This is a genomic window from Flagellimonas onchidii (assembly GCF_004804315.1).
GTDB lineage: Bacteria > Bacteroidota > Bacteroidia > Flavobacteriales > Flavobacteriaceae > Flagellimonas > Flagellimonas onchidii.
In genome coordinates this window covers 115,344-173,014 of the sequence record NZ_SRXX01000008.1, presented here as the reverse complement: position 1 = coordinate 173,014, position 57,671 = coordinate 115,344, and the positions used below count along the sequence as shown (strand labels likewise).

Annotated in this window: 37 protein-coding genes (2 of these 37 cut by a window edge); 13 read left to right on the top strand and 24 right to left on the bottom strand. The window is 40.1% G+C overall.

Annotation, left to right across the window (positions count from 1 at the left end; translation table 11 throughout):
- The 16 genes from E4661_RS10470 to E4661_RS10400 form a co-directional block, all read right to left on the bottom strand.
- Positions 1-1,937, bottom strand: the 5' portion of a protein-coding gene (locus E4661_RS10470) for a DUF5107 domain-containing protein (RefSeq protein WP_136467052.1). The gene continues 1,165 nt to the left of window position 1, outside the view; 1,937 of the gene's 3,102 nt are visible here — the first part of the coding sequence; it begins with the start codon at positions 1,935-1,937; the stop codon falls past the left edge of the window.
- 11 nt (positions 1,938-1,948) lie between these two features.
- A complete protein-coding gene (locus E4661_RS10465) occupies positions 1,949-5,263 on the bottom strand; it encodes a VCBS repeat-containing protein (protein WP_136467050.1) in 3,315 nt (1,104 codons plus the stop codon).
- A gap of 83 nt (positions 5,264-5,346) precedes the next feature.
- Positions 5,347-6,657: a SusD/RagB family nutrient-binding outer membrane lipoprotein gene (locus E4661_RS10460; protein ID WP_205728945.1), complete on the bottom strand. Its 1,311-nt coding sequence runs from the start codon at positions 6,655-6,657 to the stop codon at positions 5,347-5,349.
- On the bottom strand, positions 6,600-6,926 hold the full coding sequence (locus E4661_RS19565) for a SusD/RagB family nutrient-binding outer membrane lipoprotein (protein ID WP_205728944.1): 327 nt from the start codon (positions 6,924-6,926) through the stop codon (positions 6,600-6,602). Before E4661_RS19565 ends, E4661_RS10460 begins: the two co-directional genes overlap by 58 nt.
- A gap of 8 nt (positions 6,927-6,934) precedes the next feature.
- On the bottom strand, positions 6,935-10,291 hold the full coding sequence (locus E4661_RS10455) for a SusC/RagA family TonB-linked outer membrane protein (protein ID WP_136467047.1): 3,357 nt from the start codon (positions 10,289-10,291) through the stop codon (positions 6,935-6,937).
- Between the two features lie 142 nt (positions 10,292-10,433).
- Positions 10,434-11,483 (bottom strand): FecR family protein, encoded by a 1,050-nt coding sequence (locus E4661_RS10450; protein WP_136467045.1) that lies wholly within the window; start codon positions 11,481-11,483, stop codon positions 10,434-10,436.
- Between the two features lie 240 nt (positions 11,484-11,723).
- The gene (locus E4661_RS10445; protein ID WP_136467043.1) at positions 11,724-12,365 is read right to left on the bottom strand and encodes an RNA polymerase sigma factor; all 642 of its coding nucleotides are present in this window, start codon (positions 12,363-12,365) and stop codon (positions 11,724-11,726) included.
- A gap of 154 nt (positions 12,366-12,519) precedes the next feature.
- Positions 12,520-13,698: a Gfo/Idh/MocA family protein gene (locus tag E4661_RS10440; RefSeq protein WP_136467041.1), complete on the bottom strand. Its 1,179-nt coding sequence runs from the start codon at positions 13,696-13,698 to the stop codon at positions 12,520-12,522.
- A gap of 3 nt (positions 13,699-13,701) precedes the next feature.
- Positions 13,702-15,033, bottom strand: coding sequence for a Gfo/Idh/MocA family protein (locus E4661_RS10435; protein WP_136467039.1), 1,332 nt, complete (start codon positions 15,031-15,033; stop codon positions 13,702-13,704).
- Positions 15,034-15,043: 10 nt separating this feature from the next.
- Complete coding sequence (locus E4661_RS10430; protein WP_240751456.1) at positions 15,044-16,363, bottom strand: 3-keto-disaccharide hydrolase; 1,320 nt, start codon at positions 16,361-16,363, stop codon at positions 15,044-15,046.
- 91 nt (positions 16,364-16,454) lie between these two features.
- The gene (locus E4661_RS10425) at positions 16,455-17,759 is read right to left on the bottom strand and encodes a TRAP transporter large permease (RefSeq protein ID WP_136467038.1); all 1,305 of its coding nucleotides are present in this window, start codon (positions 17,757-17,759) and stop codon (positions 16,455-16,457) included.
- Complete coding sequence (locus E4661_RS10420) at positions 17,759-18,223, bottom strand: TRAP transporter small permease (RefSeq protein WP_136467036.1); 465 nt, start codon at positions 18,221-18,223, stop codon at positions 17,759-17,761. Before E4661_RS10420 ends, E4661_RS10425 begins: the two co-directional genes overlap by 1 nt.
- Before the next feature lie 2 nt (positions 18,224-18,225).
- Positions 18,226-19,206, bottom strand: a complete 981-nt coding sequence (locus tag E4661_RS10415; RefSeq protein ID WP_136467034.1) for a TRAP transporter substrate-binding protein — start codon at positions 19,204-19,206, stop codon at positions 18,226-18,228.
- A gap of 28 nt (positions 19,207-19,234) precedes the next feature.
- Positions 19,235-20,644, bottom strand: a complete 1,410-nt coding sequence (gene uxaC / locus E4661_RS10410; RefSeq protein ID WP_136467032.1) for a glucuronate isomerase — start codon at positions 20,642-20,644, stop codon at positions 19,235-19,237.
- A 4-nt stretch (positions 20,645-20,648) separates the two neighbouring features.
- The gene (uxuA, locus tag E4661_RS10405; RefSeq protein WP_136467078.1) at positions 20,649-21,830 is read right to left on the bottom strand and encodes a mannonate dehydratase; all 1,182 of its coding nucleotides are present in this window, start codon (positions 21,828-21,830) and stop codon (positions 20,649-20,651) included.
- A gap of 11 nt (positions 21,831-21,841) precedes the next feature.
- The gene (locus tag E4661_RS10400; protein WP_205728943.1) at positions 21,842-22,657 is read right to left on the bottom strand and encodes an SDR family oxidoreductase; all 816 of its coding nucleotides are present in this window, start codon (positions 22,655-22,657) and stop codon (positions 21,842-21,844) included.
- Positions 22,658-22,789: 132 nt separating this feature from the next.
- Here E4661_RS10400 and E4661_RS10395 point away from each other — a divergent pair, with 132 nt between their 5' ends.
- Complete coding sequence (locus tag E4661_RS10395; protein WP_136467030.1) at positions 22,790-23,857, top strand: LacI family DNA-binding transcriptional regulator; 1,068 nt, start codon at positions 22,790-22,792, stop codon at positions 23,855-23,857.
- A 3-nt stretch (positions 23,858-23,860) separates the two neighbouring features.
- Here the strand turns inward: E4661_RS10395 and E4661_RS10390 are convergent, their stop codons facing one another.
- The 7 genes from E4661_RS10390 to E4661_RS10360 form a co-directional block, all read right to left on the bottom strand.
- Positions 23,861-25,906 (bottom strand): DUF2231 domain-containing protein, encoded by a 2,046-nt coding sequence (locus E4661_RS10390; RefSeq protein ID WP_136467028.1) that lies wholly within the window; start codon positions 25,904-25,906, stop codon positions 23,861-23,863.
- Between the two features lie 11 nt (positions 25,907-25,917).
- Positions 25,918-26,703 carry a chitobiase/beta-hexosaminidase C-terminal domain-containing protein gene (locus E4661_RS10385; protein WP_168796359.1) on the bottom strand — a complete coding sequence of 262 codons (786 nt, stop codon included), beginning with the start codon at positions 26,701-26,703 and terminating at the stop codon, positions 25,918-25,920.
- A 53-nt stretch (positions 26,704-26,756) separates the two neighbouring features.
- Positions 26,757-27,794: an NHL repeat-containing protein gene (locus E4661_RS10380; RefSeq protein WP_240751454.1), complete on the bottom strand. Its 1,038-nt coding sequence runs from the start codon at positions 27,792-27,794 to the stop codon at positions 26,757-26,759.
- Positions 27,791-29,281, bottom strand: a complete 1,491-nt coding sequence (locus E4661_RS10375) for a DUF1501 domain-containing protein (protein ID WP_136467024.1) — start codon at positions 29,279-29,281, stop codon at positions 27,791-27,793. Before E4661_RS10375 ends, E4661_RS10380 begins: the two co-directional genes overlap by 4 nt.
- Before the next feature lies 1 nt (position 29,282).
- The gene (locus tag E4661_RS10370; protein ID WP_240751453.1) at positions 29,283-31,532 is read right to left on the bottom strand and encodes a PSD1 and planctomycete cytochrome C domain-containing protein; all 2,250 of its coding nucleotides are present in this window, start codon (positions 31,530-31,532) and stop codon (positions 29,283-29,285) included.
- Between the two features lie 273 nt (positions 31,533-31,805).
- Entirely contained in the window at positions 31,806-32,510 is a 705-nt protein-coding gene (locus E4661_RS10365; protein ID WP_136467020.1) for a LytR/AlgR family response regulator transcription factor, read from the bottom strand.
- On the bottom strand, positions 32,510-33,595 hold the full coding sequence (locus E4661_RS10360; protein WP_136467018.1) for a sensor histidine kinase: 1,086 nt from the start codon (positions 33,593-33,595) through the stop codon (positions 32,510-32,512). The genes E4661_RS10365 and E4661_RS10360 overlap by 1 nt, the downstream gene beginning before the upstream one ends.
- A 222-nt stretch (positions 33,596-33,817) precedes the next feature.
- Here E4661_RS10360 and E4661_RS10355 point away from each other — a divergent pair, with 222 nt between their 5' ends.
- The 8 genes from E4661_RS10355 to E4661_RS10320 all read left to right on the top strand — a co-directional run bounded on the left by E4661_RS10355 (position 33,818) and on the right by E4661_RS10320 (position 49,333).
- The gene (locus E4661_RS10355; protein WP_136467016.1) at positions 33,818-36,067 is read left to right on the top strand and encodes a GH92 family glycosyl hydrolase; all 2,250 of its coding nucleotides are present in this window, start codon (positions 33,818-33,820) and stop codon (positions 36,065-36,067) included.
- Positions 36,068-36,086: 19 nt separating this feature from the next.
- Positions 36,087-37,964: a sodium:solute symporter family protein gene (locus tag E4661_RS10350; RefSeq protein ID WP_136467014.1), complete on the top strand. Its 1,878-nt coding sequence runs from the start codon at positions 36,087-36,089 to the stop codon at positions 37,962-37,964.
- Between the two features lie 24 nt (positions 37,965-37,988).
- Positions 37,989-38,978 carry a glycoside hydrolase family 130 protein gene (locus E4661_RS10345; RefSeq protein ID WP_136467012.1) on the top strand — a complete coding sequence of 330 codons (990 nt, stop codon included), beginning with the start codon at positions 37,989-37,991 and terminating at the stop codon, positions 38,976-38,978.
- Between the two features lie 10 nt (positions 38,979-38,988).
- Positions 38,989-40,077 (top strand): carbohydrate-binding family 9-like protein, encoded by a 1,089-nt coding sequence (locus E4661_RS10340; protein ID WP_136467010.1) that lies wholly within the window; start codon positions 38,989-38,991, stop codon positions 40,075-40,077.
- Between the two features lie 70 nt (positions 40,078-40,147).
- Complete coding sequence (locus E4661_RS10335; protein ID WP_136467008.1) at positions 40,148-42,397, top strand: GH92 family glycosyl hydrolase; 2,250 nt, start codon at positions 40,148-40,150, stop codon at positions 42,395-42,397.
- A gap of 13 nt (positions 42,398-42,410) precedes the next feature.
- Entirely contained in the window at positions 42,411-44,741 is a 2,331-nt protein-coding gene (locus E4661_RS10330) for a GH92 family glycosyl hydrolase (protein WP_136467006.1), read from the top strand.
- 5 nt (positions 44,742-44,746) lie between these two features.
- The gene (locus E4661_RS10325; protein WP_136467004.1) at positions 44,747-47,080 is read left to right on the top strand and encodes a beta-N-acetylhexosaminidase; all 2,334 of its coding nucleotides are present in this window, start codon (positions 44,747-44,749) and stop codon (positions 47,078-47,080) included.
- 18 nt (positions 47,081-47,098) lie between these two features.
- On the top strand, positions 47,099-49,333 hold the full coding sequence (locus tag E4661_RS10320) for a GH92 family glycosyl hydrolase (protein ID WP_136467002.1): 2,235 nt from the start codon (positions 47,099-47,101) through the stop codon (positions 49,331-49,333).
- Positions 49,334-49,348: 15 nt separating this feature from the next.
- Here E4661_RS10320 and E4661_RS10315 read toward each other — a convergent pair whose 3' ends face one another.
- The gene (locus tag E4661_RS10315) at positions 49,349-49,942 is read right to left on the bottom strand and encodes an RNA polymerase sigma factor (protein WP_136467000.1); all 594 of its coding nucleotides are present in this window, start codon (positions 49,940-49,942) and stop codon (positions 49,349-49,351) included.
- 151 nt (positions 49,943-50,093) lie between these two features.
- Here E4661_RS10315 and E4661_RS10310 point away from each other — a divergent pair, with 151 nt between their 5' ends.
- The 4 genes from E4661_RS10310 to E4661_RS10295 form a co-directional block, all read left to right on the top strand.
- On the top strand, positions 50,094-51,251 hold the full coding sequence (locus tag E4661_RS10310) for a FecR family protein (RefSeq protein WP_136466998.1): 1,158 nt from the start codon (positions 50,094-50,096) through the stop codon (positions 51,249-51,251).
- 162 nt (positions 51,252-51,413) lie between these two features.
- A complete protein-coding gene (locus E4661_RS10305) occupies positions 51,414-54,905 on the top strand; it encodes a SusC/RagA family TonB-linked outer membrane protein (protein ID WP_240751452.1) in 3,492 nt (1,163 codons plus the stop codon).
- A gap of 10 nt (positions 54,906-54,915) precedes the next feature.
- A complete protein-coding gene (locus E4661_RS10300) occupies positions 54,916-56,598 on the top strand; it encodes a SusD/RagB family nutrient-binding outer membrane lipoprotein (RefSeq protein WP_136466996.1) in 1,683 nt (560 codons plus the stop codon).
- A gap of 143 nt (positions 56,599-56,741) precedes the next feature.
- Positions 56,742-57,671: the 5' portion of a VCBS repeat-containing protein gene (locus tag E4661_RS10295; RefSeq protein WP_136466994.1), read on the top strand. 2,406 nt of this gene lie beyond the right edge of the window; 930 of the gene's 3,336 nt are visible here — the first part of the coding sequence; its start codon is at positions 56,742-56,744; the stop codon falls past the right edge of the window.

The window sequence follows — 57,671 nt, the reverse complement described above, 5'->3', positions numbered from 1 at the left end:
TTAAGAATACTATTTGGGTCATTACTTTCATGTTGAATCTTCTCAAAAGTGGCAAAATGGTTTATAGGACTTCCCTTAAACACCTTGTTCAGCTGCTTGTTAAATGCCTCTGCATCACCATTTTTTCTATAGACTACCAACAACACTTGTCTTGCATTTATATTGAACTTGTTATAATCCAACGCTTTTTTGGCATATATCTCCGCATTTTTCAAATCGTTTTGAAATAGGTAGATTTCTGCCATCTGGGCATAAGAAACGGAACGATATTGCATTGCCCTAGCCGCCCAGCCAAAAGCTTCGAGCGCATTGATAGCGTCACCTTGTGCCCAATACGTAATTCCTGCCATATAGTTGGCTGATGGATTGTAGGTATCAAGCTGCAATGCGGTATTCGCATATTTCAAAGCCTTCTTGTAACGTGTTTTTCTGTATTCCGCTTCAGCCATAAGCACCAAAGCTCTCGCGTGGGTTGGATTTAGCTCCAGTAATTTGGTAAGTTTTTCATCTGCCAGCTCGTATTCCCGATACTTCATCGCCTCAGATGCCTCGTGAAACAATTGCTCCACTTCGGACATTTTCACCTCGGGATTATGGACAAAATCCCTTTTCAACAATGTTTTATTGACAGAGGTGTAGTGTAGTTTGTTATTGCCCAAAACGATTTTCAATACATCCGATTCCTTAGCTGAAATCGTTTTTTCAAAAACTTGCATGGGCGTCATTTGAAGGTCTTCTTTGGAAACCTCCTTACCGTTTATAAAAATCCGTAGCGGCTCATTAAACGTTCGAAGGGCATTGATTCCAATTGTGGCATTCCCATCGGCACGCTCAAGGTTGAGCACACCATATTCGGACGCTGCCTCCATACCTCCAATTTCTTTAATCGGAAACCACAACTCTTGCCATGAATCCATCATGTAAGGGTCAAAGTTGGCTTGTGATACAGGGTTTTCGGCTCCAGGAAAATACTGATTGAACAGCCGCCCTGCCTGAAACTCTATATATTGCCCATCGGTATCGGTGAGTAAATCTTCCCAAATGCCACCAGATCTGGATAATGCCCACAGCCATAATTTTTGTCCGGGCATTTCTTCATAGGTAGCTAAATGACCAAATCCAACATTTCTGTCGTGATAATACCCTCCAAAGTAGTTTTGATAATCGCCAACAATGTGATACGATTTAGAGCCTCCAAAATTGTTGTTTTTGTACATGGCCAGATTCCTTCCTTTATCGTCAATTGGCCATTTTTTCCAAGTTCCGTTGTGTTCCAAGAACCCATTCCCAGGAATGAAGAATTCCAAATCGTTAGTTGCAGGTGCTGCTCCGGTCATCCAGTTATAGTAGGATTGATTTAGGGGCGTACCATTGTACCATGAAGCATTGGTTTCAAAATAGGCCTTGTCTTTTTCCAATCGAATCTCCACTTGCCAATACGTTCTAGATGGCAAATCAAGATTCCCTACAATGCAACTTACGCTACCATCTTTATTGGTTCGGGTAGCATAATCTACAGGAGTAGCAGTGGAAGGGTGATGTCCAATGATTCCAAAATTGAATTCAATTCCTCCTGAAGTCCAAGGACCACGCATGGAGATGTTTCGAAATTTGACCACTTCGTTGCGGTACAAAAATTCATTTCCAGTGCTCTTTTCAATCGCTCCCCAAACCTTCCCCCCGATTTCGGGTAATACATATACTTCGATATAGTCATTTTCCAACTTGACTACCTTCCATCCTTTCTTCTGAGAGGTATGGGAGTACCCCTCAAACTTGAAATATGGAAATATTTTGGGATTCTCTGTCAGTATGGGAACCGGATTGGGAGTGCCAAAGCCATAGGTGTTCAACTGTTTTATTTCCTCTGTGATCGTGGCTTTTTGAGCCATCATCCCCAGTGAAACCAGGAATAATAAGAGTGTTATTTTTTTCATAAAGTGTTTTTTTAATCGGTGCTATAAGCATTTGACCTGTAAATAGCCAAAGGCTGATTGTTTCTGGCAAAAAGCAATAAAGGCTCTTCCAATCCATTTTTAACAAGCAGTATATCCCTTACTTCGCCATCAATGTCAAGTCCGCTCAACTTGTTTTCTACGGACTCAAAACTTCCTTTACCATCACCTAACATCAAAAGTCCTTTGTTGGCATCATATCGTCCGTATTTTACTCGGGTTCCATAAAAGTTTCCAGCCAAAATAATGTCAAGGTTTCCATCTTGGTTAACATCGTCCACTAAAATTGCATACACCGGAGCAAACTGTGCTTGTATTGGAAGTGATTTGAGCACAAATTGGCCATTCCCTTTATTTTCTATAAAGCTGGTGGAAAAGTTGTTGGCTTCCAGAAGGTATGCATCATTTAATTCGTCTTCGGAGAACAAATCGGAGATTTTTTGGCTTGCATAGTCAGAGTAGTTTACATACTTGCTCTTCAATCCATTCAATTGTCCAACCAAATCATCTTTAGAGAAAACCGGATAACTTTCTCCCATTAAATAGGAACATAAAACAGGGTCGATTGCTCCATTATCATCAAAATCCTTAGCGTAAAGTTGAACAGGCTCTTCCATTGTGGCCTTTAATTGGGAGTTCCAACCAAAATTCCCTAGTATGTAATCTGAATCGCCATCATTATCAAAATCTCCTTCAACAATCCGGTTCCACCACCCTTTTGTGTTCTTATCAGCAACGGCGTCAATGTTTTCCACCAATTTCCCTTTATCGTTCACAAAAAAGCGAACCGGCATAAATTCACCCACCACAATCAAGTCTTTAACCTTATCTCCGTTAAAATCTGTCCAGATAGCATCAGTGACCATTCCTGGTTGAACCAAATCTTGATTTACCTGCTGAGTCACATCTTTAAAATTGCCCTTTCCATCATTCTCAAGAATATAGCTTCGGGCGGCCAATGGATATTCTCCTGGCACAGATCTTCCTCCAACGAATAAGTCCTGGTCACCATCTTGGTCATAATCATACGATTTCACACAGGATCCATTGTTCAACATTTTTGGTAAAGCAGCTTCGTTCTTTTTGAAGTTGCCTTTATTGTTGAAATACAATCTGTCTTGAAGTTCGGGAGACTCTTCCTGAAATTCGTGTCCTCCACTCACCACATAGAGATCCAAATCACCATCATTATCAGCATCAAAAAAGAGTGCGTCAATATCTTCCGATTCGGTATCCTCTTCAATAAAGGTGTTTTCTATTTGGTCAAAACGGTCATTTTTATTTTGCTTAAAAATTCCTCCTGAACTGCCTTTGGCTCCTCCAACAAAGATGTCTTCAAGACCATCATTGTTGATGTCTGCATGAGCCAATTTTGGCCCTTGGGTGGAGAGCATATGAGGAATCAGTGACTCTCTTTTAAAGTCAATGAACTTGTTTTCCTTATGGGTGTACTTTAATAAACTATCTGAGCTTACATCTTTATAATAGAGCTTAGGGGATTTCTTTTCAATACCATTTGATGGTTTTGCATTTTTTTGATCCAAAACCAATGTTTGATTTGCTTCTATGTTGGTTTCAATAGTTGTATTTCCATCAGGCCATACAATCTTAAGCTCATCAATTTTTTTATGCTTGCCCAAACCAAATATAAGGGATGGGTCTACTGAAGATTGAAACCCTCTTGCTGGAAATAATTCTTGATGGAGTTGCATTTCTCCAATTTTTACAATCGCTTTGGTTCCAATTGCAAAAGTATTTTTTCCACTTCCTTTTAATTGCAGCTTAAGGTAGTTAAGGCTGTCCAACTCGCTGTTATTACGATATATGAAAGCTTCTTGATCTGTGTTGTTAACGATAATGTCGAAATCGCCGTCGTTATCCAAATCTGCGTATGCGGCTCCGTTTGACAAGGATTTTCCTCCGAGCCCCCAATCGCCGGTTGTTTTTTTAAAGGTCAAGTCTCCTTTGTTCTGGTAAGCGTAATTTTCTTCTATGGTCGAGGGGATATTTTCAAGGAGGTCTTTTATGGCGGTCTCAACCCCAGAATCCATTTCCTCCAGCCGTTTTTGAACAGCAAAATTCATGAAATCCATGTTGGTATAATCGCGCTTGACACCGTTTGTGATAAAAATATCTTTGAAACCATCGTTGTTGAAATCTGCAAATAATGGTGCCCAACTCCAGTCTGTAGCGTGTATACCCGCCAGCTGTCCTATTTCGGCAAATGAGTTGCCTTTATTTAAGTGCAGCATATTTCGCATATACTGGTGATGGAAGTCCGAGTTTACCAAAAATTGGTTTTTATCATAGTTGTCTGGACCTGAAACCATTTTTTGTCGAAAGTTTCCTTCGGGAAGCATATCAAGTGTAATGATATCTGGCCTACCATCATTATTTATATCGGAAATATCGGACCCCATAGAAAAATGGGAAGTATGCCCAATATAATCTTTTAAACTTTCGGTAAATGTACCATCACCATTGTTCAGGTATAGGAAATCGTGCTCGTGAAAATCGTTTGACACATAAATATCTGGCCATTCATCGTCATTGATATCGCTTACCGAAATACTCAAACCAAATCCGAGTGGGCTGGAAATTATTCCCGCATCTCTGCTTACATCCACAAACTTACCATTGTCATTTCTATATAAGCGGTCTGCATATTCAGGATATATCTTTTCCCTAAGTTTTTTAGAAGCATTTTTGAAACTTGAATACGGTTGGACAGAATGGTTAAGTACAAAAACATCCAAATCTCCATCCCGATCATAGTCAAAAAAATTAGCTTCAGTTGAATATCCAAAATCATCCAAACCATACTCAGCTGCTTTCTCCGTAAAAGTTAAGTCGCCATTATTTATAAATAATAGATTTCGTCTTCTTTCGCTATCCTTGGCAGCCGACCTACATATGTAAATATCCAGAAAACCATCACCGTTTACATCAGCCATAGAGGTGCCCGTATTCCAAAGGCCCTCTGCAAATACTCCTGCATCTTTTGCAATTTCCTTGAATTTAAAGTCTCCCTCATTGATATACAAACGACTGCCGACCATACTACCTGTAAAATAGAGGTCTTGAAGTCCATCATTATTGATATCCCCAACGGCCACTCCTCCTCCGTTATAAATATTGCCATAGGTAAGAATGTTGAATTCATCAGTTTCGACAACTAAATTTTTGAATTTGATGCCCGTATGGCTGGAAGGCATTTTTGAAAAGAGTTTGCTAGAGTCTATTTTTTTACATGAGCAGATTGCTCCTATTAAAAATAGAATCAAATAGGTTTTGTAATTGGGATACATAAATTATCGGTTGGTTTAAAATCTTACATACATCATATACTAAAAAACCTGTGGGGTTAGCCACAGGTTTTTTTTTCGCCCCATTAGAAATTAGGTCCTCCGGTATCCCACCAGAGACGTGTTCCAATTTCATCAGGGCCACCTAACTTAGTAGTTGCATCAGCGACACCAGTGGGATTGTTTTCCCGTTGGCTGTTGATGAATGTCATTCTTCTTAAGAAATCATCATCCGCTATAACCCCCCAATCCGAATTACTATCATTCTGATAGTTAAACGGAAGTTTGGGATAATCCGTTCTACGATGGTCTACCCATGGCTCCATGGAATCGGTATAAGCAGCAATCCACTTTTGGGTAATGATCTTCTCCAATTTGGTTTCATTATCTGCAGCCTCGTCCCAAGCAATAGTATTTGTAATTCTATTGGTGAAGGCATTAACTCCAGCAGCCGCTTTTGGATCTGTATAATCCCAAGGTATGCTCGTATCATCGGCCAAATAGTCGTCAACACCTCCTGCTCCCCATAGTTCAAATGAGGTACGTACTCCCATTTCATAATGTGTACCAGCATCTCCTGCACCTGCCCAACCACGAAGCGCAGCCTCTGCCAATAGGAAATGAACTTCATCTGCACTCATCATTTTCCGACTTGTTACCACGGCGGGATCATTAAAAGAAAGGTCAATGGTCGAGTAACTCAAACGATCATCTTTAGCCCCCAAAGTGGCTCCATTTCGGATTCCTTTATAGGGCCAATCTGGATGGTCTGCAACCACAGCAGGGTCAGTTGCCGGGTCAAAGAAAGCCGCAACCCTAGGATCGTTGTATCCACCAAGTATAGATTCCATACTCGCACTCATACGGGTATCATTCCATTCAAAGCAGATTACCGCCGGATGGTACTTTCTTCCATAATTGGAGATATTAAAATTCTCAGAATTAGCAAGTATAAGTCCTGCAGAATCTGCTATAGCTTTTTCACCTTCAGCTTGGGCCTTTGCCGGATCTACTTTGGAAATCCTAATAGCCAGACGAAGTCTTATGGAGTTTGCCAACTTGGCCCATGCAGCAATGTCTCCGCCATAACTGTCATCAAAGGCTGCAAAACCGCCAAAATCGGCATTGGCCTTTAAAACACTTATGATACGATCCAAATCTGCAAAGAAGGCATTATATAATGTTTGTTCGCTATCATATTCCCCCGTTTTTCCCAAACCAAACTCTGTATAAATGATGGGGCCTTGATACACAGTTAAACGGTGCATGGAAAGAATTTTGATCAAATTGGCCAATTCAATAAACGCTTCATTGCCCTCTTCTTGTGAGGCAATATCGATTACTTGGTTGCTGGTCCCATTACATTGCCATACTGTACATCCCAATACCGATTCCAACGTAAATAATAGGTGGTATTGTTTACTCCACCCACGAAAGGGGTAGGAGTTGCCAGATGCCTGGCATAGGAATCGTTGGTCAAATTATGGTCAATCTGAATCCCATAAAGATTTGACAATAAGCTCGGGAAAAAAGCACCAATATTGTTAAAATCCTGCTTCAGAGATTCATCGGTAATCTGATATGGATTGGTATTGGTCTCTTCAAAGTCGCTGGTACATGCACCTAGTGCCCATACCGTTGCTAATACATATATATACTTTTTCATATCCATTTTTAAAAAGTTACTTTAAGGTTCAGTCCATAATTCCGTGTAGACGGTAGATTAAAGTTATCCAGACCTACAGAGTTTCTATTAGTACTCATGGCCAATTCCGGATCAAACGGAGCCTCTTTTTTGATAAAGAACAGGTTATTACCGATAAAGGCAATGGAAGCTGATTGTATGAAGGGCATATTCAACTTGTCCAAATCAATATCATAAGCCAAAGACAACTGTGCCAATCTAATGTTTGTTCGGTCATAAACATAAGCTTCTCCCACACCATTACGATCCCCTATGAAACGAAACCATTGTTCAGGGTCTACACTCGTCACCGCAGCTCCTGATGATTCCACCACACCATTTACGGCAACACTTCCAGCATCTCTGGCGACTGCGGTGCGCTCGGATACTCCTGCTCCATCCAACATGGATTCAGTCTGGCTAAATACCTTACCGCCAAACACTCCATTAATCAAAGCACTGGCACTCCATCTCTTATAAGAAATGATGTTGTTCCATCCCAAGGTAAAGTCTGGATCAAGATTCCCTATTAATTCAGGTAATTGTGTTCGCAAAGGATTTCCGTTATCATCAAAAAGAATTCTTCCTTGGTCATCCCTACGGAATTTCAATACATACAAATCATTAAAACTTCCACCTTCAAACAATCGAGAATAATAACCCTCAGATGATCCAAGGTTTAGAAAACTATCATCATTTGGTCCAATATCCACAACTTCATTTTTGTTAGTTGTAAAGTTAAATGTCGTATTCCACTCCAAGTTGTCATTGCGTATGGGCGACCCATTCAATGAAATCTCCACCCCTTTATTTACTATTTCTCCTGCATTAATAAATCTCCTATCGTATCTACCTTGTCCTATTGGATCATCAGCATCTATGCTAATCTCAACAAACTGATCTGTACTTTTTATATGGTAATAGGTAAAGTCAATACCCAATCGATTTCCAAAAAATCGCCAATCAGCACCAAACTCTGTACTGGTAATGATCTCTGGTTTCGCATCGGTAAAGGGCAATATGTCATTTCGCTCCAAAGTCCCGACTGCATCAACAATTCTGTTATTAGGACTAATTGAATTAAAAGGTACTTCGTTTGCCACTTGAGTACTAGAAACCCTGAATTTTGCAAAACTAATAGCTTCTGGCATATCAAACATTTCACTAACAATTGCTGTTAGACCTACTGAAGGATAGAAATAAGAGTCATTTCCGGTAAGTGCCAAGGTCGAAGCCCAATCGTTTCTTCCCCCCACATCTAAAAACAACATTTCCTTATATCCTAAGGTAGCATTGGCAAACAACCCTTGTTTTTTTATTACCCCGTTGGTTACCGATTCAACTGGTCTTTGTGTCAAACTCAGGTTTTGGAAACTAAACTCATTGGGATAAATTAAACCATTACCACTACTTTGCCAAACTCTGACCCCATCGCCATAATCTGTTTCAGTGTAGCTACCTCCTACAAGGGCCGTAAGGCTGAAACTATCAGACAAATCAGCATCATACGTCAAAATCGCATCAGTATAAATCAAACGGTCTTCATATTTGTGATAATCCCAAGTACCATTTCTATTCACATTTGTGGTATTAGAAGTAGCCGCATGTCTCTGTTCACGAGTAATATTTGCATAATCGTAGTTCCCCCTAACCTGAAGGTTAAGCGCATCTGCCAGCTGATAATTCAAAGTCAAACTAGCAATTACCCTTCTATTGTTCTGTTCCCTAGGTTGGTTATTGATAATCCAATATGGGTTGGATTGGTGGTGATCATTCACAAACCAATTCATTGCGTAAAGATTACGTGATTCATCAAACACCTGATAGTTAACCCTAGTGTCTTCAAAATCGCGGTTACGCGGGAAGAAATAAAGACCGGTCAAAGGATTTAGATAGTACCCAGAAGGCAGTCTGTTCTCCGAATTCTCAATAGATAAGATAATATTCGAGCTTACAGTCAATTTATCATTCAACAGCTTGGTTGATTGCTTAAAGGCTACGTTATTTCTGGAATAGGTGTTATCCGGTGTAATACCGGTAGCTGTAGTATTGGAATAGGAAAAATAGGCTGTAGTTCTATCATTTCCACCACTAACAGAAAGTGAATTGATAAAGTTGGCCCCTGTAGAAAAGAAATCATCTACATAATTGCTTGCATAATTACCTGGCGTAGTGTCCCAACTTTCTTTCGCTTCTCCAACAGCACCATATCTGAACTGTAAATCCGGTGTCTCTATGATACTTTCAAAGGTCACACCTGAATTGAGGGAAACTGTGGTTTTACCCGCTTGTCCTTCTTTTGTAGTAATAAGGACAACTCCATTTGCCCCTGCACTACCGTAAAGTAGTGCCGCATTGGCACCTCTAAGGATACTAATACTAGCAATATCATCAGGATTCAAAGCCGAAATACCGTCTCCAGAATCTGTACCACCCCACATACCCGGCTGGTCGCCACGGTTGTTTGCCAAAGGAATACCATCGATTACAAACAATGGAGTACTGTCACCATTTAGAGATTTATTTCCCCTTAACAGAATTTTAGTAGACCCACCGGCACCAGAACTACTTTTCTTGATTTCAACACCTGCAGTCTTACCATTGATACTGTTCAGAAAGTTAACGTCCCTTGTCTTGGTAATCTCATCAGCACCAACTGTTTGTTGAGCGTATGTCAGTGTTTTTTCTTGTCTTTTGATACCCAAAGCCGTTACCACAACCTCTCCCAATTGTTCAGCATCTTCAGAAAGAGACACATTGACAGTCGATTGACCATCAACAGCCATTTCCCTAGAAGTGAATCCAAGAGAAGAAAACACCAATACCGCTCCATTGGACACTGAAATAGTGTAGTTTCCATCAAAATCCGTTGAGGTACCATTTGAAGTTCCTTTTTCCACAACATTTACTCCTGGTAGAGGAGAACCAGCATTATCGGTAACTGTACCGGATACGGTTTGCTGAACTACTTTTTCAACAATTACTGGAGCACTTTCTTCCAGTCTTGGCGTGACTGCAATTGTGCTATTCATTCTTCTGAAATTCAGTGAAGCTTCTTTACTTAGTTGCTCCAGAAGATCATACACGGAGTGTGTTCCCAAGGCAATCTGGAATTTGGTCCTTCTGTTTACATCTTTCTCATCATAATTGAATTTGAAAGCAGATTGGTTCTCGATTTCTTCGAAGACATCCAATACCTTAACTTGTCGAACGGAGTTCCACTCAAGGTAAGTGTCTTTCATGCTTTGCGTATACCCCTCATTTGCCATTGCAAAATAGCAGAACACTATTTGCAAAATAAATATCCTAGAGAGCATAGCGATTGTTTTAGATAGTTTAAATTTCATACTTTTACATCGGTTTAGTTGATATACTTTAATTGAACTTTTGATGATAAGTTTGTCTCCATCGAAAGTGCCATTTTCTTTGGAGCAAACTTATTTTTTACGGGTAGCTTTTCATTTTCATAAGTCTAAGTTTTAGTGGTTATTATTTAAATACTATGGTAATCTCCCTTTCGTTCTCCTCATTTATTTTGAAGGAAAATTTTTCAACGAAGGCAATTCTTTCCAATACATTTTCCAAACTCTCGCTTGGAAATTCGCCGGTATATGTAATTTTTCTGTTCAAATTCTCAACTGTGATATCCACATCATACCAATTTTCCAAAGCCTCTTTGATCTCGTCAAAATCAGCTGCCTTGAACACTAATATACGCTTGGTCCATTTATAAAAATCCATGTCCTCGTAGGCCGATATGTCCAGCTGTCCTTCAAAAGCATCGTATATAGCCTTACCCCCCTTGTCATCAATAATTTTAACACTTTTATCTTCAGACACAGAGGCCACCGATATTTTTCCGGTAACCAGCCCTACCTCAACTTTTTTGCCCTTGTGTGCTTTAATATTGAAAGAGGTTCCCAAGGCTTTGGTCACCAAACCGTTTGAATTCACCAAAAAAGGCTTGGCCGAATCCTTTTTGACCTCAAAAAATGCCTCCCCCTCTAGAAATATCTCCCTTTCGTTGGCAAATTTTGATGCATAAGAAATTCTACTATTATTGTTTAAGAATACCGTAGAACCGTCCGGTAAAGTAACTCTCGATTTTTGCCCTTTGAAGTTCTCCTTAACGATATATTTTACCGAAGCAAGTATAGGATTCAATTCGGCAGTGGTAGACATTCTATGTCCTATCGACAATCCCAAAAACAGTAAAACGCATGCGGCAGCTTGCATAGCAATTCTACGCCACGTCATTCTTTTTATATCGGAAGCGGTTTTCCTTTTTCCCAGGATAGATTTCAACAACTCTCCTTGATCTTCATCATCAATAGAATTGCACGAATGAAACTTAAGAGAAAGTATAATCTCTTTAGCGGCAAAAATGGTATCTCTTTTGGAAGGATTGGCGGCCAACCATTTTTTCCAGAAAAAATGTGAGGCCGGATTTGGTTTTAATACCCAGTTTCTAAACTCTGGATCAGCTAAAAAATCTTCTAATTCATACTCATGGTAATCCATATAGTCGGCCTCTAACATTAATAAGACTTAAAAATTTGTTAAATGACATCAAAAAAAAGTAGTTTTCTTTCAAAAAAATAGACATTTCTTTATATCAATCTGGTTTTTAATGGTTTAATCCTAAACAATTGATAAAGTTTTTACGGCGCAAGCAATTTTATCCAATTCATCTTTTGATTAGATTTTTTGAGTAAAGATGCTGTATCAATGTTCTAGGAAAAATATAAAATTAGGTAGGTAACGGGTCAATGAAGAATGCTATTTATCGCTAAAAACCTCCGCTTGTTTTTTTAGCTCAGTAAGCGACCTATAAATTAGGTTTCTAGCGGCACGAATACTTGAAAAACCCATTACATCCTTAATTTGGGAATAGGACAGTCCATTGTAATAGAAATAATAAATTGCCTCTCGTTGCCGTCTGGTCAATTTGTTAAGTGATTCCTGCATCTTCTCCACTTGATGCTGTTTAAATTGCCTACTTATTAAAACGCTTTCGTGCGAAGGTGTCAAAAGAAACCCATATGAATTTGCCGTATAATTCAAAGTCATATTCTTCTTTTGTTTTTTTTGTTCTGTAATGATTTTATTTCGATAACACTTTATTAAAAAAGCTTTTACCGAAACAACTTTATGAAGTTTATGACGCTTTTTTCTGATGTTAATAAAAGTTTCTTGAAGTGTATCTTTCAACAAGTCAGAATTCCCCGAAAATTGTCGACCTAAGTTGTATAGTGTTTGAAAGTAGTGGTTGTAGATTTTTACAAATGCTGATTCACTGCCATCACAAAATGCTTTCCATTCCGCAGCTGGGTCAAATTCAAACGATTTTGCTGTATCAACAAAACCATCCCTTTCATCATCTTTATTATATTCTGATAAAAGCTCAGTATATGATGACATTTTCGTAAGAGTTAAGTTAGTTTGTTTTTACAATATATAAAAAAAATACATCCCAACTATCATATTATCAAATATGAAATATCATTCAAACTGAATCATTCTTTCTATTTTTTGATAATTCACGAAAAAAAATCCTTCAAATACTTAAGGTATATTATATCAACTCATCTTTCCAATGCACCATTTCCCCTGTGTAAAGTGCATCCAATCCCATCTGTACACAGACAGCTGCTTTTGCTCCACTAATAACATTGGATTTTGGTATAGTGTTGTTCAAAATACTGTCCCGAAAATCAAGCAATGCTTGTTTGCTTGGGTCTAAATGTTCCACCTCGATAGGAATACCTTTTTCTTTATTCCATTTGATTGTAGCCCCAGATACTCCATCGACCTCACCCACCTCTTTTGTCTTCTCCCTTTTTTCCGGAAAGAACCAGGCTTTGGAATAGTCAATGGTTATAGTTCCCTTATCACCAAGTACCTTGATTTGATAATCATCTTTTGAATTGCTGGTCAAACAGGTGAATTTTGCTCGAACCCCATTCGGGTAAGTATAAATCATATGGACATTATCAAAGGTTTCTCTTCCATCTTTCCAGTAATCTATTCCTCCATCCCCAACAACTTTTATCGGGACCGCATCCAACACCCAATTGGTAAAGTCTAGCTGATGGGAGCATAGTTCGGCCAACAAGCCTCCTGAGAATTGTTTGTACATCCTCCAATTGATTGCCCTTTCAAGTTCTGGACTTGGAACGGGCCTTCGCCAATTTCCATTTCGGTTCCATTGACACTCAATAGCGGTTATCTTACCTATTTTACCATTTTTTATCAAATCTACCACATGGGTGTAAAGCCTTGAATTGTGGTATTGGTGCCCTGTCTGGAAGATATTTTTCGATTGTGAAGCTTTCTCCACTAAGCTTTTAATGGCATCATATCCCTTCACCATGGTCTTTTCACAATAAACATGTTTTTTCGCTTCCAAAGCATCAAGGGCTATATGGGAATGTTCACTGAACGGCGTAGCTACCAAAACAGCGTCCACATTCTTATCATCAAGAAGTTTTTTGTAATCGGAATATGCTTTGGCTTTGCCTTCGATCTTTTTCATCGCATTTTCCAATCTGAAAGGGAGGACATCACAGCACGCAGTTACTTTTAGACCTTCAATTTTATTAATGATGGGAATAAGTCCTCCTCCGCGGTCTCCCGTACCGACAACCCCAATCTTGATCACTTCATTTTTTGATGGATAAAACACTCCAGCATTCATAGCAGATACTCCTGCTACAGCCATTCCTGTTCTCGCTACAAAATCTCTTCGTTTCATTTTTTATAGTTTAGGCTCCCAACCTTTTGCATATTCTCTTTTCCAACTCTTCTTCATAATGGCATCATCGTTAAGCACTTTTCCTGTTTTAGTGTCTATTTCCAACGAATGTCCTGCATCCTGCGCCATATTACCCAAGTGACACAACATAGTTGAGATGCTAGCATCGTTGATATCTGAATTCAATGATTCATCCTTTCTAATGGCATTGAAAAAATTACCCACATGATCCACATCCAATCCCCCAATACCCCTGGTGTTGGTTGTGGCGCTTTGTTCTCTTTCAAACTCCAATTTAATTGGATTTCCTGCCAAATCATATAATTTATAAAAATTTCTGCTGAGTTCGATACTACCCTTACTTCCATATATTGTAATTCCCCTTCCTGGGCGTTCCGGTTTCATAATCCCACGACTATGTCCTGTCCATGTCATAAATTTATCGTCTGGGAAAGCAAAGGTCACCTGCTGGTTATCAACAAATTCCCAATCGTCATCATAGGTGTATTTTCCACCAAAAGAAGTTACCGATGAGGGTAAATCTACTCCAAGTGCCCATCGGCAAATATCAATTTCATGTGTTCCATTATTATGAATCTCACCTGTTCCCCAAGTACGGAACCAGTGCCAATTATAAGGATGTACATTATCACGATAGTCTTCCTTAGGTGCTGGTCCTTGCCAGAGATCCCAATCAAGAGTTTTAGGAATGCTTGTTTTATTTCCTTTTCCAATGGAACCCCGATTATTGGAATAATAGGCCTCTCCTTTATAAACATCTCCAATTACGCCATTTCGAATATCCTCTATTGCGGAAGCAGATGTTCTTGCTGATCGCTGTTGATTTCCCATTTGCACTTTTTTGCCATACTTGTTTTGGGCAGCGACCAACAAATCATTTTCATAAGGATTATGACTACAAGGTTTTTCAACATAAACATGTTTTCCAGCCTGCATGGCCATAATGGACATGGGAGCGTGCCAGTGTTCAGGAGTAGCAATAAAAACAGCATCCACGTCCTTATCTTCTAAAATTTTTCTGAAGTCTTTTTCGACCTTTGGCACATAGCCCAAGTTCTTTTGACACCATGTATTGTGTTCTTCAATTATGGCATCATCTACATCGCAGTTATACAAAATTTTGGCATTCAGGTCTTGATGGATGGCAATACAATGCGCCTTTGCACGACTTCGAACCCCAATGACGGCAACTCCCAAACGGTCATTGGCCCCAAGGATGCTGGCAAACCCTGTATTGGGCATTAATATTCCTCCCACGGTCAGTCCAGCTGCTCCTGCTGTTGTTTTTTTGATGAAATTTCTTCTTGTACCCATGTTCTCAGGTTTATAGTTGTTTGATTTTAATATTTCTAAAAGCTACTCTATCCCCGTGATCTTGTAGCAGGATGTTTCCTTTATCTGCCTCACCAAAATTGGGCCATTTTACATATTTACTTTCCGAAACCAGTTTTCGATAGGGTTCGCTTTTGCGTTCATATTCCAAAACTTTGATTCCATTCAACCAATGTTCTACATGGTTGTTGTTTGAAATGATATGAGCTGTGTTCCATTCGCCAATTGGTTTCACATACTTGTTCGGGTTCGCTTGAATAAGGTCGTAAAGTGAAGCCAAGGTTCTACTCCCTTCATGGTTACCCTGTTGGGCATCAGGATGATTAGCATCGTCCAGTATTTGAAACTCAAGACCAATGGATGAACCAGCTCCTTTGTTTAAATCAGTGTTCACATAATACTTGATTCCACTATTGGCTCCTTCGGTAATCTTGAATTCCAATTTTACCTCAAAGTTGTCATATTGATTTTCTGTCACGATATCGCCCCCTGCTTCTGACTCTCCTCCACCGGAAGCCAAAACAGTCAACTCCCCGTTTTCAATTGCCCATCCAGTTTCTGGAAAATGGTCCAATTTTGCACCTCGCCAACCTTTTGTTGTTCCACCATCCCAAAGCAATTCCCATCCGGCTTTTTCCTCATGTTGGGTCAGTCGGTTTTTTGTAGCTATAGGTTCCAAAGGAGATTTTGTGCTGTACTTTTCCAAATCATCGGTAAGAATCCGGATATTCTTCCAACGTATCTCAGTTCCGGCCTTCTGTTTTTCACCTATGCTATGCACCTGCAACCCAATAAAACCAGTAGCCGTAGCATCATCAATTAGGTAGGCGGCCGGCACGCCATTGATCCAAGTTTTTATGGTATCCCCTATCGCTTCGATACGATAGTGGTTCCACTCATTTTGTTTAAATGCTTTTTGAGCAGCTTCATTTTTGGACAGTGGGTTCAACCATCCCCTTCTACTTTCATCATAGATGCCCGCGCTCCAAGCGCGGTCAGAAGGGTCTATCTCCACTTGATAACCGTGTACCCGCCCCTCATGGTATTCAGGAATGCTGTTACTTCGAATCTGTATTCCCGAATTCATTGTAGAATCCACCAAATACTCCAAATCCAAAATAAAATCTCCGTATATTTTATCGGATGTAAGGAAGGTATTGGGAGTATCATGCACCGTTTTGCCAACAATGGCTCCATCATTTACCGAATATTCCGCGACACCACCTTTTTTGGTCCATCCATTCAGTGTCTTTCCATCAAAAATGGACACCCAAGGGGTATTATCCTTCGGTTTTTGGTTGCAGCCGACCATAATGGCTAAAATCAAAACCACGGATATCATAAAAAGGGCTTTTTGCTTGTTCTTCACTTTACTACATTTTAAATTATTCATGTTCTACTAGTTATAAATCAAATAAATTAGGCAACCACATTGTCAGCTGTGGGATATAGGTTATTAAAAACAGTGCTATAATCATTGCCAGAAACAATGGCAGCAATGGTCTTATCACTTTTTGAATAGAGGTTTTTGCCACCCCAACCCCCACAAAAAGTACGGAACCGACTGGAGGAGTACATAAGCCGATGCAGAGATTCAAAATCATAATGATTCCAAAATGAACCGGATCTATTCCCAACTTAGTAACTACTGGCAAGAAAATTGGGGTGAAAATGAGCACGGCTGGTGTTATATCCATAAAAATCCCCACGAAAAGTAATATGGCATTTATTATCAAGAGGACAACAAACTTATTGTCGCTTATACCCAGTAAAACATCACTGGTTGCTTGGGGTATGTTTTCGTAAGACATGGCCCAGGACATACTAATGGACGCTGCTATCAACAACATAACAATAGCGGTTGTAAGCGAGGATTCCAACAAAATATCGGGAAGGTTTTTGAATGAGATTTCCTTGTACAAAAACCCTAAAAGCAATGAATACAGAACTGCAATCGCCGAAGCTTCAGTTGCTGTAAAAATACCCGCTACAATTCCACCAATAACGATAAAAAGCAATAGCAGACTTGGGAATGCGCTCACAAAAGTCTTTGCAATCTCAGAAATGCCAACACTTCCTTTTTTGGTTTTGCCCGTATAGCCTTTTCTTTTGGCCCATATTACCGCTACTATCATCAAAAAGAGTCCCGTTAAAATACCGGGGATATACCCTGCCAAGAATAAAGCCGCTATTGATACTCCCCCACTCGCCAAAGAGTATACGATTAGAATATTACTTGGTGGAATGACCAAACCTGTTGTTGCCGATGTAATGTTTACAGCAGCACCAAATTCTTTTGAATAGCCCTCTTTCTCCATTTCTGGCCCAAGGATGCTTCCCATAGCTGATGCCGATGCCATGGCAGATCCAGCAATGGCCCCCATCAACATAGCTGCAACAATATTGATCAGCGCAAGCCCACCGGGAAGTGCTCCTACTAAAGTCTTGGCAAAAGCGATGAGTCGATGGGCCATTCCACCTTTGTTCATCAGATTTCCTGCTAAGATGAAGAAAGGAATGGCCAAGAGTGCAAAACTATCCAGACCCGCTCCCATTCGTTGTGCAATTGTTGTCGTAGCTGGTAGAAAAGGAATACTAACCAACATGGTCAACAAGGCCGAAATAGAAATACTCCAAGCTACAGGAGTGCCAATGGCAAGTAATCCCAAAAAACTAATGATCAATACTAAAACGGGAATATACTCCATTAGACAGCTGATTTTAAAATATCCGAAATCTTGTAATACACTATCAAAAGTCCGCTTATCGGGATGACCAGGTAAACGTAAGCCAATGGTATCTGCAAAGCAGGTGACAACTGTTCCAATACATAAGTAACATATACCAATCTACTGCCTCCAACAATCATCGCTGCCAAAGCGAACAATATCACTACCACTTTGACTGTGATCGATAACTTTCGTTGTGTTTCTTCGCTAAATTTCTGTGGCAGCACATCAATGGCCACGTGCATGTCCTTGCCAGATGCATAGGCAGCTCCGAGGATTCCCACCCAAATCATTAAATAACGAGCCAGTTCATCGGTAAATGAGCTTGGTGTGCCGATAACAAATCGGGTAAACACCTGCCATAACACATTCAAAACCATTGCAGACATAATAATGATCAATGCCCAGCCCAATACTTTATCAATCGTTTTTCTAATTTCCATGGTCAGTTTACAGCTCTTATTTGTTGAATTAAAGCATAGAGAGCCTCGTCACTCTGATACTTCTCGTACAGTTGGTCCGTCCGTTCGGAAAAAGGGATTTTATCGGGCCTTATTATTTGCACTCCCGATTTTTGAATGGCCTCTAATGCTTCAGCTTCGGCTTTTGCCCACAACTCTCTTTGGTATATCACCGACTTATCCACTGCTCGTTGAAGCCAACCCTGTTCTTCTTGTGTAAGTCTATCCCAAAACTGGGTTCCTACAATCACAACATCAGGGGAAAAGGTATGCTCGTTGAGCGAATAATATTTGCAGATTTCATAATGTTTGGACAGATAAAAGCTTGGGGGATTGTTCTCTGCGCCATCAACAACACCTTGCTGTAATGAGGTATACAATTCTCCCCAGGAAATGGGTGTGGGCGAACCCCCAAAACCTCTTACCATTTCCATAGCGGTCACACTTGGCATAACCCGAATTTTTTGCCCTTTCAAATCATCAGGGTGCTCCACAACCTTCTCCTTGGTGTAGAAGCTACGGCTGCCTGCGTCATAAAATCCAAGACCTTTCAACCAGTATTTTTTGCCATCATTCAGTAACTCCTGTCCAATAGGACCATCGAACACCTTGAATGAATGTTCTCTATCCCTAAACAGGTATGGCAGTCCCAAAACCTTTGTCTTTGGGGCAAAATTTTCAAGGGTGGCCGCTGAAACCTTGGTCATGTCCAAGCTTCCAATCTGCAACAATTCCATGATTTGTCTTTCAGTACCCAATTGTTGATTGGGATAAATCTCGACAGTCAACTTGCCTGCGGAAAGTTGAGCCAAATCCTCCCCCATCTTTACCAATGCTTTATGCACGGAATGATTCACATCCAAACCATGGGCCAACTTGATGGTCTTGGAAGTCCCCATGTTATTGCATCCCCATAAAAGGAAAGCAATAGCTGAAAGACAGAAATATTTGAACTTCTTGGCCATGACTTATCGCGTTACCTTATTTATCCTATTAAAATTTGAAATATGCTTTTGCATTGTTGTAACATATGTCTTGTACTATCTTTCCCAAATGGGGGATATCAGTGGGCAATAGCCCTTTTTCAATGTCATTGCCCAAAATGTTGCAAAGCAACCTCCTGAAATATTCGTGTCTTGGAAAGGACAATAGACTCCTAGAATCTGTCAACATTCCAACGAAACAGCTCAATATGCCAATGTTCGAAAGGGTATTTATCTGCTTTTCCATACCATCGAGCTGATCCGAATACCACCACGCCGAACCGTACTGTATCTTCCCTTTTACACTTCCATCATTAAAATTTCCTGTCATCGCTGCAAAAACATCGTTTTGAGCTGGATTCAGGTTGTACAAAATAGTTTTTGCCAAATGATCGGTTGCGTCCAAAAGATTCAAAAACTTGCTCATTGGATAGGCTTGCTCCAAATCGCCAATAGAATCAAAACCTGAATCAGGACCCAGTTTTTCCAACATGCGCTGGTTGGTATTCCTCAAAGGGCCTAAATGAAATTGTTGCGTCCAACCTTTAGCATGATATTCCTTGCACAAATATGAAAGAGTCAAGAATTTAAAATAGTTCTCCTCTCGATTTTCTACTTTAACACCTAGCAGAACCTTCTGGAAAATCTTCTCAATATCATAAGTTCCCTCCTCAAAGAAGTATAACTGGGAAAGTCCATGATCCGCAAGACGGCATCCATTTTTATGGAAATAATCAATTCTATTTTTAAGAGCATCAAGTAAATCGGCAAATGAGCCAATTGAGACTCCAGAAGCTTCCATCAATTGATCTAGATACATGCGATATGCCAACGAATCTTCAACCGCATAAGCTTTATCTGGTCGAAAGGTGGGCAACATCTTAGGTATTTGATTCTGTCCCTTAGCCTTTTGATGGTATTTTAAATCATCTATGGGATCATCCGTGGTGCAAAGCATCTCCACATTCATCTGTTGTACCAAACCTAAAGCGGAATGACTCTTTTCTTGCAATTTTGAAGAGGTATGCGCATAAATTTCTTCAGCATTTTCTTTGGACAATAATTGATCAATTCCAAAATAGCGTTGCAGTTCCAAATGTGTCCAATGGTACAATGGATTTCTAACAAGATAAGGAACGATGCCCGCCCATTTCAAGAACTTTTTCTCATCACTGGCCTTACCTGTAATATATTCTTCATTGATTCCCATGGTGCGCATCGCTCGCCATTTGTAATGGTCGCCAGCCAACCAAGCCTGGGAAATGTTTTCAAACCTATGGTCATTGGCCAGTTGTTGTGGATCTAAATGATTATGATAATCAATAATGGGCATTTGAGCCGCATGATCATGATAGAGTTCTTGGGCATATCGATTCTGCAATAGGAAGTTTTCATTAACAAAAGTTGGCTTACCTCTCATTCGATTATGTTTTCATTTGGTTAGCTATTCCAAGTTCCAACCCTCTGAGTTCCGCCAATCCCCTTAATCTTCCAATACAAGAATATCCAGGATTCGTTTTCTTTTTGAGGTCATCTATCATTTGGTGCCCATGATCGGGTCTCATCGGTATGGAAACATCCGTACGACCTTCACGCAAACGACGTTGTTGCTCCAAAAGCACCAATTTTATCATTTGATACATATCGGTATCACCATCCAAATGGTCTGCTTCGTAGAAATCTCCGCTTTCTGTTCGTTTTGTATTCCTAAAATGTAGAAAATGAACACGATGCGCAAATTTTTTGAATATTTTCGGTAAATCATTGTCCGCTCTGACTCCCAAAGATCCCGTGCAAAAAGTTATACCATTATATATGGATGAAATCTTTTCGAAAATATATTGATAGTCCTCCGCGGTGCTCAAAATTCTAGGTAAACCCAATATTGGAAATGGTGGGTCATCGGGATGAGCACATAATAGCACACCTACTTCCTCGGCAACCGGAACAATTTCTGAAAGAAAATGAATCAAATGCTCTTGTAGTTTAGACTTTGAGATTCCTTTATAGGTATCCAAAACAGTTTGAAAGCTTTCCAAGGAATATCCCTCTTCGGCACCTGGAAGGCCGGCAATGATATTTTTGGTCAGTTTGGCAATGTCTTTCGGACTCATTAATTCGCATGCAGCTTTAGCCTTTACCTGATCTTCTTCGGAATATTCCTTTTCAGCTCCTGGCCTGTTTAGCACATACAAATCAAATGCTGCAAAAACGTCCTTTTCAAAAAGTAGGGCTTTGGAACCATCGGGCATTTCATAATCCAATGAAGTGCGTGTCCAATCCAAAACAGGCATGAAATTATAACAGACTATTTTGACATCACAGCTTGCCAAATTCCGAATACTTTGTTTGTAGTTTTCAATATATTGTTGAAAGTCTCCCTTTTGCGTCTTGATGTCTTCATGAATTGGAACAGACTCAACAACAGACCATTCCAAACCTTCGGATTCGATAGTATTTTTCCGTTCCATTATTTCATCTACAGGCCATACAGCTCCATTAGGGATATGATGTAGGGCTGTAACAATCCCAGTTGCACCAGCCTGCTTGACGTCCATTAAGGATACTGGGTCATTTGGCCCATACCATCTCCAGGTTTGTTTCATCCTTAAATCCTTCATACTCCACTAAAAATGTTGAACCCTCCATCTATTGGAATCACCGCTCCTGTCATGAATTTTGATGCGTCGCTACACAGAAAATGCAAAGCTCCATTCAATTCATCCGGTTCTCCAAATCTGCCCATGGGGGTGTTTCGAATAATATCAGCACCCCGTTCCGTATATGTGCCGTCTTCATTAAGCAATAAACTTCTATTTTGGTTTCCGATAAAAAAACCGGGAGCTAAAGCATTCACCCTTATTTTATCACTGAATTTAGTCGCCATTTCGACTGCCATCCACTTCGTGAAATTTTCCATCGCCGCTTTGGAGGCCGAGTATCCGGCCACTCTAGTGAGCACTCTTGGCACTGCCATAGAAGAATAGTTGATAATGGCTCCCGAACCCTGATTCGCCATCACCTTGCCAAATACCAAGGAAGGAATCACGGTTCCGTTCAAATTCAGTTGGGTTACCTTATCGAAATCATCCAATTCCAAATCAAAAATGGTTTGGTCGGGGCCGATAGTGGCTCCAGGCATGTTTCCTCCAGCGATGTTCAAAAGGATATCCAATCGTCCAAACTTTTCTAAAACAGCATCACGAACTTCTTCCATTGAGATTTTCGACAATACATTGGCTTCCAACAACGATATTTCGCCTCCCTTCTTTAGAATAGTTTTCTCTAGTTCAACTCCATTCTTCTTGTTCGTTGTGAGCAACACCAGCTTGACTCCAACCTCTGCTAGGCTTAGAGCGGCAGAGTTTCCCAAAACCCCAGTACCTCCCGTTATAACCGCAACCTTATTTGTTAGATCAAAAATTGATTTCACTAGCTTATTTTTATGTGCTTTTCGATTCATTTCGTGTGCGCACACGATAAAAATATAAATTCATCCCACATAATACAAATTCACATGGTAAAAAATTATTGAAGGTTGTATATTAACAGCTTTATTCTACATATGATTACCATCAAGGAAATAGCCAAACTCGCCAATGTATCCCCAGGAACAGTAGATAGGGTAATACATAATAGAAAAGGTGTTTCCGAAAAAACAGCACAGCGGATACGGGAAATTCTAAAGGAACACGATTTCAAGGTCAATCGCATTGCCCAGTCCTTGGCAATGAAAAAGAGATACACTATAGCCGTGTTACTTCCAGATCATGATGAGGAAAATCAATTTTGGAGAACTCCCTTAGAAGGCATTCAAAAAGCCAAAGAAGAAGTGATGAGTTTCGGAGTGGATGTAAAAACGTTCTCCTTTGACCAAAAAAGCCCCAAGTCATACATAGATTCTTTTGATTTGCTACTGCAAACTAACCCTCAAGGTGTTGTACTTGTCCCCACTTTTAAAAAGGAGACCAAAGAACTTACCAATATATTGCTAGCGAAACAGATTCCGTTCATCTTTCTTAATATCGCCTTGAACGGTCATGAAAACCTATGCTTTGTTGGACAGGATTCCTTTAAAAGTGGTTATTTGGCAGCTAAGCTTATGCAGCTTTGTCTTAATGAAAACGACCATATCCTGACCATTCACTCAAGACCCAATCTCTCCAACGTAAACAATATATCACAGCGAATTGAAGGCTTCGATCATTACCTCAAGGAACAAAAGTTGAATTTTATCAATCATAAAATTGAGGTTGAAGATTTCTGGAATGCTAAAAAATTCAGTGATAAGATTGCCTCACTGCTTCAGAAACAAACCAAAATCAAGGGGATTTTTGTACCGAACAGTAGAGCACATATCATAGCCAAACATATTGAAGGGTTCAGGAACGAAATACCTTATTTAATCGGGTTCGATATTACAGCACATAATTCAAATGCCCTTGTGGATGGCAAAATCACTTTTTTGATTTCACAAAAGCCTTTTCAACAAGGATACCGATCTGTAAGTAGTCTTTCAAAGTTTTTGCTTTATAAAACCCCTCCAGAATCTGAAATTTTATCTCCAATAGAGATTATTACAAAGGAAAACTTACCTAATGGAGAGCAAAAGGAGTATGCTATCTTTCCTTAAGATCTAATTAAAAACCAGTTCATCCAAAAAGATAAAGCTATTTCCACCGGGCACTGCATGCCAATCCGGATTCTTTAATGGGCTTTCAACCAGCAGACGTACTTTTTTTAAGGCGACAGGGTCAAAATCGATGTTGTAAGCTTTTCGCTCTATAATCACTGAAGGTTCCTGAATTCCCAGCTTCACCGTTTTAAGTTTATTGAAAGTGCTTCCATCAGTAGAGCCCCAAACCGTATATCCCACTGGAAAAAATATCCAATTATTAGGGATGGAAAGGCTTCCAATAGACACGGTAGAGACCACCGTAGGCTCCTTGAATTCAATAGTAGCTGTCATATGTTGAGCCTCAAAGCCCAACCAGTTTCCATCTACAAAATTTGTGGTTCCCCGTTTTAAGTCCATAAGCGTTTTCCCTCCTTTTGCGCTGTATTTTGGGTGCGGGGATTTAGCCAGGGACACATCTGTAATTTCAGCCTTACTTTTAAGTAAATTGACAAAACTAGGTTCACTGGGCTCCCAATCGTTCAAAACAGCATATGCTTTTATCGTGGTGGTTTCGGAAACATAAAAAGGCTCTTTATACTCTTTGGGGATAGTATCATTTTGAGCATTTTCAGACACATAAAACACTTTCGCCCCATCAAAAAACTGTTCGATGGAAACTTCAATGGAATCCGTAAAAATCTCATGCTCTGCCAAAATGGTAGGAGGTGCTAAAGTACTTGCAGCAAAAACGCTATCCGCAATTTGCCCTTGAACTCTTACCTTGTTGCTCTGATCTTTAAAAACCAAAACCCCTTCGTCAGTCATTTTGGTTCTCCAAATAAAAAGCGTTCTTAGATTTGGGAATCTTCCTAATTCTTGAAATGCAGAGTCATCAAGTTCGGTTCCGACAAGGTTTATGGACTCCAAATGCTCAAGCTTTGCAAGCTGTTTAACAGTTTCGTTACCAATATCCGTATGCTGCAATTGAAGTTCAGTAAGATTTTTAAAGGGTTTTAGTAGTTTTATAAGGGTATCATTGAAGTTGGTATAACCCAAGTTCATCCCCACAATATTCTTCTTGTACTCTTTTAAAAGGTCAAAGTCAGCTTCGGAAACATCATTTCGTTTCATGAAATTCACCGATATTAAAGGCACGTTTTCAGCGATAAGTTGGGCCGAAATCTTATTCTGGGCGAGAGAGGCAATAAATTCCAAGGGCACCTCATCCACTTTTTCTGCAATAAGCGCTCTGGTGGAGGTGTCTTTTTCTAAGGAGGCCAAAATGGCATTCAATTTATCGGTCCTTGGTAAATCTTTAGTGACACAATCAAAACAATTTTGATTTCGCACCCACCATTCCAAGAGCAACAGCTCATCTGAGGTCAACTGCACTTTTCCCTTAGGAGGCATATGGGCCTCATCCGCTATTGGAAGTTTTAGGTGGTGCATGAAGCGGGAGGTTTGCTCCACTTCCAATGAATCAAACAGCGATCCAGACTCCCCTCCAGCAAGCAATTCCTTTTGCGAAGTCAGAAGCAATTCCCCTTTGGATTTTCCCTGGTTATGGCAACTCACACATTTTTTCTGTATTATGGGCTGCACGATTTCCGAAAAGACCAAAGCCTTATCCACATCTTCAATTACAGGGTCTTCGTATTCTTCGTGAAACAAAAAATCTTCTCCATGGGTCAGGCTGCCTCCATAATGTCCAGTCAATGTCAAAAGCACCAGCACCACAATAAATACTGGGAAATATGTACGTTTGGCTATGTTTTTATTAGATTTCTTAAGGAAAAAGAGCATTAAACTTCCCACTGCAAAAGCTACAGCTATCCATTTGTGATTAAAAAGCAGTTCCTCATCATACCCACCACCATCACCTAAAAACCAACCGGACAGGACAGAAAACAAAGCACTAAGAGCTCCAATCGCCAATGCAAATAATACCGTCCCGTTATCCTTTGGTTCAGGTCTATTTCTATAATAGAGTTCCAAAAGAAAGGCCAAAATCAATATACCAATAGGTAAATGGACAAATAAGGGGTGTAAATTGCCTAATTGCATGCTTGGTTCGGTTATTCAATCAAAATTTCGTCCACAAATGTCCACGGCATGGTTCCCTTTCCAGGATGCCAGTCAGGGATGCCTTCCAACGCTTTGATTGTTATGGTTATTTGGTCATATTCACCTTGTTCAACGGGAATTTCCATGAATCTCATTTTCTTGCTTTCCTCCACACCCGCTTGTTCAACATTGAAGTATCCTATTGATTTTTCCAATGCTTTAACTTCAATAGTCTTCGGAAAGAAAATCCAAGCACCTTGATCACGAAGTAACCCCACTAATACTTTTTTAACGGCTGTAGGTTTAGAAAATTCCAAATCCATAATCACCTCATCAGACTGAAACCCTAGCCATCGATTTCCACTTCTAAAATTGAATTCTCCTTTTCGACCATCAACTAAGGTTTGTGGTCCCAAGGCAGCATAGTTTGAGTGCGCATCTGGTTGAACCATTATTTCAGAACCAGAAATATCCTTGCCCATTTTAATAAGAGTCCGTTCTTCAGTTTCACTCGCACCAAACTCGGGATGAAACGCTCTGACCTTTATTTGGGTTGATGATGAAACAGCTAATGGTGAAGTATAATCAGGAGCATCAGAATTTACATCCGAACCATCCAAAGTGTATTTAATGGTCGCTTCTTCGCTTCCAGCTGATAATTGCACGGTCGCTGATTGGATAAAAAGCAAAGAATCAATCGCTATTCTCGGAGGTGCCAGTTGTACCTCGTCGGTCTTTAAAAAGTTTGTGTTTTTGGGTTGACAAGCCAAGTTGAAAGCGCCAACGGCTAAAATCATTATTAAAATTTGAATTTGGGGCTTCCCAAACCTCAATCTCCATCGTCCATACATCATACTCTAAATAATTTTATAGGGTAAGTAGCCCAAGAATTCCATTGCGCGATGTAAATGTTCTCATCTTCATCGATACACACATCATGGGGATGTCTGAAAATCTTCAATGCTTGGTACATTGGGTTCAATGAACCATTTTCATATACCGGTGTGCTTCCACCGGGAGCAGAAATCAATTTATTGTTCTCGTCCAATATGGAGATAAATCCGGTTCCTTCAGAACCGTCTCCTGACCAAATCGTGGCCAAGTACACATGCTTGTTATGAATAACTGGCCTGCAGATATAAGCCCCGGGCAGATCAATGGTCTCTATATGTTCCCCTGCTAAAGAAAAGCGTTTCAACTTGTTTTGTTGACGAGCCGTGATGAGCAATGTTGGGTTATTTGAATCTCGATTGTCGATACAGATACCGTGCGCATTATTGAACAATTCATCTGAATCTCCTCTCCCACCGAACACGTTTTTGACATTCCCCTTCGCATCATAGTGGGTTATAAACTGCGCTCCATACCCGTCTGCCACATAAATATCCCCATTAGCCGCAATCGCCGTCTCTGTCGGAATATATTCTTCTTTCTTTTGGTACTTCCCCGTTTCCTCTGGAAATGGAAAAACCTGGATTACCTTTCCATCTAGAGTAGTCTTTATGACCTCGTGTCGATTGTTATCGCAGATATACAAAAACTCGGTTCCATTTTCATCATGTAATGTCAGCCCGTGTGCCCCTGGATAATCCGTACCCCATGAATCCAGAAGTTTCCCAGACTTATCATAAATAAGGACATTGTTTTTAGTATGGTTGGTTAATAGAAGGATGCGCCCTTTGGCATCTTGGACCATTTCATGACAGTCTTTTACGGGGAATCGCTCACTATTGAGCTTACCCCAATCCATGTCAACTTTATACTTATAATCACCGTGTCCTATTATAGCGTCTTTTAGAAGTCTTGGAGAAAAAGACATGTTCCCCAATGAAGCCAATCCTAATCCCGCCAAGCTGCTTTTTTCAATAAATTTTCTGCGTTTCATCATGCTAGAATATCTTTTACCACATGGCCTTCAACATCAGTAAGCCTAAATCTGCGGCCCTGATATTTGTATGTGAGTCTTTCGTGATCAATTCCCAATAAATGCAAAAGTGTGGCCTGGAAGTCGTGCACATGCACAGGATTTTCAGAAATATTGTACCCGAAATCATCAGTTTCCCCATAAACGATTCCTGGTTTTATACCTCCTCCAGCCAACCAAATGGAGAAGCATCGTGGGTGATGGTCGCGTCCATAGCTGGTATCTGTAAGTATTCCCTGGGAGTAATTAGTTCTTCCAAATTCTCCGCCCCAAATCACCAAAGTATCTTCCAACATACCTCTTTGTTTTAGGTCGGCCACCAACGCAGCGGAAGCCTGATCGGTATCTTTGGCTTGCTTTTCTATCGCTCCAGGCAAATTGTCATGTTGATCCCAGCCCATATGGTACAACTGAATAAACCGAACATCTTGTTCTGCCAACCTTCTTGCCAATAGACAATTCGCAGCATAGGTCCCTGGAATCTTAGCGTCAGCCCCATACATTTTATAAATGTAGTCAGGTTCATCATCCGTGTTCATGACTTCCGGAACTGAAGTTTGCATGCGATATGCCATTTCGTATTGAGCTATCCTACTTTGAATTTCTTCATCACCAAATTCTTGATATTGCTTTTCATTAAGCTCAGCAAGATTATCCAATATGGCACGTTTGGTCTCCTTGGATATTCCTTTTGGGTCGTTTAAGTAAAGTACCGGGTCTTTTGCGGCCCTAAACTGTACTCCTTGGTGCAAGGAATGTAAGAAACCGTTGCCCCAAAGTCGGGTGTATAAGGGTTGTCCATTTGGTCTACCTGTGCCTCTTGACAGTAAAACGGTAAAAGAGGGAAGATTCTCATTTTCGCTCCCTAGTCCGTAGCTCAGCCAAGATCCTATACTTGGTCTACCTGGTTGTTGCGATCCGGTTTGAAAAAAAGTTACTGCTGGGTCATGATTTATGGCCTCCGTGTACATTGATTTTACGATGCAAATGTCGTCAGCCATTTTAGCGGTGTATGGCAATAAATCACTAATCCAAGTTCCATTCTTGCCATATTGCTTGAATTCAAAGTTAGATCCGACCAAAGGGAAACTATCTTGCCCTGATGTCATTCCGGTTAAGCGCTGCCCATTTCGAATCGATTCAGGTAAATCTTCTCCCCTTCTTTTATTCAACAGTGGGTTGTAGTCAAACAACTCATGTTGTGAAGGTCCTCCACTTTGGAATAGGTAAATCACCCGTTTTATTTTTGCAGGATGATGGGGTGAGTTAAGGATTCCTTTTATTCCCATCGGATTGTCTGCCTTAACCATCAGCTCTCCTTCCTTCCGATAAAAATTACAACCTAACAGCGTTCCCAGAGCGGCTCCCCCGATTCCAAGGGCAGATTTTCCTAAAAATGCACGTCGGTTCAGGTTGAGGGCATTATCGGCTATTATTTTCTTTTCTCCCATGTTATCCTCTTGATATGGTTTCGTCCAAATTTAAAATGGTATGCGCAGTTAAAGCCAAAGCGGCCAATTGATCAGCCGGAATATCTTCTGAATTTACAGACTCCCCTATCGAAAGATATTCATCGGGAACGATTTCACCTGTTTTAATTCTTTCTAGGGATGCCTGATACAAATCATTCAGAATTGTAAGTTCTTCTTCCTTAGGTTTTCTGGATGTGGCACTTTGAAAAATATAAGTGATCTTATCGTTCAAATTTTGACCTGCAATATCCAAAGTTTTATTGGCCAATGCTCTTGCAGCCTCGATCAACTGAGGGTCGTTCAAGAGCACCAAAGCCTGGAGCGGTGTATTGGTCTCTTGTCGCTGTACGGTGCATAAATCCCTTGATGAGGTATCAAACGTCATCATGCTTGGTGGGGGCACGGTTCTTTTCCAGAAAGTATACAGACTTTTTCGATAGAGATCTTTTCCTGAGCTCTGCACATAGGTTGCCGTGCTGCCTCCACCGCCACCGGTAGTTTCTTCCCAAATGCCTTCAGGTTGGTATGGTTTTACGCTCGGCCCACCTACTTCGGCATTTAAAAGTCCGCTTATTTTTAGAGCTTGGTCCCGAATCATTTCAGCACTTAATCGTAGACGAGGAGCTCGAGCCAAATAGGTGTTCTCTGGGTCTTTTTCGTTCATTTCCTTAGAAATTTCTGTGCTTTGCTGATAGGTGGCCGACAGGGCCATGTATTTCATCATCTGTTTAATATCCCAACCTTCTGTTCGAAATTTTATGGCCAGGAAATCTAATAACTCAGGGTGAGAAGGCAATGCTCCTTGATTTCCAAAATCATATGAACTTTCCACAAGTCCGTTTCCAAACATGCGTTGCCAGATTCGGTTTACAGCTACACGAGCGGTCAAAGGATTTTTTTCATGGAAAAGCCATTTGGAGAGCCCTAACCTGTTCCTTGGCAATTCTTCAGGAAAAGGTAGAATAGCTTCGGGAGTTCCTGGAAAAACTTGTTCGGTGGGCTGATCATAAACACCTCGATTCAACACAAAGGTTTCTCTCGCTTCGGACATGTCCTGCATCACCATTACCTCAACTTTAGGTGCTTGTACCTTGGTCATGTTTACAAAGTCTAAAACACCCTCAACATCTTTCTTTGTAATGGCCATGGACGGTTTTGGGATTGTTTGAGCTCCTCGCATCAACCCATCTTCATCCAGATTATTGAAAAATCCGAACAATTGAAAGTGCTCTTTCTGATTAACAGGATCATATTTATGGTCATGACAGCGAGCACATTCCATAGTCATTCCTAAAAAAGCTGTACCGAAAGTATTGGTACGGTCCTCTACATATTCTATGCGGTATTCTTCAGGAATAACACCTCCTTCAGCAGTAATCTTATGATTTCTATTGAATCCCGTTGCAAGTATGGATTCTTTGGTAGCGTCGGGCAGCATATCTCCAGCCAACTGGTAAGTCACAAATTCATTATATGGCATGTTCTTATCGAAGGCATGAATCACCCAATCCCGCCAAGGCCACATAATTCGCTCAAAATCATCTTGATAACCATGGGTGTCGGCATATCTTGCCACTTCCATCCATTCGGCGGCCATATTTTCCGCATATGCTTTTGTATTCAACAAAGAGTCTAGAATATGTTCATATGCTTTTGGAGAATCATCTTGCAAGAAAGCATTTACTTGCCCCACCGAAGGAGGTAGGCCAGTAATACTAAAAAAAGCACGTCTTATGAGTTGTTCTTTTGCCGCCTTTTTGGATGGAGTAAATTGCTTAAAGGTCAATTTTTCAAGAATAAACTTGTCTATTTCGTTTTCACTCCAATTATCATCCACTGGATTGGGAATTCTGGGCTCTATTGGAGGCACAAATGCCCAATGTTCTTTGTAAACCGCACCTTGGGACACCCATTTTTTCAACAATTCTTTTTCGTATGAAGATAACATCAGGTTGGATTCCGGAGGAGGCATCATCAAGTTGGGGTCTTCTTCAAAAATACGCTTGACCAACTCGCTTTTATCCAAATCTCCCGGAACTATTGCATACCTGTCCTTATTTTCTCCAATCGCGGCATATGCATCTTCCGCCTTGTTCAATGACAATCCAGCCTCAACTGCGTTTTTGTCCGGTCCATGACAAGTAAAGCATCTATCTGATAGAATGGGTTTTATATGTAGTGAAAAGTCAATACTATCTGGAAGCTGACCGGTAGAACCGGTTTCAGACATGGCCACATATTTTTTATTTCCATTCTTACAACCAATTACAGTTGCAGCAAGGAAAACTAGAAAAACAACAAAAATTGTTTGTATTCTCGATTTGGAATTAAGAAACATGGCCGAAGTAAATTAAACTTTATTTTCCTTTAAACTAGCTTGATAACCTTTTACAAGTTAAAAATTTTCGACCAATAACAGGGTTGCAGAGATTAATGAAAGATATTGATAACTATATAGTTATCACAGCAGCTTAAAACAATTCGAATTGTTTTTTCTTTATTCTTAATCATTCAGAATACGGCTTTTCGCCTCGCTCAGATAACTTCGCCCAATAATATACCTTATCCCATCTATCTCAAGACTATTTCCTTCTATGGCCTCGACCTTATTTATTGCAATGGTGTAGGATCTGTGTATTCGAAGAAATTTATCTGATGGGAGTTCCTCTGTAAAACTGCCCAAAGTCTTATGGATAATGTATTTTCCAGAGGTGGTTTTTATACGGACATAATCCTTAAGGCTCTCAACTACAATAATCTCATCAATAAAAATCTTTTGAAGCTTTTTTTTGTCAACCTTTACAAAAATGCTCGGTTTCTCATTTTTGGAAGCTCCTGATTTTGGAGCTCCTTGTTTTAGGTTAATGATACGGTTTATTGCCTTCAAAAACCTAGGAAATGGAATAGGTTTCACAAGGTAATCAATCGCTTCAAGTTCAAAACTTTCAAGTGCATATTCTTCATGGGCAGTTGTTATTACCACCATTGGAACAATCTGTAACGATTTTAAAAATTCCATTCCATCCAGAATCGGCATATTGATATCCAAAAAAATGATATCCACTTCATTTTCCTGTAAAAAGGATGATGCGTCAATGGCATTTGAACAAGTTTGAACAAGTTGAAGCTGTTTTACTTGTTCCACATAATTTTTCAACACATTGATTGCCAACGGCTCGTCATCCACTATTATTACACGTAACTCCATCACACTTTAAGTTTTAAATCTACATGAAACATGTTATCTTTTTCAAATATCGAAAGCTCATAATCTTCGGGATCATATCCCAATTCCAATCTTTTTTTCACGTTCGATAGACCTATACCACCACTTCTAGTCTCAAGCTTACTAGCAGTATCTTTTTTAGGAATAGTGTTGGATACTTTAAAGTGCAAAAGGTCTTCCGTAACGTCCACATCTATGGAAATGTACATACTCCCAATGTTCTTGCTAGCACCATGTTTAAAGCAGTTTTCAATCAACGGCACCAACAACATGGGGGCAATCACCTTGTTTTCCATATCACCAGAAATCCCAACATCAATCTGAAGGGCATCATTGAACCGGATACGCTCAAGATCTATATAATTTTGAATACAGTCTATCTCGCTTTTAAGGTCTTGTTTCCTTTTTCTGGTCGCATAGAGTAAATACCGCATCATTCCAGAAAGTTTTAAAATCACCTCTGGAGCTTTATTGGATTTTTCAAGCGTGAGCGAATATATATTATTAAGCGTGTTGAAAAAGAAATGAGGCGACACTTGAGATCTAAGAAACTTCAATTCGGTCATTAACTGTCTTTTTTCCAAATCATGGAGCTTACTGTTTTCTCGTAACCAATCTACAGTTACCTTGATTGCTGTTGCAAAGGCTACAACATACAACTCCCCAATCATTGTCGTCATGGCATAATTGAAGGTAATACTATCCGTAATTCCCGAGCCTTCTGGCATAACATTAGTGCTCACCAAATAATAGGTAAGATTAAACTTTACCAACAGCATAACAAACAAACTGGCTATCATAAGAAGGGCATACATAATATATCTTCTTGTATACACATACTTGGGCATAAGAAAATAGATATTGAAATAGGCAAGCGTTATATGAATTGGAAAACCGATAAGGTTTGTTTTCAAAGAAAGTGCAAAGTCATTGTGCACACTCCCCCACCGAATTGTATTGATAGCAAAGTAAATGAGCCAAAAGATGATATGGTGCACATATGTAATCCGATATCGCCTTGGGGTTTCGCCATTTAAAAACCCATCCAACTTATCATTAATATACATGGATTTCTTCTTGTTTTTCTTGTACGGTTTTTCCGTTGTTCAGCTTTTCCGAAAGGTTATTGGTCTAATTTAATTCTTATGGAGGATAAAATTATAAATATTTAAAATTGCAATTGCACAACCTATAATAACCAAAGAACCAATTCCTATTTATTGCTTAAGCAATAACTAAACCAAATGCTTTTTGCGGAAAAGTATAAAAAATATTAATACTGAAAGGTAATGGACAAGTTCTTTTGCTTCCTTATGCTATCAGTACTGCTGCTTGCAGGCATCTCTTGCAAGCAAGAAAAATCTATTGATTCACCTCAAAACCTCACCTCCTTTGTTGACCCCTTCATTGGAACAGGTGGCCACGGGCATACCTTTCCAGGTGCCACGGCTCCATTTGGAATGGTACAACCCAGTCCCGATAATGGGACGGGTGGATGGGATTGGTGCTCTGGCTATCATATAACAGATTCGATAATCTCAGGTTTTAGTCAACTCCATTTAAGTGGAACGGGAATAGGAGATTTAGCCGATATTCTGCTTATGCCGACCACCCAAATTATGAATCAAACTCTTTTTGGAAAACCAAAGGACAGTCTTCCCTACACCTCTCGTTTTTCGCATGTCAATGAAGTTGCCTCCCCAGGGTATTATGGAGTAGATTTAGACGATTCCAATATCAAGGTTGAGCTTACCGCAAATTCTTATGTTGCTTATCACAAGTACTCCTATCCAGCCGAAGGCTCACCGTCATTTATTTTGGACTTAGGTTATGCGGTTAATTGGGACAGGCCACTTGAAAGTGCGATTAACCTAGAAAATGAAACAACGTTGACCGGCTATAGATTTAGCACCGGGTGGGCCAAAAACCAAAAAGTTTTCTTTGCCATTTCGTCTTCCGAACCTATTAAAAAGTCTATTCTCAGTTCTGACAATGAAGTTGTGGAAAATGTCCAAGAAGTAGCAGGCATTAAAACAGGCGGACAGTTCTTTTTTGAGGAGAGTCCTTCAAAAATTGTCGAACTTAAAATAGCCGTATCTTCGGTAAGTGTTGACAATGCCAAGGAAAACCTTAAATTACAAGGAGATTCCAATTCTTTTAACCAAACAAAGGAAACCACAGGTAAACAATGGGAAAACCTACTTTCCAAAATCAAGGTTGAGACTCCGGTAGATTCCTTAAAAACCATTTTTTATACCGCCCTGTATCACACCCAAATAGCTCCAGTGCTTTTTAGCGATGTCGAGGGCGAATTTCGATTGCAAAACGACAGTATTGCCAAGGCAGATGGTTGGCAAGCATACTCTACTCTATCTTTATGGGATACTTTTAGAGCAGAAAATCCATTACTGAACATACTGCAGCGAGATAGAGTTAGCGGAATTATAAATTCTATGTTGACCTATTATGAAGAACAAGGCCGACTTCCGGTATGGACACTTTATGCCAATGAGACCAATACCATGACTGGAAATCACGGGGTTTCTATGATTGCTGAAGCTTTTTTGAAAGGAATTCGAGACTACGATGTAGATAAAGCTTACGAAGCTGTTCGCAACACCATGATGGGCGATATCCGCGGATTGAAACCTTACAAAGAATACGGATTCATTCCATATACAGAACAAGACGAATCCGTTACAATCAGTCTTGAATTTGCTTATAACGACTGGTGCGTTGCCCAAATGGCCAAAGCTTTGGGTAAGGAAGATGACTACGCTTATTTCTTGAATCGCTCTAAGGCATTCAAACATATTTTTGATTCTGAAACTGGATTTATGAGGGGTCGTTCCGCAGACAAGAAGAGTTGGAATGAACCTTTTGACCCAAAACATTCCAATCATAGAGAACACACCGATTATACAGAAGGAAATGCCTGGCAGCATAGCTGGTTTGTATTACACGATATTCCTGAGTTTATTGCATTACACGGAGGAGAAGAGCCCTTTACAAAAAAGTTAGAAGAGTTGTTCACAGAAACCTCCGAAATTTCTGGTGATAACATTTCCGCAGATATTTCAGGGTTGGTAGGTCAATATGCTCACGGCAACGAACCGAGTCACCATATCGCATACCTCTTTAACAAGGCGGGAAAACCGTGGAAGACACAATATTGGGTCAGGGAAATTTTGAATTCCCAATACAGCGCACAACCTGATGGGTTGAGTGGTAATGAGGATTGCGGGCAAATGTCCGCTTGGTATGTTTTCAGCTCCTTGGGCTTTTATCCCATGAACCCTGCTTCTGGTCAATATGAGTTGGGAAGCCCACTTTTTGAAAAAGCGACAATCAAAATATCAGAAGCAAATGATTTTATCATATCAGCAAAAAACACCTCATCAATCAACAAGTACGTTCAATCAGTAAAGTTAAATGGAAAATCATTACAGCGAACCTATATCACCCATGACGAAATCATGGCTGGGGGGTTGTTGGAATTTGAAATGGGTTCAGACCCAAATAAAAATTGGGGCATATAGTTAAAGCCCGTACGAACATATGGATGTAATAGACATTTCAATCATAGCACTCTATGTATTGCTTACGCTTTTTATCGGAATTTGGGTTTCCAAAAAAGCGTCCAAAGGCCTTGAATCTTATTTTTTAGGTGGGAACAACATTAAATGGTATTACCTCGGGCTCAGCAATGGGTCGGGTATGTTTGATATTTCAGGTACTGCATGGATGGTGGGCATTCTGTTTCTTTATGGAGTAAAAAGCTTTATGTTCATGTGGTTATGGCCTGTCTGGAATCAAATTTTCGTAATGATGTTCTTGGCCGTTTGGATTCGTCGCTCCAACATTATGACAGGCTCTGAATGGATTCTTACCCGTTTTGGAGATGGAAGAGCAGGAAGAGCATCACACATTATAGTAGCCATATTTGCAATAGTTTCTGTAGTTGGTTTCATTGCCTATTTTTTCGAAGGGATTGGTAAATTTTTAACCATAATATTGCCTTGGAACATTCCCTTAGAGTTTGGAGATGTCCTGTTGCTCACTTCAGAGCAATCGTACGCGCTGATTATCATTTTCTTGACCACTCTGTACACTATTAAAGGTGGAATGTTTTCCGTGGTTGCCACAGAAGTGCTACAGTATGTCATCATGGTTATAGCGGGAATCCTTGTAGCAGGTTATACATTTTTCGCCATTAGTGATGTTGAAATAAACGCAATAATATCCGAAGAATGGCGTAACGTTTTTTTTGGAAATGAACTGGGCGGAATTTGGAGCGATAAATTCCAAGCTTTCAACGATCTGATAGATTCTGAAGGTTATAAGATGTTTGGAGCTTTTATCGGGATGACCCTTTTTAAAGGTTTCTTCGCGAGTATTGCTGGTCCGGTCCCGAGTTATGATTTCCAAAGGATTCTTTCCACAAGAACCGTGAAAGAGGCCGCCTATATGAGTGGATTTACCAACTTGGTACTTTATATTCCCCGATATTTGTTGATTGCAGGTATAGTGGTAATTGCCCTAGTTGTTCTTGGGCCAAGTATGAGCACCAATCCGGAACTTGCCGGTGGAGATTTAGAAGTCATCCTTCCAAAAGTTATTAACTTTCACGTCCCAGTTGGGATAAAAGGTTTGCTACTCGCTGGCCTTTTGGCAGCATTTATGTCAACCTTTTCCGCCTTTGTGAATTCTGGCCCTGCTTATATTGTAAATGACATCTATAAAAAATACTTTAAGCCTAATGCTTCCAACAAGCACTACATAAAAGCAAGCCACATAGCTTCCTTCTTTGTTGTGGGCCTAGGGGTTTTTATGGGCTTCTTTGCAGAATCCATCAACTCCCTTACACTCTGGATCACCAGTGCACTTTATGGCGGCTATGTGGCAGCCAATTTCCTAAAATGGGTGTGGTGGCGATTTAATGGCTGGGGGTATTTCTGGGGCATGGTCGCCGGACTACTTATTGCCACCCTTCAATTCATATTGGACCAGAACAAGGCGAATATTATGGAAGGTGATTTCCTATTTGATGTTGCCAATATGCATGCCATTTATTTGTTCCCTATCATCTTTGGTTTTTCGTTATTGGGCTCGTATTTAGGCACCTATTTCACCCAACCAACGGAAATGCCCGTGTTAAAGTCTTTTTATAAAGAGGTAAAACCATGGGGCTGGTGGAAACCTGTACATACCGAACTGACCAACGAGGATCCCACCTTCAAAAAGAACAGTGATTTTTGGATGGATATGATGAATTGTGTCATCGGTATCATCTGGCAGTCCAGTATGATCTTATTGCCTATCTATCTAGTGATTCGGGATTACCCGAAAACCTTGGTGGCATGTATTGTATTTATAATAACTTCCATAATTTTAAAGTATACTTGGTTAAACAAGGTGCAAAAAATACCAAATTAAGTTCCCTAATCGCGGTTTAACAAAATGAACGATCAAATCACAACAAAGACAATTGCCATTCCTTGGCAGGAGAAACCTGCTGAAACCACTGACGTTATCTGGAGATACTCCAATAACCCCATTATTAAAAGAGATGCCATTCCCACATCCAACAGTGTTTTCAATAGTGCTGTTGTTCCTTTTGAAGATGGGTATGCCGGGGTGTTCCGGTGCGACAACAAGGCTGTACAAATGGACATCTTTGCGGGATTCAGTAAAGACGGAATCAACTGGGATATTAATCATCAGCCTATTGAGTTTGAGGCAGGCAACACCCAAATGATCGATTCAGATTATAAATATGACCCCAGAGTTACTTTTATAGAAGATCGATATTGGATAACTTGGTGCAATGGATACCATGGCCCGACTATCGGAATTGGATACACTTTTGACTTCAAGGAATTCTTTCAATGTGAAAATGCTTTTTTACCCTTTAACCGAAATGGAGTATTGTTTCCGGAGAAAATCAATGGCAAATACGCTATGCTGAGTAGGCCAAGTGATAATGGCCATACTCCTTTTGGTGATATCTATATAAGTTATAGCCCCGACATAAAATATTGGGGAGAACATCGCTGTGTTATGAAAGCTTCTCCTTTTGAAGACAGTGCTTGGCAGTGCACCAAGATCGGCGCTGGGTCTGTACCCATTTTAACGGACGAAGGCTGGCTCATGATCTATCATGGTGTGATCAATACCTGTAATGGATTTAGATACTCCATGGGTGCTGCCATTTTGGACAAGGAGAATCCTGATAAAGTAAAGTTTAGAACACAACCCTATTTACTTTCTCCACAGACAACATACGAATGTATGGGTGATGTTCCCAATGTGGTATTCCCATGCGCCACATTGCACTCGATTGATGAAGATAAGATAGCTATCTATTATGGCGCTGCAGATACCGTGGTTGGATTGGCTTTCGGGCATATCTCTGAAATCGTGAAGTTCACCAAAGAAAATAGTTTGTAAAATGTAGAAAATGGAAATAGGAAAACATAAAAAACTCATCAGCTTCATTCTTTTCGTATTGTATGTTGGGTGTATCATAGCTTTCTCCCAAAAAGTACCGAGAAGCTATGTAGCCTACAAAACCGTAGACTCGATTCTTGTGGACGGAAAAGCTGACGAGTCTTCTTGGGCTAATGCACCTTGGTCAGATTTGTTTATTGACATAGAAGGAGTCAAAAAGCCCACTTATGATACTCGGATGAAAATGCTTTGGGATGAAAACAATGTCTACTTCTATGCACAAATGGAAGAACCACATGTTTGGGGCGATATTACCAAACACGATGCGGTAATTTTCCACAACAATGATTTCGAGATTTTTCTTGACCCTGAAGGAGATGTTCATGGCTATTACGAATTGGAGTGGAATGTTTTGAATACGGTTTGGGATCAATACATAACTGCCCCGTACCGTGCTGGCAATGAAACCATAAATGGATGGGAAGCTTTGGGAATGCAATCTGCAGTTTCCATTCAAGGTACACTCAACGATCCAACGGATATTGATAAAGGATGGTCAATTGAAATAGCAATTCCTTTTACCGATTTAAGAACTGGATACTATCAAAACAACGTCCCTAAAAACCGTTTTTGGAGAGTTGGCTTCTCTAGGGTCAATTGGGACCATGACATTTCTGAAGGAAAGTACTCAAGAAAAAAAGATCCAAGCACTGATAAGCTTTTGCATGAATACAATTGGGTTTGGTCTCCTCAGTATGTAATCAATATGCACGAACCCGAGCATTGGGGCTATGTATATTTTTCAGAAAATGAAGTGGATGGCAACCCATTTAATTTTGAAATTCCAAAGGATGAATATCTCAAATGGCATCTCTATAAGCTCTATAGAGATTTAATTCAAGGGAAAAATATGGGCGCCAATTGGAAAAAGGACTCCAATGGAAATTTCCAAGGAATTGAAAAAGAATTTTTTGGAAAATCTATTACCCCTACCCTTGAAAAATACACTAAAGGATTTGTCATCTGGACAAAAAGTCCATTTACCAATAAAATTCTCACTGTTGACAAAGAAGGTAAATTTGAAAGTCATGAGAAGTAGCCATCTTAACTCTAATTTAGAGCAGACCACTGTGAGTTAATTGATATGAATAAATAGCAGGAAGATTAAAATGAAGTTGGGCTTCGTCTATACCGGATTATTGCTTTTGACTTTTGGCTGTGTTCAACAACCTAAGCAACCCAACACGGCCGCAAAGCTAACTGATTTTGTAAATCCATTTATTGGCACCGATGGTCCTGGAAATACTTATCCCGGAGCTACCGCCCCTTTTGGGATGGTGCAATTGAGTCCCGATATTGGTATCCCTGGCTGGGATCGTATTGCAGGATATTATTATCAAGATTCCATTATCTCTGGCTTTTCCCATACCCATTTAACTGGTACCGGGGCAGGAGATTTATATGATATTTTGGTGATGCCGACTAACAGTCGATTTTCAGATAGCATTCCAGAAAACAACTACAAACCCTATTCAAGATTTGATCATCAAAATGAAGGTGCCTCTCCAGGATACTACTGGGTGGATTTATTGGATTATGGCATCAAAGCTGAAATGACTGCCACCAAACGGACTGGCGTTCACAGGTATACTTTTCCAAAGGACAAAAACACCCAAATCCATGTGGATTTAGGATATTCGCTCAATTGGGATAAACCAACAGATACTTTCATCAAAGTGGTCAATGATTCCATCCTACAAGGGCATCGGATGTCCACGGGATGGGCCCGAAATCAGCGTTTGTTTTTTGAAATGCAGTTTTCCAAACCCTTCAAATCCTACGATATAATTGAAAATGAGGAAGGTGCATCGTCAAAAATAATCTTGGATTACAGTACCGAAGAAGGAGAACAGATTCAAATCAAAACAGGTTTGTCTTCGGTAAGTTCGGAAGCTGCTGGAAAAGCCATTGGTATTGAAACCCAAGGGGATTTCGAAACCATCAAAGAAAGGACTCAAGACGTTTGGGAAAGAGAATTAGGGAAAATCAAAATTGAATCCCAGAATCTGGACAAAAAAACCATTTTTTATACCATGCTCTACCATTCCATGCTTGCTCCGACCTTGTACAGCGATAGCAATGGAGAGTACAAAGCGGCTAATGATGCCAATGGGAAGCTTAAAGAGGGAACAGATTCCATTGCCAAAGCAAATGGCTATAATCGTTATGATACCTTTTCGCTCTGGGACACTTTTAGAGCGGCCCATCCACTTTACACCATAATCCAACCTGAAAAAGTGCCGGACATGGTTAAATCACTATTGGCACATTATAATGAAACTGGAGTGTTACCTGTATGGTCTATGCAAGGTAGTGAGACTAATATGATGATTGGGTACCATGCCGTTCCGGTAATTGTGGATGCTTATTTCAAAGGGTTTGACTTTGATGCCGAATTAGCATATAAGGCTTGCAAGCAGAGTGCCATGGTTGATGAGCGTCAAATTGACATTTACAAGGAAAAAGGGTATATCCCTGTGGATGAAGGACATGAAAACTGGTCAGTTTCCAAAACCATGGAATATGCCTACGATGATTGGTGCATTGCCATGTTTGCCAAGGATTTAGGTAAAATGCTAGATTATAAGTATTTCCTTAAGCGTTCAGAAAATTGGAAAAATCTATACAATTCCAAAAGGTCTTGGCTACAGCCCAAAAATCCTGATGGTGATTTTATTGAACCCTTTATTCCAAAGGAATACACTCCATACTTTTGCGAAAGCAATGCCTGGCATTACTATTGGTTTGTTCCCCAAGACATAGAAGGGCTCATCTCTCACACTGGAGGGGAAGAACGTTTTGTACAAAAACTGGACTCCATGTTCAGTTATGCCCCAAGTCCTGAGGACAAACTACCGCTGTTCAGCACAGGAATGATTGGACAATATGCCCATGGAAACGAACCTAGCCATCACGTCGCTTATCTGTATAATTATGTGGGCCAGCCTTCTAAAGCACAAAAATTGGTCAATAATATTCTTGAAAATCAGTATAAAAACGACCCCAACGGACATTGCGGTAATGAAGATTGCGGGCAAATGTCTTCGTGGTACATTTTGAGTTCCCTCGGATTTTATCCAGTAAATCCTGCCCAAGGTGTTTATGACTTAGGACTTCCATTGTTTAAAAATGCAGAAATCCAGATGGAAAATGATAAAATCTTCACCATAAAAAAGGACGGTAACAGCGACGGCACATTTGTTGAGGCAGTTTTTCTAAACGGAGAAAAATTGGATAGAAGTTTCATTACCCATAAAGAAATTACCTCAGGCGGAGAATTGGTTTTCACGATGACTTCCGACCCTCAACTAGCCGACAAAAACCAGACTAGAACCCCTGACACAAACAAAATATACTAACAACTTGAACACCATGAAAACATATCATTTGAAATTGCATTCTTTGATTTTGACGACTACTATGATTTTGTTTTCATGCCAAAAAGAACAAGATAAGTCTATTGCAATGGACCAAGGTTCAGAAGAAAGTTCCTTGCTCGAGTATGTAAACCCACTAATGGGTACCGACTCTGATTTTAGCTTGTCAAACGGAAACACTTATCCGGCTATCGCCACTCCGTGGGGGATGAATTTTTGGACACCCATGACTTCAAAAATGGGAGATGGTTGGACTTATAAATACGATGAGAAAACCATCCGTGGAATCAAGCAAACCCATCAACCTAGTCCGTGGATCAATGATTATGCAGCATTTTCATTAATGGCCGTAACCGGAGATTTAAAATATAAGGAAGATGAGCGTGCTTCACACTTTTCCCATAAGGCAGAAACCGTAAAACCTGATTACTATGGTGTTTATTTGGCGGATTATGATGTCTTGGCTGAAGTGACTCCGACAGAACGAGCTGCCCACTTCCGATTCACCTTTCCAGAAACCGATGAGGCTTACATCATGCTTGATGCCTTTTTCAAAGGTTCTATGGTCAAGGTTCTGCCAGAAGAGCGCAAAATAATCGGGTATTGCAGAAATAACAGTGGAGGTGTGCCAGAAAACTTCCACAATTATTTTGTGGCCGAGTTCGATAAGGACTTTGAGTTGACTCACACTTGGAGCGATGATTGGGAACTGCAAAAAGACTCTAAAGAAAATAAAGGAGAACACGTTGGGGCCATCATTGGTTTCAAAACAAAAAGAGGAGAAAAAGTGCACGTAAAAGTAGCATCCTCATTTATCAGCCCCGAACAAGCGCAGCTGAATTTAAATCGCGAAATCGGCAGCCAAAGTTTTGAAGAAACAAGCGCCAAAGCAACCGGAGCTTGGGAAAAAGAATTGGGTAGAATACAGGTTAGCTCCAAAAACATAGACCATCTTCGTACTTTTTATTCCTGCCTATATCGAGTGCTGTTGTTCCCTCGAAAGTTTTACGAATTTGATGCGGATAACCAAATTGTTCATTATAGCCCGTACAACGGACAGGTCTTGCCAGGCTATATGTTTACGGACAATGGTTTTTGGGACACTTTCCGTGCGGTGTTCCCATTTTTCAATATGACGTATCCTGAATTGAACGGACACATCATGGAAGGATTGGTCAACACCTATAAAGAATCCGGTTGGCTACCTGAATGGGCCAGTCCAGGGCATCGCGATTGTATGATCGGTTCCAATTCTGCCCCGATCATTGCGGATGCCCATTTAATGGGTGTGGAAGGTTTTGATAAAGAAACACTTTTGGAGGCAATGCTCAAAAATGCAACTGTTCCAGATGGACGACCTGTGAACAGTGTGGGCAGAGCTGGGTTGGATTACTATAATGAGTTGGGATACGTTCCTTATGACGTGGATATCCATGAAAATGCTGCCAGGACTTTGGAATATGCTTATGCCGATTTTACCATTGCGCAAATGGCAAAATCTTTAGGTGATGATGAATTAGCTGAAACTTATTATAAAAAATCACTCAACTATAAAAAACTGTTTGACCCAACCACAAAGTTGATGCGCGGCAAGAACAAGGATGGTGAGTTTCAATCGCCCTTTAATCCATTAAAGTGGGGAGATGCCTTTACTGAAGGCAACAGTTTACACTATACCTGGTCTGTTTTTCATGACGTACAAGGGCTTATCGATTTAATGGGAGGAGATAAAGAGTTTGTAAGTATGTTGGACGGCGTGTTTAATATGCCACCAGATTTTGATGATTCCTATTATGGTTTTACCATTCACGAAATCCGTGAAATGCAGATAATGAACATGGGAAATTATGCCCACGGCAACCAACCTATCCAACACATGATTTATCTGTACAATTACGCCAAAGAACCCTGGAAAGCACAAAGCAAGGTAAGAGAAGTTTTAACCAAACTCTACACTCCGGCTCCTGATGGGTATTGCGGAGACGAGGATAATGGGCAAACCTCTGCATGGTATGTTTTCAGTTCATTGGGATTCTATCCGGTTGCTCCCGCCACAAACCAATACGTCATAGGAAGTCCGCTGTTCGACAAAGCAGTGTTGCATCTTGAAAATGGGAACACCTTCATCATAACTGCAGATGGAAATGGAAAGAAAAATCCGTTTATCCAGAATGCCAGTTTAAACGGCAAATCGTTCAACAATACCTGGATTTCTACCAAAACCGTTCAAGATGGTGGTAATCTGGAATTTACAATGGGCTCAGAACCAAATAAAAAATGGGGTGTCTCGGAAGCGTCAGCCCCTTATTCACTTTCTAATCAATAATTTGCATGAAAAAAATACTGATTTCGTCTCTTGTCACCCTACTTTTGATTTTAACGGGATGTGAGCAAAAAAGCACCAAGGCGTTTACCGAAGCCGACATTGCCATCATTCCCAAACCCAAAGAGGCACAACTAAATCCAGGAGGTTTTCTTTTTACCAAAAACACCAAACTTGTGGTAACAGATGACTCCCAGAAAGAAGTTTTTCAATCGTTACAAAATGGTTTCAAAACGGTAGCAGGTTGGGATTTAGAATTAACCACAACGGTTCCTTCAAGTAACTATGTCATTTTAATTGCCGATGATTCCTTAGCGGAGGAAGATTACGTCTTAGAAATAAACAGTGAACACATCAATATCAACGCCAAAGACAATGCAGGTTTTTTATATGGTCTTCAAAGTGTACAGCAATTACTACCACCTGCCTTTGAAAGTCAAGCAAACGTAGAGGGTGTAATTTGGGAGGTCCCCAATGTTTCCGTTACAGATGGACCCAGATTCAAATGGAGAGGACTCATGTTGGATTTATCAAGACATTTTTTTGATAAGGAGTATGTCAAGAGTACCATAGATCAATTGGCCAAGCACAAAATGAATGTTTTGCATTTGCATTTGATAGATGATCAAGGTTGGCGTATCGAAATTAAAAAATACCCAAAACTAACCGAGGTCAGTGCATGGCGAGTGGACCAAGAAGATTTGCATTGGAATAGCCGATCACCCGTAAAAGCAGGTGAAAAAGGAACCTACGGTGGTTTTCTTACCCAAGAGGAATTGAAAGAAATCGTAACCTATGCCGCCGCTAAAAATGTTGAAGTCATTCCTGAAATAGAAATGCCAGCCCACGTTACCAGTGCCATTGCTGCCTATCCCCACTTAATGTGTTTTGAAAATCCAGAACCTGTAGGTGTTCCCTCAGGTGGGGTTTGGCCTATTACGGACATTTATTGTCCTGGAAAAGAATCAACCTTTGAGTTCTTGGAAGATGTGCTATTGGAAGTGATGGAAATTTTCCCATCAAAATACATTCATATTGGTGGAGACGAAGCCACAAAGACTAACTGGGAAACTTGTCCTTTTTGCCAAAAACGCATAAAAGATGAGGGGCTTGCGAATGTGGAGGAATTGCAAAGCTATTTTATAAAGCGCATTGAAAAGTTCATCAACTCCCATGGTAAAAAATTGGTGGGATGGGATGAAATACTCGAAGGAGGTCTGGCTCCGGATGCCACTGTTATGAGTTGGCGAGGTGTAAAAGGTGGTCTTGAGGCAGCTGAACAAGGACACGATGTGGTCATGACCCCAGGCAGTCACTGTTATTTTGATCACTATCAAGGCCCGCAAAATGAGGAGCCTTTGGCTATTGGTGGATATTCTCCATTGAGCAAGGTATATCAGTTCGACCCGGTTGTGGAGACCATGAACGAGGAGGAAGCTTCCCATGTTTTAGGAGGACAAGCCAATCTCTGGGCTGAGTATATCCCAACACCAGAACATTCTCAATACATGATTTATCCAAGATTGGCGGCGTTGGCCGAGGCTGTTTGGAGTCCAAAAGAGTTAAGGGATTGGGACGACTTTTCGAATAGAATGAAAGCTCAATTCGACCGATATGAAAATCAAGGGGTAAACTATGCCAAAAGCGCCTTTTTGGTAACTGCCAAAACAGAAGCGGACCTAGATAAAAAGACTATCACTTTGACCTTACAAAATGAATTTCCAAATGCGAACATTCGATATGCTCTCGGAGATAATCCACTAAACGAAAGCTCATCCATATACACTGCCCCAATAGAGCTTAATGAAACTACCACTTTAAAGGCGGCTTTGTATAAAGATGGTAAATTGTCCGACAGAGTATTCAAAGACACCATCATTTTTCATAAAGGGGTGGCCCAAAAGGTGAATTTTGCCAAAACCTATAGCGAAAACTATCAAGGAGTAGGACCAGCAACCTTGGTAAATGCCGTTAGGGGAACCAAGAATTTTCATGATGGACAATGGTTGGCGTGGCTAAATGACGATATGAATGCAACCCTTGACCTTGAAGAAGAAAAAACAGTCAGCAAGGTAACATTGGGTACAATGGAAAATCAAGGGCCCGGAATATATTTCCCAACGGAGGTAGAAGTTTTTGTTTCTCAAGACGGTTCTTCCTTTGAGAAGGTCGGAGAGATTAAAAGGCCATTTGCCAAAAATGGAAATCCAATATTGAAAAACTTTGAAATAGACTTTGTAGAACGCAAAGCCAGATATATAAAAGTTAAGGCCAAGAATTTAAAAAAGGCTCTCAACGGTGGAGGCACTTGGCTTTTCGTTGACGAAATTTTAGTTCAATAATCCCAATAAACTATTAAAATGAGGCTGAACTCCCTACTAATTTTGTTTATGGTCACTGCCCTAGGTCATGCCCAGCAAAAGACAATCGACTTTGTAAATCCATTTATAGGTTCATCCAACTTTGGAACTACCAATCCGGGGCCGATTGCCGTACGGGGAATGGCCAACGTCTCTCCTTTTAATGTAGCTGGACCACAAAATCTACCTTTTGAAAAAGATAGTCGTTGGTGGTCTACTCCCTATACTTCGGACAACAATTTTTTGACAGGATTCAGTCATGTTAATCTGAGTGGAGTGGGTTGTCCTGAATTAGGGGTCATTTTGGCTATGCCCACCACAGGGGAAATCATTACCGACCATATAGCATACGGATCAACTTATTCTGAAGAAGTTGCCAAAGTGGGCTACTATTCCAGCAGATTGGATAAATACAATATTAAAGTCGAGGCCACAGCCACTACGCGAACAGGCGTAAGCAAGTATTCTTTTCCCAAAGGGAAAGCCAACATTTTGTTGAATTTAGGGCTTGGGCTAACCAATGAACAGGGAGCCCAGGTCAAAGTTGTCTCTCCATCAGAAATTGAAGGTATTAGAAGTGTGGGCTCGTTCTGCTATTACAAGCCCGAAGAGGCCTATCCCGTTTATTTTGTTGCCCAATTTTCGGAACCTGCCAAAGCGTTTGGCACATGGAAAAAGCCGACTACTTACAAAGGCGAAGAAGCCCAATGGATGGGTTACAATGGAAAGACTCGATTAATGGAAGGTTACACTAAAGAAGTTGTGGGTGACAGTATTGGAGCATATATACAATACGACTTTGATAAGCCAACACAAATTGAAATGAAAGTTGGCATTTCATATATAAGTATCGAAAATGCAAGGGAGAATCTTGAAAAAGAGACCGCAGGAAGAACCTTCGACCAAATTCTTGAAGAAACTAGACAAGAATGGGAAGAACACCTATCTCGTATAGAAGTAGAAGGCGGTTCAGAAGATGAGAAAACCATTTTTTACACTGCTCTTTATCACACCTTGATACATCCCAGTACGTTGAATGATTTTAACGGGGAATATCCAAAAATGAGAACCCGGGAAACGTTGAAGACGGACGGAACGCGATTTACAGTCTTTTCCCTTTGGGACACCTATAGAAATTTACATCAGTTGATGAGTTTGGTTTACCCTGAACAGCAATCTAACATGGTCAAGAGTATGTTACAGATTTATGACGAATCGGGTTGGTTGCCCAAATGGGAATTGAATGCAACGGAAACAACAACCATGGTTGGAGACCCAGCGGGAATTGTTATCGCGGACACCTATTTAAAAGGCATTCAGGATTTTGATGTTGAAAAAGCGTATGAAGCTATGGTAAAAAGTGCCGATCAATTAGAGCAAAATCCATTGCGGCCAGGAATCAACGACTATATTACCAAAGGATATTTGACAACCAAAACCACAAACAGTGGTTCGGTATCCACCACCCAAGAATACAACATCTCTGATTTTGCTATCGCTCAACTTGCTAAGGCGTTGGGTAAAAAAGAAGATTATAAACGTTTTTCCAAACGTTCCATTTCCTATCGGAAGCTTTTCGACAAAGAATTCAATTTACTGCGTCCCAAAAATGATGATGGCAGTTGGTTGACCCCCTATAACCCAGAAACTGGGGCAAACTTTGTAAAGAACCTTGGGTTTATTGAAGGGAATGCATGGCAATACACCTTTATGGTCTCCCATGATGTAAAAGGACTCATAAAGCTTATGGGTGGCCCCAAACCTTTTTCAAGCAAGCTTCAAGAAGTGTTTGATAAAAAGCAGTTTGATATGGCCAACGAACCGGACATAGGCTATCCCTATCTGTTCAATTATGTCAAAGGGGAGGAATGGCGTACCCAAAACACGGTTTCGGATTTGCTTTCAGCCTATTTCAAAAATGCTCCTGATGGACTTCCAGGAAATGACGATACCGGTACCATGTCCACGTGGGCCGTTTTCTCCATGATGGGACTCTACCCCGTAATTCCTGGAGAGCCTATTTATACATTTTCAACACCAAGGTTCAATGAAATAACGGTGCAATTGAGTCATAAATACTACAAAAACCATCACCTTAGAATTACGTCCAATTATAATAATGGGCAAAATCAAAGAATCAAGAGAATCCTTTTGAATGGGAAACCCCACAATTCTTATTTTATTTCCCATGAAGATTTGACCAATGCCAAAACTTTGGAATTTGTCTTGGAATAAATTTGAATGAAATCCTTAAATAATATTTAATCTTTTGCTCAGTAAAAAAAGTAATGCAACCAGCTTGGAATTTACCTTTTTTCTGATTTCTGACATCGCTTTGCCCATCTGGTTTTCAACTGTTTTTATTGAAATCCCCAGTTCTTGGGCAATGTCTTTATATCGCATTCCATGTTTTTTGCAAAGAATAAAAATTTCTTTACGGCGGGGCGGCAGTTCCTCAATGGCTTTATGGACCTTTTGTAAGCGTAGTTGAAAATCAGTTTCGTTTTCTCTGGACAATAATTCGCTCAAAACGGAATACCTGAGCTTTTCGAGCTCATTGGCATGTTTCTTTTTCTTTTTGTTGAGGTCATAAAATTCGTGATAGGCCAATTTGTACAGATAAGCGTTGATTGATTTTTTAAGATGTAACGATTTTCTTTTTTTCCATAATTTCAACAATACTTCTTGGGCAATGTCTTCGGCAATATAACTGTCTTGGGTAAAATTTAGAATGTAAACGCGCAGCTTTGGGTAGTAATGTAAATAAACTATTTTGTATGCACCCCTATCCCCTGACCTAACACGGGAAATCAAATCTTCCTGATTCTCTAAATGGCGCCCCATAAAATCTCTAAGATATTGCTGGCACAAAATACAAGTATATATAATATGCCCAAAAAAATCATTTCTATAATAAACAGTATAAAAAATTACAAAAAAATGAATTTAGAGTGGGGGTTTTTGTATTTGGGACAGTATTATTAAAAAAACAGAGGTGAAAAAACATATTGAAGGCCTTATTGAAAAATTCTTGAAAAACGAGATCTCATTCGAAGAATCAAGAGAATTAAGCAAGTGGATTCAAAACCCGGAAAACAGAGAATTTCTTAAAAATGAAATTCGGTTATATCATTTGATTAATGAAGCCCAGCACGATTTTAACGGAAAAGAAGCATACAACAAAATAGTATTTGCTCTATCACGGAAAAAATCCAATAAACGCTCTTTTATATCGCTAAAAATGTTTAGGTATGCGGCACTCTTTGTTGGTTTGATCGGATTGGGGTATTCGCTATACTTGTTTTCCCAAGGAAATAATGTTGAAGAACTCATCATAGCGGATGAAAAAATCACCTTGCAATTGGGCGATGGTTCAATTAAGACCATTGAATTGGGAAAAGAAAAGGAAATCCGTTCAAAAAAAGGTGATATAGTCAGTGCACAAAAAGGCGACACGCTCAATTATGGGGAGTATTCGGGAAATAAAACAACAGTAGCCTATAATACACTGATGGTTCCCTATGGAAAAACGTTCAATCTTAAACTGTCAGATGGGACAATAGTACATGTCAATGCGGGATCTACGTTGAGATATCCTGAATATTTCATTGGTGATGCCCGTACCGTTTTTTTAAAGGGAGAAGCTTTTTTTGATGTGGCCAAAAATGAAAAATCCCCATTTACTGTTCATACAGAAACTATGGACGTGGAGGTATTGGGGACCCAATTCAATGTTTCTGCCTATGAAGATGATAAAGAAGTTTCCGCAGTTTTGGTAGAAGGAAAAGTAACCTTAAATAGTGAGCATCTGGATAGTGTGATCGCTCTTGAACCCGGCCAAATGGGTATGTGGGATAACAGTGGAAAAAGATTGACGGTTGAAGAGACCAACGTGTATAATCACATAGCATGGATGGAAGGCAAAGTCGTTTTCCATAAAAAAACCTTTAAGGATATTTTAAAAGTATTGGAACGAAAGTATAATGTGCAAATAGAGAACCAATACAAAGACCTGAACGACCAGAGGTATCAGGCAATTTTCGACAATGAAACCATAGAACAGGTGATGCGGACATTTACGGAAAGTAGATTGTTCAACTATACGATCAAGGACAATACCATATTGATTGAAAAACCAAAAGAAGACAACTGACAAAAACGAAAACTAACAAAAACTAAAACAACATGACTTAAAAAAATGTAATTGACCTGAAAGAAGATGGCTAAAATAAATCAGGGAATGCGGTAACATTCCCTGATATCAAAATTTTAGTGATCGTAAAACAAGTAAAAATCACCAAAAAAGAACAAAAATATGAAAAATCTTATATGGCTAAGAGGTATGGAGATATACCCTTTGCCCGTATTATTCAACCTAAAGATGAGACTGACCGTTTTATTTATTGTTGTGTCATTCCTTCAATTGCAGGCATATACTTCCTACGCCCAAAAGACAAAAATAAGCTTGGATATTGAAGAAGCACTTATTGAAAATGTATTCAAGGAAATAGAAAATCAAACCGAGTTCAAGTTTTTTTATAACCTTGAAGATGTGGATACCGAAAGGATGGTATCGATAAAGGTAAATCGTAAAGGCATTGAGAATGTGCTAAATCGGTTGTTTAAAAATTCAAAAATACAATATAGAATAGTTGACAAACAGATTGTTCTCACCAGATCAAAAGATAAAGATCCGCCTCCGGCCATTATAGAACAGTTAATTAACAATGGCTTGTTCCAGTTTCAAGTATCAGGAACGGTTACTGATGCCGATGGCAACCCCCTGCCAGGGGCCAGCATAATTGAAAAAGGAACCAGCAATGGTACGCAAACAGATTTTGATGGTAACTATACTATCGAAGTTGGCGAAGGCGCTACATTGGTATTTTCCTATATTGGATTTGCCACGCAAGAAATTGCAACTTCCGGACAATCTACTACTATTGATGTCTCTCTGGTTGAGGATTTAAGCCAGTTGGATGAGGTTGTGATTACGGCTCTAGGTATCAGTAGGGAGAAAAAATCTTTGGGATATTCTGTGACGGAAGTTGATGGTAGTGCAGTTTCCTTGGCAAAGGAACCTAACGTTATCAATTCGTTGGCCGGTAAGGTCGCTGGTGTTGTTATTTCCCAAAATACTTCTGGGGCTGGTAGTGGTTCCAGGGTAGTTATCAGAGGGAACAATTCCATTACAGGAAATAACCAACCGTTATATGTAGTGGATGGGGTGCCAATTGACAATACCGCATTGGGTGCACCAGATGGCTCAGGTCAATTTAATGTCAACAATCTAGGTGATGGTGTATCTGACCTTAACCCTGATGATATTGAATCCATGTCCGTTTTAAAAGGACCTAACGCAGCGGCACTTTATGGTTCTAGGGCCAGTAATGGGGTAATAATCATTACCACGAAGAAAGGTGCATTTAATAAAGGTTTGGGAGTTTCTTTTACTTCCAATGCCTTGTTTGAGAATCCTTTGGTGTTGCCAAAATATCAAAACCAATATGGAAGAGGTACTGATGGGAATTTCCCGCAACTTAATCCAGACGACGCCCTGAACGTCCAGGCCAATACTGTTGCAAGTGCAGGATCATGGGGTCCAAGGTTTGATGGTTCCCAACAATTGGCCTACAATGGTCAACAAAGGGCCTATTTGGCGCAACCGGATAACGTGAAGGACTTTTTCGAGACCGGTACAAGTTTTATCAATACCATAGCATTGAGTGGTGGAAGTGAAAACACCTCTGTTCGTTTCTCATACACCAATTCAGATATTGAATCCATTCTTCCAAATTCTGGAATTGACCGGGATAACTTTAACCTAAGGGCTTTTACCAACTTGAGCGACAAATTGAGCTTGGATGCCAGGATTACGTACTTTAAGCAAACAGCACGTAATAGGCCAAATCAAGGTACTGAAGGCGTTGCTGCATATATCTGGCCTTTGGCAAGAAACGTAAGGCTTTCCGATCTTCAGGTTTTCCAAGATTTGGAGAGCCCTATACGACCTGTTGATCCAGATAATCCTAATGCTATCTTTAGAGTAATTGCACCCACTTCTGCAGGTGGCAACCCTTATTGGATTTTAAATCACGATTCCAACTTAGACCGAAGAAGTAGGGTCACGGGTTTCGCCAAATTACAATATGAATTTACTGATTGGCTGTCTGCTTTTGTTCGTGTAGGTACGGATGATATTACCCAAGACACTGAAGGTATAACCCGAGTTGGTCACCATTTCTTTGGAGATGGCATAATCCGTTTTGGAAAAAACGACAGAACTGAGACCAACTATGATTTCTTGCTTATGTTTAACAAGAATTTGAATGAAAAGTTTAGTTTGACTGCCAATGCCGGTGCCAATGCGCTTCGTTTTACGACAATCAGCTCAAATACCCGTGGAGAGAACTTTAAAATTCCGGGAAGACCTATTTTGGCTAATACGGAAGACCTATTTGCAGAACAAGGGCAAAGAGTTCAAAAAAGCATCAATTCTGTTTATGGTTCAGCATCTTTGGCCTATAATGATATGTTGTATTTAGACTTAACAGGTAGAAATGACTGGTCTTCCGCCCTTGCTGCAGACAATCGTTCTTATTTCTATAGCTCTGCCAGTTTAAGTGCGTTGTTGAATGAAGTTTTTGATTTGGGGAATTCAATAGACCTGCTAAAGGTTAGGGGAAGTGTGGCTACAGTGGGTAACGATACAGATTCACAACAATTGGTAAATACATTTAGGATTGCTGCTAATGGCTTTTTGGACAATGTAGTGGTAAGTAGACAAAACACTCTTTTTAGTGAAAGTCTTCGTCCAGAAGAGGTTACTTCCACAGAATTTGGTCTGGAGTTAAGAGCGTTTGGAAATCGACTATATGCGGATTTGTCCTATTATGACATTAAATCCACAGACTTAATATTTGATGTGCCATTGGGTGCTGGTGCAGGGTTTGAAAATTTTAGGACCAATGTAGGTGAAATCACTAACAAAGGTTTTGAGATATTGGTGGGAGGTGTGCCTATCCAAACTCAAGATTTTTCATGGGATGCTTCCCTCAATTTGGCTAGGAACAAGAACAAACTTGTAAGTTTAGTGGAAGGCCAGGATATATTTGATTTCAGTTCAGCAGCAGGGGTTTCAGTTGTTGCGAGAGCCGGGGAAGGTTTTGGGGATATTGAGACTACAACCTGGCGGCGTAATGATCAAGGACAATTAATCGTGAATGCCGCAGGTCTTCCTCAAGCGACCTCTGAACGGGAGAAATTTGGAAACTACCAACCAGATTTTACTGGGGGCTTTACCAATACTTTTAGATACAAAAACCTAACCTTAAACACCTTAATTGATTTTAGGGTTGGTGGGGAAGTATATTCCTTTACAGATGCTGCCCTGGATGCTTCCGGGGTTTCAGAAAGATCGTTGCAATTCCGGGACAGTGGTATCCTTGTAGATGGAGTAATTGAAAATGATGACGGAACGTTTTCTCCCAACACAACAACAATCAGCGCCCAAGATTATTGGGGAGCTGTAAGCGGTATAGCATCGGAATATGTATTTGATCAAACGAATTTTAGATTGAGAGAGGTGAGTTTAAGTTATTCATTTCCCAGTAAACTTTTGAAAAGCACCTTTGTACAAAGCGCTACCGTAAGTGCGGTTGGCAGAAATTTATTATTTTTATATAAAAAGGCTGATAATTTTGATCCAGAGTCAAGCTACTCTACTTCCAACTTTGCCCAAGGTGTATTGTTTTATGCGCTTCCTACCACAAGAAGTTTTGGACTTAGCCTAAATGTTAACTTTTAAAAATTTTGCGATGAAAAGAATTAAATTAATGACGGGTATGTTGTTGTGTTTGGTCCTGGCAACATCCTGTACCGATGATTTTGATGAAATGAACACTGATCAGAGTGGTTTTCTTGCTGATGAAGTAAGTGCTAAATTCTTCTTGACAGATGTACAGTTTCGGTTATATTCCCCCGATCGTTTTCCCTATTGGAGGGCACACTTGATCCATGCAGATCGTTATGCTGGTCATTTTACTTTTGGACATAACTCCTCTTGGTGGTCTGATGAGTTGTGCTATACCTATAGGGAAGATTATACGAATGCTACTTTTGATTGGTTGAACAACTACTTAGGAAATATACTCAACTTTCAGGAATTTGTGGAAGAAGGTGCTGAATTGGAAAACGAGTATATGTATGCTATGTCATTGATCATAAAGGGATTGTACTATCAAATGCATACGGATACTTTTGGCATGGTACCATATACTGAAGCAGGTGTGGAAGGGATTTTGCAACCTAAATTCGATGAACAATCGGTTATCTATCAGGGAATTATTGCTGATTTGGATGCAGCAATGGCAACTATTGGCGATACTGAAAGAACAGGGATTGGTGTAGATGATGCTGGGGAGAACGATATTTATTGTGGCGGGGATTTACAACAATGGAAACGCTTGGCCAATACACTAAAGTTGAGAATAGCAATGCGTGCTCTAGGTGCTCCCGGGGAAAATTTTGCAGCAGCAGCAATTAGTGAAGCTTTGGGCGCACCACTTCTGAATGCTGAAAGTGGTAGTGTAACCATGAAAAAGGATTTTGTGATTAGTCAATGGGCAGCTGCAGCTTATGGTGATATCTGGCACAACTTTGGTGGTGGTTCAGATTGGACCCTGGGTGCTACCCTTATCAATATGTTACAGGATAACAATGACCCAAGGTTGGAAGTTTATGCAAAACCAGCAGAAGGAGGTACTTTCCTGTTTGAAAATAACACTGAGACTCCAGACCCTAACTATCAAGATCGTTTGGATTTTATAATAGCAGCTCTGGACAGAGCAGGAGCAGATTATACGGTTACCGTTGATGGTACTGTCACTACAATTGAGCTTACACCTGGACAATATATTGGACAACCAACTAGAATCAATGGAGATACACAATCTTACGTACGTTATGACTTATTTAGCACACCGAGCGACCGGGTCATACAGGAAAAAGGTACCCAAGTGGATGCATATCCAGAAATTGTCTTGACCAGTGCAGAAGCTTATTTTTTGCAGGCAGAGGCTTCTGTAAGAGGTCTGTCCGGTGGTGATGCACAAGCACTGTTTGAATCCGGCATAAGAGAAGCAATGAAATTATGGAGCATTCCGGATGGAGATGTTGATACCTATATTGCCAACGAAGACGCCGCCAATATTACAGTGGGCTCTGATGATGAAAAACTGGAAAAAATAGCCCATCAAAGATGGTTGGTAAGTTATACGGATGGCTTTGAGGCTTGGACAGTCGTTCGCGATACAGGATATCCGAGCGAATTGGCAAATGGTGTATCCGATTTTATTATTTACGGACCAGGAGATTTAAACGGGGTATACCCGCAACGTATGAGGTACGGTTCTGGAGCACAAGATAATGAAAATTTTGGCGCGGTAGAGGGTATTCAAGGAGAAAACTTACAAAGAACAACTTTATGGTTTGCCCAATAATGCTTAACGAAAAAATTCCCAAAGGAATTTATATATATAGTTTGAGTTAATTTTATTTATTTGATTAAGTAAAGGAAGATCGTTCTTCCTTTACTTTTTTATATTTCTCTGCTCGGTTTGGTGTTCAAACATAATATTGCCCTATGAAAAAGAAAATAGCAAACAGCATATATCCCTTTTTGTTCTTACTCTTGGCATGTTTGTCCTCATGCAACACTACCCAAGAAGATTCTTCTTTCCTTTTTCAGAAGATGGATGCAGACCAAACTAATATTCATTTTGTGAATGTCAATGTGGAGAACAAACTGACCAACTCTTTTCTTTATGAATATGTGTATAATGGTGCGGGCGTTGCTGTAGGTGATGTGAACAATGATGGATTGGAAGACATCTATTTCACTTCAAACTTAGAGAACAACGCACTTTACCTCAATGAAGGAAATCTTGAGTTCAAGGATATTAGTCAACCATCAAAAACTGTTGGTAAAAGAGGTTGGGCCACTGGAACCAATATGGTGGATATCAACAATGACGGATTACTGGATATTTATATTTGTAAATCCGGTCCCTATGAGAAAAAGTCTTTACTTCAAAACGAGCTTTTTATAAACAAGGGAACCAACAATAAGGGAATACCAATTTTTGAGGAATCTGCTGAAAAGTATGGGTTGGCGGATACTGGAAACTCTATTCAATCTGCCTTTTTGGATTATGACTTGGATGGTGATTTAGACATGTACCTGATGAACCATAACCCCCAAACCTTTTCACTGGGCAATACCGAAGCTTTTTCCCCGCTGGGCGACAGATTTTATGAAAACCAAGATGGTAAATACGTAAATGTAACCCAAAAAGTGGGCATTTATTCAAATTCGGTCTCCTACGGACTTGGCGTAGGAGTAAGCGACCTGAATGATGATGGATGGCCCGATATCTATATCTCTAACGACTATGACGAACCAGATTATCTGTATATCAATCAAAAAAATGGAACTTTTAAAGAAGTCGTAAAAAAAGCAACCAACCATATTTCCAATTTTGCCATGGGAAATGATATTGCTGACTTCGACAAT

Excerpts from the sequence above, each read along its gene's own strand:
- E4661_RS10465 (WP_136467050.1), bottom strand. The coding sequence starts at position 5,263 with ATGTATCCCAATTACAAAACCTATTTGATTCTATTTTTAATAGGAGCA.
- E4661_RS19565 (WP_205728944.1), bottom strand. The coding sequence starts at position 6,926 with ATGAAAAAGTATATATATGTATTAGCAACGGTATGGGCACTAGGTGCA.
- E4661_RS10455 (WP_136467047.1), bottom strand. The coding sequence starts at position 10,291 with ATGAAATTTAAACTATCTAAAACAATCGCTATGCTCTCTAGGATATTT.
- E4661_RS10450 (WP_136467045.1), bottom strand. The coding sequence starts at position 11,483 with ATGTTAGAGGCCGACTATATGGATTACCATGAGTATGAATTAGAAGAT.
- E4661_RS10445 (WP_136467043.1), bottom strand. The coding sequence starts at position 12,365 with ATGTCATCATATACTGAGCTTTTATCAGAATATAATAAAGATGATGAA.
- E4661_RS10440 (WP_136467041.1), bottom strand. The coding sequence starts at position 13,698 with ATGAAACGAAGAGATTTTGTAGCGAGAACAGGAATGGCTGTAGCAGGA.
- E4661_RS10435 (WP_136467039.1), bottom strand. The coding sequence starts at position 15,033 with ATGGGTACAAGAAGAAATTTCATCAAAAAAACAACAGCAGGAGCAGCT.
- E4661_RS10430 (WP_240751456.1), bottom strand. The coding sequence starts at position 16,363 with ATGGTCGGCTGCAACCAAAAACCGAAGGATAATACCCCTTGGGTGTCC.
- E4661_RS10425 (WP_136467038.1), bottom strand. The coding sequence starts at position 17,759 with ATGGAGTATATTCCCGTTTTAGTATTGATCATTAGTTTTTTGGGATTA.
- E4661_RS10420 (WP_136467036.1), bottom strand. The coding sequence starts at position 18,223 with ATGGAAATTAGAAAAACGATTGATAAAGTATTGGGCTGGGCATTGATC.
- E4661_RS10415 (WP_136467034.1), bottom strand. The coding sequence starts at position 19,206 with ATGGCCAAGAAGTTCAAATATTTCTGTCTTTCAGCTATTGCTTTCCTT.
- uxaC (WP_136467032.1), bottom strand. The coding sequence starts at position 20,644 with ATGAGAGGTAAGCCAACTTTTGTTAATGAAAACTTCCTATTGCAGAAT.
- uxuA (WP_136467078.1), bottom strand. The coding sequence starts at position 21,830 with ATGAAACAAACCTGGAGATGGTATGGGCCAAATGACCCAGTATCCTTA.
- E4661_RS10395 (WP_136467030.1), top strand. The coding sequence starts at position 22,790 with ATGATTACCATCAAGGAAATAGCCAAACTCGCCAATGTATCCCCAGGA.
- E4661_RS10390 (WP_136467028.1), bottom strand. The coding sequence starts at position 25,906 with ATGCAATTAGGCAATTTACACCCCTTATTTGTCCATTTACCTATTGGT.
- E4661_RS10385 (WP_168796359.1), bottom strand. The coding sequence starts at position 26,703 with ATGATTTTAGCCGTTGGCGCTTTCAACTTGGCTTGTCAACCCAAAAAC.
- E4661_RS10380 (WP_240751454.1), bottom strand. The coding sequence starts at position 27,794 with ATGATGAAACGCAGAAAATTTATTGAAAAAAGCAGCTTGGCGGGATTA.
- E4661_RS10375 (WP_136467024.1), bottom strand. The coding sequence starts at position 29,281 with ATGGGAGAAAAGAAAATAATAGCCGATAATGCCCTCAACCTGAACCGA.
- E4661_RS10370 (WP_240751453.1), bottom strand. The coding sequence starts at position 31,532 with ATGTCTGAAACCGGTTCTACCGGTCAGCTTCCAGATAGTATTGACTTT.
- E4661_RS10365 (WP_136467020.1), bottom strand. The coding sequence starts at position 32,510 with ATGGAGTTACGTGTAATAATAGTGGATGACGAGCCGTTGGCAATCAAT.
- E4661_RS10360 (WP_136467018.1), bottom strand. The coding sequence starts at position 33,595 with ATGTATATTAATGATAAGTTGGATGGGTTTTTAAATGGCGAAACCCCA.
- E4661_RS10355 (WP_136467016.1), top strand. The coding sequence starts at position 33,818 with ATGGACAAGTTCTTTTGCTTCCTTATGCTATCAGTACTGCTGCTTGCA.
- E4661_RS10350 (WP_136467014.1), top strand. The coding sequence starts at position 36,087 with ATGGATGTAATAGACATTTCAATCATAGCACTCTATGTATTGCTTACG.
- E4661_RS10345 (WP_136467012.1), top strand. The coding sequence starts at position 37,989 with ATGAACGATCAAATCACAACAAAGACAATTGCCATTCCTTGGCAGGAG.
- E4661_RS10340 (WP_136467010.1), top strand. The coding sequence starts at position 38,989 with ATGGAAATAGGAAAACATAAAAAACTCATCAGCTTCATTCTTTTCGTA.
- E4661_RS10335 (WP_136467008.1), top strand. The coding sequence starts at position 40,148 with ATGAAGTTGGGCTTCGTCTATACCGGATTATTGCTTTTGACTTTTGGC.
- E4661_RS10330 (WP_136467006.1), top strand. The coding sequence starts at position 42,411 with ATGAAAACATATCATTTGAAATTGCATTCTTTGATTTTGACGACTACT.
- E4661_RS10325 (WP_136467004.1), top strand. The coding sequence starts at position 44,747 with ATGAAAAAAATACTGATTTCGTCTCTTGTCACCCTACTTTTGATTTTA.
- E4661_RS10320 (WP_136467002.1), top strand. The coding sequence starts at position 47,099 with ATGAGGCTGAACTCCCTACTAATTTTGTTTATGGTCACTGCCCTAGGT.
- E4661_RS10315 (WP_136467000.1), bottom strand. The coding sequence starts at position 49,942 with ATGGGGCGCCATTTAGAGAATCAGGAAGATTTGATTTCCCGTGTTAGG.
- E4661_RS10305 (WP_240751452.1), top strand. The coding sequence starts at position 51,414 with ATGAAAAATCTTATATGGCTAAGAGGTATGGAGATATACCCTTTGCCC.
- E4661_RS10300 (WP_136466996.1), top strand. The coding sequence starts at position 54,916 with ATGAAAAGAATTAAATTAATGACGGGTATGTTGTTGTGTTTGGTCCTG.